This is a genomic window from Pedobacter cryoconitis, assembly GCF_014200595.1.
GTDB lineage: Bacteria > Bacteroidota > Bacteroidia > Sphingobacteriales > Sphingobacteriaceae > Pedobacter > Pedobacter cryoconitis_C.
The window spans coordinates 576,714-626,713 of sequence record NZ_JACHCG010000004.1 but is presented as its reverse complement, the minus strand read 5'-3'; the positions used below and the strand labels follow the sequence as shown (position 1 = coordinate 626,713).

The 50,000-nt window shown below is 40.1% G+C and carries 44 protein-coding genes and 1 pseudogene (1 of these 45 only partly in view); 30 read left to right on the top strand and 15 right to left on the bottom strand.

The genetic code is table 11. The features are described from left to right. The 5 genes and pseudogenes from HDE70_RS27170 to HDE70_RS22465 form a co-directional block, all read left to right on the top strand. A partial coding sequence (locus HDE70_RS27170) for a hypothetical protein (RefSeq protein ID WP_221302118.1) occupies window positions 1-402 on the top strand: 402 nt, incomplete at its 5' end. Window positions 403-1,321: 919 nt separating this feature from the next. Next, a pseudogene (locus HDE70_RS27355) lies at window positions 1,322-1,411 on the top strand (hypothetical protein); the annotation flags it as partial. A gap of 57 nt (window positions 1,412-1,468) precedes the next feature. Further along, on the top strand, window positions 1,469-2,155 hold the full coding sequence (locus HDE70_RS22475; RefSeq protein WP_260161876.1) for a hypothetical protein: 687 nt from the start codon (window positions 1,469-1,471) through the stop codon (window positions 2,153-2,155). After that, the gene (locus tag HDE70_RS22470; RefSeq protein WP_183891873.1) at window positions 2,142-2,768 is read left to right on the top strand and encodes a hypothetical protein; all 627 of its coding nucleotides are present in this window, start codon (window positions 2,142-2,144) and stop codon (window positions 2,766-2,768) included. The genes HDE70_RS22475 and HDE70_RS22470 overlap by 14 nt, the downstream gene beginning before the upstream one ends. Window positions 2,769-2,860: 92 nt before the next feature. Further along, window positions 2,861-3,283: a transposase gene (locus HDE70_RS22465; protein WP_260161873.1), complete on the top strand. Its 423-nt coding sequence runs from the start codon at window positions 2,861-2,863 to the stop codon at window positions 3,281-3,283. Between the two features lie 107 nt (window positions 3,284-3,390). Here HDE70_RS22465 and HDE70_RS22460 read toward each other — a convergent pair whose 3' ends face one another. The 3 genes from HDE70_RS22460 to purD all read right to left on the bottom strand — a co-directional run bounded on the left by HDE70_RS22460 (window position 3,391) and on the right by purD (window position 5,712). After that, window positions 3,391-4,152, bottom strand: a complete 762-nt coding sequence (locus HDE70_RS22460; protein ID WP_183891872.1) for a hypothetical protein — start codon at window positions 4,150-4,152, stop codon at window positions 3,391-3,393. Further along, complete coding sequence (locus HDE70_RS22455) at window positions 4,115-4,285, bottom strand: hypothetical protein (protein ID WP_183891871.1); 171 nt, start codon at window positions 4,283-4,285, stop codon at window positions 4,115-4,117. Before HDE70_RS22455 ends, HDE70_RS22460 begins: the two co-directional genes overlap by 38 nt. Before the next feature lie 152 nt (window positions 4,286-4,437). Then, complete coding sequence (gene purD / locus HDE70_RS22450) at window positions 4,438-5,712, bottom strand: phosphoribosylamine--glycine ligase (protein ID WP_183891870.1); 1,275 nt, start codon at window positions 5,710-5,712, stop codon at window positions 4,438-4,440. Between the two features lie 242 nt (window positions 5,713-5,954). Between purD and secA the strand changes: the two genes are divergently transcribed. From secA to HDE70_RS22405, 9 genes are all read left to right on the top strand, one after another. Beyond that, on the top strand, window positions 5,955-9,266 hold the full coding sequence (gene secA / locus HDE70_RS22445) for a preprotein translocase subunit SecA (RefSeq protein ID WP_183891869.1): 3,312 nt from the start codon (window positions 5,955-5,957) through the stop codon (window positions 9,264-9,266). 80 nt (window positions 9,267-9,346) lie between these two features. After that, entirely contained in the window at window positions 9,347-9,769 is a 423-nt protein-coding gene (locus HDE70_RS22440) for an SPOR domain-containing protein (RefSeq protein ID WP_183866141.1), read from the top strand. A gap of 8 nt (window positions 9,770-9,777) precedes the next feature. Further along, window positions 9,778-10,965, top strand: a complete 1,188-nt coding sequence (locus HDE70_RS22435) for a M20 family metallopeptidase (RefSeq protein ID WP_183866140.1) — start codon at window positions 9,778-9,780, stop codon at window positions 10,963-10,965. Beyond that, window positions 10,966-11,898 carry a hypothetical protein gene (locus HDE70_RS22430; protein WP_183891868.1) on the top strand — a complete coding sequence of 311 codons (933 nt, stop codon included), beginning with the start codon at window positions 10,966-10,968 and terminating at the stop codon, window positions 11,896-11,898. A gap of 11 nt (window positions 11,899-11,909) precedes the next feature. Further along, window positions 11,910-12,710: a hypothetical protein gene (locus tag HDE70_RS22425; protein WP_183891867.1), complete on the top strand. Its 801-nt coding sequence runs from the start codon at window positions 11,910-11,912 to the stop codon at window positions 12,708-12,710. A gap of 132 nt (window positions 12,711-12,842) precedes the next feature. Further along, entirely contained in the window at window positions 12,843-13,508 is a 666-nt protein-coding gene (locus HDE70_RS22420; protein WP_183891866.1) for an SGNH/GDSL hydrolase family protein, read from the top strand. A 9-nt stretch (window positions 13,509-13,517) separates the two neighbouring features. Further along, window positions 13,518-15,518 carry a DNA primase gene (gene dnaG, locus HDE70_RS22415; protein WP_183891865.1) on the top strand — a complete coding sequence of 667 codons (2,001 nt, stop codon included), beginning with the start codon at window positions 13,518-13,520 and terminating at the stop codon, window positions 15,516-15,518. Further along, window positions 15,518-15,880 carry a YraN family protein gene (locus HDE70_RS22410; RefSeq protein WP_068404004.1) on the top strand — a complete coding sequence of 121 codons (363 nt, stop codon included), beginning with the start codon at window positions 15,518-15,520 and terminating at the stop codon, window positions 15,878-15,880. Before dnaG ends, HDE70_RS22410 begins: the two co-directional genes overlap by 1 nt. Next, entirely contained in the window at window positions 15,861-16,958 is a 1,098-nt protein-coding gene (locus tag HDE70_RS22405; protein ID WP_183891864.1) for a glutaminyl-peptide cyclotransferase, read from the top strand. The genes HDE70_RS22410 and HDE70_RS22405 overlap by 20 nt, the downstream gene beginning before the upstream one ends. 31 nt (window positions 16,959-16,989) lie before the next feature. Here HDE70_RS22405 and HDE70_RS22400 read toward each other — a convergent pair whose 3' ends face one another. Then, the gene (locus tag HDE70_RS22400) at window positions 16,990-17,523 is read right to left on the bottom strand and encodes a DUF4251 domain-containing protein (protein ID WP_183866134.1); all 534 of its coding nucleotides are present in this window, start codon (window positions 17,521-17,523) and stop codon (window positions 16,990-16,992) included. A 146-nt stretch (window positions 17,524-17,669) separates the two neighbouring features. Then, window positions 17,670-19,316 (bottom strand): glucose-6-phosphate isomerase, encoded by a 1,647-nt coding sequence (pgi, locus tag HDE70_RS22395; protein ID WP_183866133.1) that lies wholly within the window; start codon window positions 19,314-19,316, stop codon window positions 17,670-17,672. A 183-nt stretch (window positions 19,317-19,499) separates the two neighbouring features. Between pgi and HDE70_RS22390 the strand changes: the two genes are divergently transcribed. The 3 genes from HDE70_RS22390 (at window position 19,500) to HDE70_RS22380 (ending at window position 22,081) form a co-directional block, all read left to right on the top strand. Continuing rightward, window positions 19,500-20,003: a hypothetical protein gene (locus HDE70_RS22390; RefSeq protein WP_183866132.1), complete on the top strand. Its 504-nt coding sequence runs from the start codon at window positions 19,500-19,502 to the stop codon at window positions 20,001-20,003. 71 nt (window positions 20,004-20,074) lie between these two features. Continuing rightward, window positions 20,075-21,152 (top strand): peptide chain release factor 2 gene (gene prfB / locus HDE70_RS22385; protein ID WP_183866131.1). Its coding sequence is split into 2 segments (ribosomal slippage): window positions 20,075-20,134 and window positions 20,136-21,152, totalling 1,077 coding nucleotides; the frame shifts between segments, so codons are not numbered across the junction. Continuing rightward, the gene (locus tag HDE70_RS22380; protein WP_183866130.1) at window positions 21,152-22,081 is read left to right on the top strand and encodes an alpha/beta hydrolase; all 930 of its coding nucleotides are present in this window, start codon (window positions 21,152-21,154) and stop codon (window positions 22,079-22,081) included. The genes prfB and HDE70_RS22380 overlap by 1 nt, the downstream gene beginning before the upstream one ends. Here the strand turns inward: HDE70_RS22380 and HDE70_RS22375 are convergent. Continuing rightward, window positions 22,078-22,947, bottom strand: a complete 870-nt coding sequence (locus HDE70_RS22375; protein WP_183866129.1) for a transglutaminase-like domain-containing protein — start codon at window positions 22,945-22,947, stop codon at window positions 22,078-22,080. The genes HDE70_RS22380 and HDE70_RS22375 overlap by 4 nt on opposite strands. 45 nt (window positions 22,948-22,992) lie before the next feature. Between HDE70_RS22375 and HDE70_RS22370 the strand changes: the two genes are divergently transcribed. Continuing rightward, window positions 22,993-23,775: an O-methyltransferase gene (locus HDE70_RS22370; RefSeq protein ID WP_183891863.1), complete on the top strand. Its 783-nt coding sequence runs from the start codon at window positions 22,993-22,995 to the stop codon at window positions 23,773-23,775. On the opposite strand, the gene HDE70_RS22365 is transcribed toward HDE70_RS22370, so the two are convergent. The 8 genes from HDE70_RS22365 to HDE70_RS22330 form a co-directional block, all read right to left on the bottom strand. Beyond that, window positions 23,772-24,902: a BamA/TamA family outer membrane protein gene (locus HDE70_RS22365; RefSeq protein ID WP_183866127.1), complete on the bottom strand. Its 1,131-nt coding sequence runs from the start codon at window positions 24,900-24,902 to the stop codon at window positions 23,772-23,774. The two genes, HDE70_RS22370 and HDE70_RS22365, sit on opposite strands and share 4 nt — an antisense overlap. Window positions 24,903-24,992: 90 nt before the next feature. Next, complete coding sequence (locus tag HDE70_RS22360; protein WP_260161865.1) at window positions 24,993-25,331, bottom strand: DUF6686 family protein; 339 nt, start codon at window positions 25,329-25,331, stop codon at window positions 24,993-24,995. A 211-nt stretch (window positions 25,332-25,542) separates the two neighbouring features. Next, window positions 25,543-26,505, bottom strand: a complete 963-nt coding sequence (locus HDE70_RS22355) for a hypothetical protein (RefSeq protein ID WP_183891862.1) — start codon at window positions 26,503-26,505, stop codon at window positions 25,543-25,545. A gap of 175 nt (window positions 26,506-26,680) precedes the next feature. Beyond that, window positions 26,681-27,316 carry a hypothetical protein gene (locus HDE70_RS22350; RefSeq protein ID WP_183891861.1) on the bottom strand — a complete coding sequence of 212 codons (636 nt, stop codon included), beginning with the start codon at window positions 27,314-27,316 and terminating at the stop codon, window positions 26,681-26,683. Window positions 27,317-27,400: 84 nt separating this feature from the next. Next, complete coding sequence (locus HDE70_RS22345; RefSeq protein ID WP_183891860.1) at window positions 27,401-28,351, bottom strand: hypothetical protein; 951 nt, start codon at window positions 28,349-28,351, stop codon at window positions 27,401-27,403. A gap of 13 nt (window positions 28,352-28,364) precedes the next feature. After that, complete coding sequence (locus HDE70_RS22340; RefSeq protein ID WP_183891859.1) at window positions 28,365-29,129, bottom strand: HmuY family protein; 765 nt, start codon at window positions 29,127-29,129, stop codon at window positions 28,365-28,367. A 3-nt stretch (window positions 29,130-29,132) separates the two neighbouring features. Further along, window positions 29,133-29,783 (bottom strand): HmuY family protein, encoded by a 651-nt coding sequence (locus tag HDE70_RS22335; RefSeq protein ID WP_183866122.1) that lies wholly within the window; start codon window positions 29,781-29,783, stop codon window positions 29,133-29,135. A gap of 12 nt (window positions 29,784-29,795) precedes the next feature. Next, window positions 29,796-32,168 carry a TonB-dependent receptor gene (locus HDE70_RS22330; protein ID WP_183891858.1) on the bottom strand — a complete coding sequence of 791 codons (2,373 nt, stop codon included), beginning with the start codon at window positions 32,166-32,168 and terminating at the stop codon, window positions 29,796-29,798. Between the two features lie 322 nt (window positions 32,169-32,490). Between HDE70_RS22330 and HDE70_RS22325 the strand changes: the two genes are divergently transcribed. The 3 genes from HDE70_RS22325 to HDE70_RS27350 are packed head-to-tail and all read left to right on the top strand — an operon-like array spanning window position 32,491 to window position 36,228. Continuing rightward, window positions 32,491-33,327, top strand: a complete 837-nt coding sequence (locus tag HDE70_RS22325; protein WP_183866120.1) for a hemin ABC transporter substrate-binding protein — start codon at window positions 32,491-32,493, stop codon at window positions 33,325-33,327. A 6-nt stretch (window positions 33,328-33,333) separates the two neighbouring features. Beyond that, window positions 33,334-34,374 (top strand): FecCD family ABC transporter permease, encoded by a 1,041-nt coding sequence (locus tag HDE70_RS22320; protein WP_183891857.1) that lies wholly within the window; start codon window positions 33,334-33,336, stop codon window positions 34,372-34,374. 9 nt (window positions 34,375-34,383) lie between these two features. After that, a complete protein-coding gene (locus HDE70_RS27350; RefSeq protein WP_260161861.1) occupies window positions 34,384-36,228 on the top strand; it encodes a heme ABC transporter ATP-binding protein in 1,845 nt (614 codons plus the stop codon). A 9-nt stretch (window positions 36,229-36,237) separates the two neighbouring features. Here HDE70_RS27350 and HDE70_RS22305 read toward each other — a convergent pair whose 3' ends face one another. After that, entirely contained in the window at window positions 36,238-37,218 is a 981-nt protein-coding gene (locus HDE70_RS22305; RefSeq protein ID WP_183866118.1) for a helix-turn-helix transcriptional regulator, read from the bottom strand. Between the two features lie 156 nt (window positions 37,219-37,374). On the opposite strand from HDE70_RS22305, the gene HDE70_RS22300 reads away from it, so the two are divergent. From HDE70_RS22300 to HDE70_RS22260, 9 genes are all read left to right on the top strand, one after another. Next, window positions 37,375-38,355 (top strand): deoxyhypusine synthase family protein, encoded by a 981-nt coding sequence (locus tag HDE70_RS22300; RefSeq protein ID WP_183866117.1) that lies wholly within the window; start codon window positions 37,375-37,377, stop codon window positions 38,353-38,355. Window positions 38,356-38,606: 251 nt separating this feature from the next. Then, window positions 38,607-39,902: a c-type cytochrome gene (locus HDE70_RS22295; RefSeq protein ID WP_183866116.1), complete on the top strand. Its 1,296-nt coding sequence runs from the start codon at window positions 38,607-38,609 to the stop codon at window positions 39,900-39,902. 46 nt (window positions 39,903-39,948) lie between these two features. Continuing rightward, a complete protein-coding gene (locus HDE70_RS22290) occupies window positions 39,949-42,981 on the top strand; it encodes a TAT-variant-translocated molybdopterin oxidoreductase (RefSeq protein WP_183866115.1) in 3,033 nt (1,010 codons plus the stop codon). Window positions 42,982-43,004: 23 nt separating this feature from the next. Then, the gene (gene nrfD, locus HDE70_RS22285; protein ID WP_183866114.1) at window positions 43,005-44,477 is read left to right on the top strand and encodes an NrfD/PsrC family molybdoenzyme membrane anchor subunit; all 1,473 of its coding nucleotides are present in this window, start codon (window positions 43,005-43,007) and stop codon (window positions 44,475-44,477) included. Between the two features lie 2 nt (window positions 44,478-44,479). Further along, window positions 44,480-45,016 carry a DUF3341 domain-containing protein gene (locus tag HDE70_RS22280; protein WP_068403973.1) on the top strand — a complete coding sequence of 179 codons (537 nt, stop codon included), beginning with the start codon at window positions 44,480-44,482 and terminating at the stop codon, window positions 45,014-45,016. Beyond that, window positions 44,988-45,596 carry a c-type cytochrome gene (locus HDE70_RS22275; protein ID WP_068403971.1) on the top strand — a complete coding sequence of 203 codons (609 nt, stop codon included), beginning with the start codon at window positions 44,988-44,990 and terminating at the stop codon, window positions 45,594-45,596. The genes HDE70_RS22280 and HDE70_RS22275 overlap by 29 nt, the downstream gene beginning before the upstream one ends. A gap of 14 nt (window positions 45,597-45,610) precedes the next feature. Beyond that, the gene (locus HDE70_RS22270) at window positions 45,611-46,825 is read left to right on the top strand and encodes a quinol:cytochrome C oxidoreductase (protein ID WP_183866113.1); all 1,215 of its coding nucleotides are present in this window, start codon (window positions 45,611-45,613) and stop codon (window positions 46,823-46,825) included. Window positions 46,826-46,888: 63 nt separating this feature from the next. After that, window positions 46,889-48,154, top strand: a complete 1,266-nt coding sequence (locus HDE70_RS22265; RefSeq protein WP_183866112.1) for a cytochrome c oxidase subunit II — start codon at window positions 46,889-46,891, stop codon at window positions 48,152-48,154. A 20-nt stretch (window positions 48,155-48,174) separates the two neighbouring features. After that, a protein-coding gene (locus tag HDE70_RS22260; RefSeq protein WP_183866111.1) for a cbb3-type cytochrome c oxidase subunit I crosses the window boundary here: on the top strand, window positions 48,175-50,000 show its 5' portion. Its footprint extends 67 nt past the window's final position; 1,826 of the gene's 1,893 nt are visible here — the first part of the coding sequence; the start codon lies at window positions 48,175-48,177; its stop codon lies beyond the right edge, outside the window.

Here is a 50,000-nt window from a genome sequence, read left to right as displayed (position 1 = left end):
ACGCTCAAACTGGAAGCCTTCCAGATCATGGAACTGTATGAATATATCCATGTGACCCGTTCTAAAATCTTTGCTAACAGAATAGCAGAACGATCAGGTAGAAAACCTAAAACAATGAAATCAGCTGAACAAACCAGTCAGTTGTTCATCAGTATGAATGGTTGTGAAAGCATCAAAAACAGCTTATACCACCTGAACCAGGCTTTACGTAAACTGAATTCTAAATATAAAAATGCGGTACAGCTTCGTCAAAGCGTGATTACCGAATGGTTGAAAGAAAAAGACTTACGGACAGTTCAATATATGGCAGGCCATAAATATGTCAGCAGTACAGAACGCTATCAAACCAGTAACCTGGAAGACCTGAAAGAGGCTTTAAACAAACACCATCCACTAAAATAAATCCCCGCACGGCCCCAGTCCCTCAAAATCCAGCCAGCTCGCAAGAGCTCACTTCTCTCTGTCTTTTGCTGTCCTTCCGCTCGCTCTGCTGCCGGAGAAGAACCGGCCCGAAGCTAAATAACATAATACACATTATAAACGCAGCAGAGTAATCCATGACTTTGGTTCAATCCCAGTGCTGGTATTATAATGGGTATTATATTAAATAGCCGCTCGTCCCCCCTCGGCCACCGCTCCCGTTCCAGCCCATAGCCAAAGTACTTTCATCAAAAAAAGGTGTATCCAGGCTATCGGCTTCCACTGCCAAACAGTGTAGGCAATCGTTGCAAAACGCAACCTTTGCCTTTGTTTATATATGCCGTCTCCTTCCAGTCGGTCAGCGGCAAAGCCTGCGGCAGCATGGTATTGTTCATTGATGGTGGCAGTGCAAGACTGGTCGGGAGAACAACCTGTACACCTTGAAACAGGGACAGTGCTCCCGCCCAACCTCTCAGGGATAAAAAGAGCCGCTCTTATCCTCCGCTCTGCCAAAGCTCTTTTTATCCCTGGAGGGAGCAAATTGCACCACTTTCATCAGAGGTTCAGGTAGTTCATTTGTTAAGCCACTTTGAGCCTAAGAAAGTGAAGCTGTCAAGGGATCGTAGAATAAATGGCCTGTGAGCGCAAAGGCTACGAGCGTTTATGCCGCGAAAGCCCTTTACTGCTTTACTTTCGGGGCTATCTTTGCTGTAACAGATGTACTAACGAATCAGCACTGCCTTTCATAGTTTCGCACCTTCAAAGTAGAATCTCCAACAAAAAAAGCCAAACAAGTCCAACCAGTAAACTCAAATAAAGCACTAACTTTACGGGAAAGGAAAGTTCTTTATAGCACTGAAAAAGTGCGGCCAGTAAATCCGGCAAACCTAAAAAAAGTTGCATAAGGGAGTATGATTATGGAGCGAGGTTTTATGACCCGGTTATTGGGAGATGGAATGTTGTAGATCCGCTTGCAGAGCAATATCGGAGATGGTCTCCTTACAATTATGCAGTCAATAATCCTGTTCGATTTATAGATCCTGATGGAATGGGTGTAAATGATTTTGTTAAAAGAGATGATGGGAGTATATATTGGGATAATAAAGCTAATAATAAAGCCACTACAAAGTCTGGAGAAACTTATTTAGGGAAAACATTAAAATTTGAGTTCAATAGTTACATTGATGGAGATCTTTGGGATGGTCCAACAATGGGTGGATTAATAGATCCCGCAGGAGATAAATTAACCAGTACAATAACACTAAAAGCAAGTGAGAATGAAAATGGAGAGCTCACAGGTTTATCAGCAACCAAATCTATAAAATTAGGAGATACGCCTTTTGGTGATGCAAGAGGGTTTTATCCAGGAGAAGGTGGAAGTAATAATCTTTTTACGAAATCGACAACAAAAACAGGGATAAGTGTGAAATTTGAGCAACATGCAAGTGTTTCTACGGCTGAAGAGGCTAATCTGAACATAATTAGGTATAATATTGTGGATGTCGCTCAACAGCTTAATATTAATTATAACTCTACTAATGGAAATTTGGGGGTTAGTTCTTTTACAAATATATTCCCTTCAGCTACATTAAAGGTAATGGATTTAAAATCATGCAATACAATCAGCCCTCTTTTGAAAAAACCCACGGAGTCTCTTTTTACAATTCGATTTTTAAAAGCTCTTATCCGAAATATGCTCCTTCCAAATTATATAGACGATAATGATGAAATTTAAAATACAACCATTAATTATATTTTTAGGAATAGTCTCATTGATTTTTAGTGGCAGGCAGATGTTGCAAACAAAAACGATGATACTTCCATCTTGGTTTTTAACCTTATTTTTTCTGCTGATTACGCTCTGTGTTAGTTTCGCACTAGGGGTTTTAGCAAAGAAGATGTTGAATTCAAAATGGCAAACTCGAACATTCGCATCTATATTCGCAATAGCAATAAGTTTGATATATTATGTAAGTCAATACAGGTCTGCTTATACTGTTTTTATTCCAAAAGATTATGTTGGAGAAGTTAGGTTGCTGGTTTCCAATGAAAAAGAAAATGATTTTTTCGTTAATAAATATGGTATTGGCTATATTAACAGGACAACATTTGACGAGGGCTTTTATCCAAAAATTATTAAGGGAGATAATGACATAACAAAACAGGTAAAGGAATATAGTAAGGGTGCTTTGGCAACGACGTCAGAGGATGTCTATTCTTATGAGTATTTGTCTTTTTCTGTTCCAGCTAAGACAGAAAATATAGAAGATAAGGATATTGAAGAACTAATAAAGATTAAAGCAATAGATACTACTCGTTTATATAAAAGGAAATTACTTAGCCAATGAAGGTGTAAAATAAACTGGGTCAGTTAGTTAATTGTTAACTTAGAGACACTGTTTATAATATGAAAAAAGATGAGCAGCTCGATTATGAGCAAATGAAGCAAAGAGCCCTAGAGCAATTGCGTTCGGGCAAATCACTGTACGGTAAAGATGGTGCTTTTGCTCCTTTACTCAAAAGCTTTCTGGATTCGGCTCTGGAGGCTGAATTAGATAGCCATCTGGATGCTGAAGAACGGCTGTCCGGCAATCGAAAGAACGGTAAAACCAACAAAGAAGTCAGAATATTTTCAGTGACTATTTCTATCAATACCCCAAGGGATCGCAGCGCTACTTTTGAGCCAAAGATCATCCGTAAGAGGGAAACTATCCTTGCTGAGAGCTTGGAATCGAAGATTATCGGTATATATGGTTTGGGCATGAGCCTAAGAGATATCTCCAAACATATTAAGGATATGTACGATACTGATATCAGTCACGCCACTTTACAGCCATTACAGACAAGATTATTCCTGAGTTGAAGGAATGGTAATCTACCCATAGTTGTAAAGCATTCCCCCAACGAGTAGATAAGATCTACTGCTCTTACTTAAGTCAATTTATTAAATAACTTAGAAGTCCTGCTAATTTATTGACTTTTTATTTGGGACATTTCCTTTCTAATAGTTTTATTCTCTTGCTTTACAGCTTCTAGTTGTTGTTTAATATCGATCATGTAAAGCATCAATTCTTCAATTTTTTGCAAGAGCTTAATATTCATCTGGCCCAGTTCCAGGCCATTCTTTTTCATCTCTTCAGCAGAAGCGATTTCAGGCAAATGATTGTTAGTTTTAATATATTCGCCTACCTCTTCAAGCGGTTTTAATTGATAATCTTTTAGGAATACAAAATCTGCACCGGCATCAATAGTGACTTTTACTTCTTGTGCATGAATATTACCTGCTACGGTTAATTTGGCATCTGGTTTTATAGTGCCAATACCTACATGGCCATTGTCAGAGTTGATGAATAAAGTCGCTCCCATCCAGTTGCTCGTTGTTTTACCCCATCCTCCGATTACAAAATCTCTTCCCTGATAAGTTAGTGCCAGTGCGTCGGATAACTGACCCCATGCGCCTGTGACAGTTGCACCACGGCCTAAATATCCGAGGCTGGTTGATCCTTCGGTAAAGCTAACAAGGTTTGTGGTAGTGGCGCCGTCTACATGAAGTTTTGATCCTGGAGTTGTTGTTCCTATACCCACATTACCGTTGTCAGAATTGATGAACAAAGAAGCCCCCATCCAATTGTTAGTGGATTTTGCCCAGCCCCCTATAGCAAAATCTTTACTCTGGTAGGTTAATGTAAGTAGATTAGGTAGTGGATTCCAGGCAGATGTAATTGTTTGCACGGCCAATATAACCATAGTTGGTAGGACCTTCTGCGAGCGTAACAAAAGAGGTTACAGTACCTGTATTTGTTTGGGAATAGGCAGAAACACTAATCATAGTTGCGAAAGCCATTGTGAGAGCTATTTTGATCATTCTGAATTTTATAATTAAATTAATTATTATGCTTGTTGGGTGTATAAAAGTAATTAAATATAAAATATATTTTACTTTTTGTTGTGTGGATTGTTAAAACAAGAAAGGCCCGGAATAACTATTCCGGGCCTTTCTTATACTGTGTTTTGATTTTACATCAAATCAAAACCTATATCTTCTCTGAAATATTTCCCGTCAAAGTATATCCTTGCTGCATCTGCCGTTGCTGATTGTAACGCCTCAAACATGTTATCCTGTAAACTTGTTACCGCTAAAACGCGTCCGCCGTTACTTTTAATCACACCACCCTCTGCAATTGTTCCTGCATGGAAAGCTAATGATTTGCGGATGTTATCAATTCCGGTTATCGCTTTACCTTTTTCATAGTCGCCAGGGTAACCACCTGCTACAATTACCACTGTAGCTGCACTTTTCGGGCTGATCTTCAATTGAACATCTTTTAACTGCTTTTTCGAAGCTGCAATGAAAAGTTCTACCAGGTCATTCTCGATTCTTGGTATAACGCTTTGAGTCTCTGGATCACCCATTCTACAGTTGTATTCAATGATCATTGGTTTATCACCAACTTTGAACAGTCCGAAGAAAATGAAACCTGTATAATCTATTTTATCTTTCTTTAATCCATTAATAGTAGGAATGATAATGCTGTTTTCAACTTCCTTTAAGAATTTTTCATCTGCAAAAGGAACCGGAGAAACAGAACCCATACCACCTGTATTTAACCCGGTATCACCCTGACCAATACGTTTGTAATCTTTCGCTTCTGGTAAAATCACATAATTATCACCGTCAGTCAATACAAATACTGATAATTCAATTCCTGTTAAGAACTCTTCGATCACTACGATTGCACCTGCATTTCCAAACTTGCCTTCACTTAACATCAAGGTCAGCTCAGCCTGCGCGTCTGCTACGGTTTCACAAATCAAAACCCCTTTTCCTGCTGCTAAACCATCTGCTTTTAAAACAACTGGTAAGCTGTGGGTTTCCAGGTAAGCTAATCCTGCTGCCAAAGTATCTTTGGTGAACGATTTAGAGCCCGGGTGAGGGATGTTATGGCGTGCCATAAATTCTTTGGAAAAATCCTTGCTGCCTTCCAGTATAGCACCTTCTTTTTTAGGGCCGATAACCGGGATGCCTGCAAGTTTATCATCCGCCAGGAAAAAATCATGAATACCATTTACCAGAGGTTCTTCAGGGCCTACAACAACAAGCTCAATCTTCTCTGTTAATACAAATGTTTTGATTGCTGCAAAATCATTCGGATTCAGATTTACATTTTTACCATATGCTGCTGTTCCACCATTACCTGGTGCGATAAATAGTTTGGAGCATTGCTCAGATTGGCTCATCTTCCAGGCGAAAGCGCTTTCTCTTCCACCAGAACCTAATAATAAGATATTCATATTCAGCAAAGATAAACGCTTTGCCTAAATTTTAGACAGACTCTTCTAAATTATATTCATTCAATCATTACCGCAAGATGACAAATTGTACTTATCTGCTTAAATAAAGCAGGTATAGCCATTACAATTACAAGATATTTTGTAGTTTTATCCCTCGATAACTGCCAAAGTGACCTGTAGACTGGTGTGGCTTGGTTGTTGTAAAATGATGATTTTAAAACAAATAAAACATAAATAAAACGATGCTGGGATTTTTAACCAAAGTTTTTGGAAGCAAATCAGAAAGAGATATTAAGGCAATCCAACCACTTGTCATTAAGATAAATGAAGAATACGCTAAGCTTTCGGCCTTAAGCAATGATGAATTGCGTAACAAAACTGTCTATTTCAAAGACATTATAGCCAAATCTTTAGCGGAGATTGATACTCAAATTAGTACCCTGAAAACTGATGCTGATGGTCAGGATTTATCATTACCTGAAAAAACTGCCATTTATGAGCGGATTGATGTATTGGTAAAAGACAGAGATAAAGAATTAGAAGTTGTATTGATGGAAATCCTTCCTGCTGCTTTCGCAGTGGTGAAAGAAACTTCAAGACGTTTTGCTGAGAATCCTACGCTTGAAGTTACGGCTTCTGCTTATGACAGAGAATATGCTGCACGCAGAGCTAACGTAAAAATTGAAGGTGATAAAGCTTACTGGGCTAATTCATGGGATGCTGCGGGAAGTACAGTGGTATGGAACATGGTTCACTATGATGTGCAGCTAATCGGTGGTATCGTATTACACAATGGTAAAATTGCTGAGATGGCAACGGGTGAGGGTAAAACGCTGGTAAGTACATTACCTGCTTACCTGAACGCTTTAGCTGGTCAGGGTGTACACATTGTAACAGTGAATGATTACCTGGCACGACGTGACTCGGAGTGGAATGGCCCTTTATTCGAATTCCATGGTATCAGAGTAGATTGTATCGATAAACATGAGCCTAACTCTCAGGAACGTAGAAATGCTTACCTGGCTGATATTACTTATGGTACGAACAATGAGTTTGGTTTTGATTATCTGCGTGACAATATGGCGCAGGAACCAGGTCAGTTGGTACAGCGCAAATTACACTTTGCAATGGTGGATGAGGTCGATTCAGTATTAATTGATGATGCGCGTACTCCATTGATTATCTCAGGTCCGGTTCCTTTTGGAGATCAGCATGAGTTTCATGAGCTGAAACCAAGAATCGAACGTCTGGTAAATGCACAAAGAGAATATGTGACTAAAGCTTTAAATGAAGCTAAAAAATTAATTGCAGATGGTAAAACCGGAACTGAAGAAGGCGAAGGTGGTTTAGCTTTATTAAGAGCGCACCGTGGTTTACCGAAAAATAAAGCACTGATCAAGTTTTTAAGTGAAGGAAATAACAAAAACATCCTGCTTAAAACTGAAAACAGCTACATGGCTGATCAGTCGAAAAATATGCCTAAAGTAGATTCACATTTATATTTCTATATCGATGAGAAAAACAACCAGGTAGAATTAACTGAAAAAGGGATTGAACTGATCACCAAATCTGGTGAAGATGAGCATTTCTTCGTGTTGCCTGATGTAGGTACTGAAATTGCTGAAATTGAGAAATCAACTTTAGAAAGCGAAGATAAAATTGCACAGAAAGATGCTTTGATGCGTGATTACTCTATCAAAGCTGAGCGTGTTCACTCTGTAAATCAATTGTTAAAAGCTTATACCTTATTCGAAATGGATGTTGAATACATCATCGATGAAGGTAAAATCAAAATTGTAGATGAGCAGACTGGCCGTATTATGGATGGCCGTCGTTATTCTGATGGTTTACACCAGGCGATTGAAGCTAAAGAAAATGTGAAAGTAGAAGATGCGTCACAAACTTATGCGACAGTTACTTTACAGAACTTCTTCAGAATGTACCATAAATTATGTGGTATGACTGGTACAGCAACAACTGAAGCTGGTGAGTTCTGGTCTATTTACAAACTGGATGTAGTAGAGATACCTACAAACAGAGTAATGCAGAGAATGGATGAGCAGGATTACGTTTACCGTACTGTTCGTGAAAAATATAATGCACTTGCAGAAGAAATTGTAAAATTAACAGAAGCAGGAAGACCGGTGTTGGTAGGTACTACCTCTGTAGAGATTTCTGAGCTGCTAAGCCGCATGCTGAAGTTACGTGGTATTAAACATAACGTACTGAATGCGAAAATGCACCAGAAAGAGGCTGATATTGTAGCTGAAGCTGGTCAGGCCGGAACAGTTACGATTGCAACGAACATGGCTGGTCGTGGTACGGATATTAAATTAGGTGCTGGTGTTAAAGAAGCAGGTGGTTTAGCTATCGTTGGTACAGAGCGTCATGAGTCGCGTCGTGTAGACAGACAGTTACGTGGTCGTGCAGGTCGTCAGGGAGATCCGGGTTCTTCTCAGTTCTTCGTGTCACTTGAAGATAACTTAATGCGTTTATTCGGTTCTGAGCGTATTTCTAATATCATGGTCAAAATGGGAATTGAAGATGGTGAAGTAATTCAGCATTCAATGATTACCAAATCTATTGAGCGTGCACAGAAAAAAGTAGAAGAGAATAATTTTGGTATCCGTAAGCGTTTGCTGGAATATGATGATGTGATGAACTCACAGCGTTCTGTAATCTATGCAAAGCGTAAAAATGCTTTGTTCGGTGAACGTCTTGACGTAGACATGAACAATATGGTGTTTGATGTAGCTGAAGATGTTGTTTCTGAATACAAAGAGGCTGGTAATTATGAAGGTTTCAAATTAGAGGTGATCAAAAACTTCTCTTTGGATACTGATATTACTGAAGCTGAATTCAGTTCAAGAAGTATACATATTTTAACAGATAAGTTGTTTGAAGAAGCAACTACGTTTTACGCTAGAAAATCTGAGAACATCATTCTTCAGGCGATGCCGGTATTAACACAGGTGTTTGAAGAACGTGGTGAGCATATTGAGCAAATTGTTGTTCCTTTCACTGACGGAATCAGAAGTATCCAGGTTCCTGTGGAATTGAGAAAAGCCATTGCGAATCATGGTAGAGAAGTAACGAAGTCGTTTGAGAAAACTATCGTTCTTGCTTTAATCGATGAGTCATGGAAAGAGCATTTGCGTGAAATGGACGAGTTAAAACAGTCTGTACAGAATGCAGTTTATGAGCAGAAAGATCCGTTAATCATTTACAAAATGGAAGCTTTCAATTTGTTTAAAAACATGTTGAACGCAGTTAATAAAGAAGTAGTAAGTTTCTTATATAAAGGTGGTATCCCGATGCAGCAGGAAGCTGATGACATCAGAGAGGTACAGGAGCCAAGACCAGCGCCAAGCAAATTGCAGCTGTCAAAACCTGAGTTTGCTTCTTCAACCAGTACAGGTGATGTACAGTTTGAGGATACACGTGAGGCGGTTCCGCAACAACCGATTCGTAAAGAAGTTACTATCGGAAGAAACGATCCTTGCCCTTGTGGAAGCGGCAAGAAATACAAAAACTGCCATGGTGCAGGATTGTAATTTGTAATACACATAAAGAATGCCGATTTTTGTAAAAAGAAATCGGCATTCTTTTTTTTAGCACAGTTGTAACCTTTCCTATGAAAACACTTTTTACATTTATTATTTGTTGCTTTTCTTTTGCTGGATTCGCCCAGAAAAGAGGAGAAGTGATCATTGTGAAAGATCCGCTGGTAGACAGTCTGATCGAGAAGAGGATCGCTTTAAGTAAGAAAGCAGCACCGGCAACAGGACACAGAAACGGAGCAATTGTTTCACAGATGGGTTTCCGCGTACAGGTGTTTTATGGTTCGGACCGGAGAAAGACTTTTAATGAACAGGCACGTTTTAAATCGGCTTATCCGAAGCTGAACACTTATATTACTTATAAAGAACCAAATTATTATCTCCGTGTGGGCGATTTCAGAACACGTCTGGAGGCTCAGAGACTGATGAATGAACTCAGGTCAACGTTTCCGACTTTGTTCATCTTCAGAGAAAAAATCAATGCACCCCGTTTATAGCCAATCAAATGATCAACAAAGAACAGATTCAAAATTTAGCAAATACTATATTTCAGGATGTGGTAGGTTATCGTCAGCATCTTCACATGAATCCGGAACTTTCTTTTCAGGAGTTCCAGACCTCATCATTTATTCAGGATAAACTAACTTCGTGGGGGATTCCTTTTACAATTATGGCCAATACTGGTGTAGTAGGCCTGATTAAGGGAGATCTGCCGTCTGAGGAGGTTATTGCACTTCGTGGTGATATTGATGCTTTGCCAATTGTTGAAGCGAATGATAAGCCTTATGTGTCGAAAAACCCGGGGGTAATGCATGCCTGCGGACATGATGTACATACTTCTTCTTTGTTGGGTGCCGCGTATATTCTGAATGAGATGAAGGCGGAATTTGGCGGAACAATTAAATTGATTTTTCAGCCGGGTGAGGAAATTCTTCCGGGCGGGGCAAGTTTGATGATTGCTGAAGGGGTATTGGAGAATCCAAGACCAGCAAGTATTATCGGACAGCATGTAATGCCTTGGATAGATGCGGGTAAAGTGGGCTTCCGTTCTGGAATTTATATGGCATCTGCGGATGAATTATATGTAACAGTTAAAGGAAAAGGTGGTCATGGGGCACAGCCTCAGCAGAACATCGATCCTGTACTGATTACTTCTCATATTATTGTGGCTTTACAACAGATTGTAAGCCGTAATGCAGATCCAAGATTACCGTCTGTACTTTCTTTTGGAAAGGTGATTGCAAATGGTGCGACTAACATTATCCCGAATGAAGTGAAGCTTGAAGGAACTTTCAGAACACTGAATGAGGAATGGCGTGCAGAAGCAAAACGTTTGATGAAGAAAATGGCTGAAGGAATTGCGGAAAGCATGGGTGGCAGTTGTGAGTTTAATATCATGCATGGTTATCCTTTTTTAGTGAATGAGGAAAAATTAACGGCTAGTGCACGTGGTTATGCAGAAGATTATTTAGGAAAAGAAAATGTGGTTGATCTGGATATCTGGATGGCTGCGGAAGATTTCGCTTATTATTCTCAGGTTACTGATGCTTGTTTCTATCGTTTAGGTACGGGAAATGAAGCTAAAGGGACTAAATATTCTGTACATCATCCGAATTTTGATGTGGATGAAGATGCGTTGAAAATCTCTACTGGCCTGATGGCTTATATCGCTTTAAAGCAGTTGGGGAACTAAATGAAAGGTTTTCTTATTGCTGCTTTAGTGGTTTGCTGGTTTGAAGGTTTTGCGCAGGAGATCCCCCGTTTTAATCCGGATACGCTTAAGACAATCCAGCTGGATTCGAATGTAAATATTGTTGCTCAGAAATTGAGTGTAGAGACTTTTATCAGGGCGATTACGACTGATACGAGTTTTTATGCGGCATTCAGAAAGATGAAGAAGTATAGTTTCATCGCTGAAAACAGGATTTATACTTATGATAAAAAGAATAAGGTGAATGGAAAGATTTACCGCAAAATAAAGCATTCCAATTCCGGGCCGGTAAGAATGGAGTATCTGGTTAAACAGGATACGGGCAAGGTTTTTAAAAAGAATGGAAAGTATCAGTTATATACGATAGAAATGTTTGATTACATTTTTATGAATGCTTATAAGTCTGATCTGGTTTCCAATACGGCCACTTCTTCTCCCGGAGGCAAGGGTGATAGCAATTCAAGTTATAAGGATAAGTTAAAAACACTGATTTTTAATCCTGGGAAACCGGTAAAGGGGATTCCTTTTATTGGCAGCAAAACGGAAATTTTTACGCCAAATATGCGCCAGTATTATGATTATAATTTCCAGAGCGGAACTTACCTGGATTCAATCCCGGTGTACCGTTTCAGGGTAAGTGTGAAGAATGATCTGAGTTCATGGACTAAGGATGGTTTAATGATCAAGGAATTGGTTACGATTTTTGATAAGCGTGATTTTGCAATTCTTGGCCGTTATGTGGATATGAAATACAGCAATATGCTGTTTGATTTTAATGTACAGATGAATATTGAAATGGGCTATTTTGGAGAGGATAAATTACCGACCAAGATTACGTACCAGGGAAATTGGAATGTGCCTTTTAAGAAAGAAGAAAGAGCAAGCTTTTTGATATTACATAAGGATTATCACTAGAATTTTAGGGAATGACGCATCAGCAGATATTAGATAAACTAGCAGCGGGAAACGTAGTCTCCTGTATTGATGATGAACTGGCCAGATTGGTAGGCTGGTCAATGAATGGGGAACTTGAAACTGCGGAACAGCAGCTGGCTGATTTTCTTCCCAAATTATTGTCCCGGTGGAATTGTGTACTGAAGGCTGGAAAAGAAGAGGTTGGTGCTTATTATAAAGAAAAAGTAATTCTTGTATTGGCTGTATTACTGCATAAGTATGGTTTTAAGGATAAAACAATTACTGAGCAGGCATTAAAGGCAATCGATAAATTAAATAAAGGTGTAGTACTGAGTGATCATTTTTTCAGAAAAACGGAAGAGATTAAGGCTGTTTTAAATTCTGATCCGGTACCACTTAAAAAAAGACCAGGACATCGCGAGAGTATCACTTTCTACAGATCAAAAGATGTAATTTCATTCCAATTGGATGGTCAGTTTTATGCGGCTTATATCCATGGTCTGGTTGGGCAGAATAATTATCCTATTATAGAATTTTATGATCAGGTTTTTACGCGGGTCCCGGAATTAAAGGACTTAAAGAATGTAAAAGCCAGAGGAGCCGTCTATAATGATGGTGTGGCAAGGATTTCTCTTGATGCTATTTATCTCATGAAATATTTGCCAGACCTCGCGAATCAAGTCCACCTGATTGCTGCTGGCGTAGAAGAAAAACCTTCAAATGACCATCTGGATGAGTCAGTTGGGCTATATGGAATGAGTGATATATTCCGGATACAAGATTCGATCAGGGGTATGTTTAGGCCACGTTAAAAATCAGGCGTTACGGAATAGGCATTAAAGCTTTACCTAAAAAAGTTCTAAATTGGTTACCTTTGATTCCCTGGGAATTTTAACCGGATTTCCGGCGATACCAAACCTATTCTAACCACAAAACGCATGTTCATGAAAAGACTGATCCAAACTATGGCATTTCTGGCTACAGGATGCTTGTTACTTACTTTTATGGCTATGAAAGCCAAATCTAAAAAGATTATTTTCTTTGGTGATTCTATTACCCAGCAAGGTGCCCAGCCGGGTGGTTATGTTGACCTGATCAGCAAAAAACTGAGTTCCCCGGCTTATGAAGTTATTGGAGCTGGAATTGGCGGGAATAAGGTATATGATCTTTACCTGCGTTTAGAGGATGATGTTTTGAATAAAAAACCAGACCTGGTTGTTATTTATATCGGTGTAAATGACGTTTGGCACAAACAGAGTTCTCATACGGGAACGGACCTGGATAAATTTGTGAAATTTTACCAGGCGTTAATTAATAAAATTCAGACTAATGGTGCGAAGGTTGTCGTTTGTACACCAGCAGTTATTGGAGAGAAAAAGAGTGGTACCAATGAACTGGATGCTGAGCTGGATACCTATTCGGCAGCGATCAGGGAACTGGCCACTAAAAATAAATTGGTGTTATGTGATTTGAGGAAGTTGTTTACGGAATATGATTTGCAGAATAATCCGCAGGATCTCCCAAAAGGAATCTTAACAACTGATGGCGTACATCTTAATGAAAAAGGTAATCAAACGTTAGCTGCAACGTTGATACCACTAGTCAAGTAATTTGTTTGAATGATATATCAGGATACTATTAACAAAATCATGGACACTTCCCGTATTGAGGAGGTTGTCGGTGATTTTGTGTCTTTAAAGAAGCGTGGGACAAGCTTAATCGGTAATTGCCCTTTTCATAATGAGAAAACACCATCTTTTCACGTATCGGTAACCAAAGGTATTTATAAGTGCTTTGGTTGTGGTAAGGGAGGGGATTCTGTGCGTTTTATTATGGACCACGAGAAGTATTCTTATCCTGAGGCTTTAAAATACCTGGCGCAGAAATATAATATTGAAGTTGAGGAGAAGGAAGAGAGCCCGGAAGTTCAGGAGGCTAACAATGCAAGGGAAAGTTTATATGTAGTCTCTTTGTATGCGGCAAATTATTTTGCCAGTGAATTATGGACTGGTGAACAGGGACGGGCAATCGGTTTAAGCTATTTTAAAGAACGCGGTTTCCGGGAAGATATCATTAAGAAATTCGAGTTGGGCTATTCTCCCGATCAGTGGGATGCGTTAATCTTAAGTGCGGCTTCGGCAGGGCACAAAGAAGAGTATCTGGAAAAGACTGGTCTGGCGATCCGTAATGAGAAGGGTAAGGTTTACGACCGCTTCCGGGGCAGGGTCATGTTCCCAATCCATAATTTTACCGGAAGGGTAATTGGTTTTGGTGGCCGGACACTGAAAACAGATAAGAATGTTCCAAAATATGTCAACTCTCCGGAGAGTGATATTTACCATAAATCGAATGTACTTTACGGGTTGTATCAAGCCAAGAAGGCGATTCGTGATTTAGACAATTGTTACCTGGTAGAGGGTTATGCGGATGTGCTTTCTGTACATCAGGCAAATATTGAAAATGTAGTGGCCTCTTCGGGTACTTCATTAACGATTGAACAGATCAGGCTGATCGGACGTTTTACGCAGAATGTAACCATTTTATATGATGGGGATGCTGCGGGGATTAAAGCTTCGCTGCGTGGACTGGATATGATCCTGGAAGAAGGGCTGAATGTGAAAGTTGTTAACTTTCCTGATGGTCATGATCCGGATTCTTATATGCACAAGGTTGGCGCCGGTGCTTTTAAGATTTATATAGAAAATAACCGTAAGGATTTTATTCTTTACAAGGCAGATACGCTGTTAAAGGAAGCGGGTACAGATCCGATTAAACGTGCGGGCATTATCAGGGATATTGTAGAAAGTATCGCCAAGATACCGGATGATATTAAAGCTTCTGTATTTATCAGGGAATGCAGTCATTTGCTCCAGGTAGAGGAACGGATGTTAATGACCGAGCTGAACAAAATCCGTTCGGCGAAGTTTAAAAAAGGTGGACAAGGTCAGGGACAGCAGCAGGGATATCAACAAGGTTATCAACAGAAGTCTTCCAATACGAACCAGCATTCTCCTTATCCGGATGGCCCTCCTGATAACCTGTTTGATGACAATGCACCTATGGATCTTCCGGAAATGGAAACCAGGGCGGATGATGATCTATTACAGGAACATGAGATTGTAAGGCTTTTACTGGCCTTTGGGCACGAACTAGTAAGCTGGGATAATATTGATAACATGTACATCGGTTCATTTATCATGCAAAATCTTTCTGATGTTACTTTTGAAGATGAAACGTGTAAGCTGATTATTCAGAATTACAAAGAAGAAATTGAGAATGGACATTTGCCGGTGGCAAACCAGTTTATTAAAAATAGTGACCGTAATGTTGCCGATCTGGCGATTACGTTATCGAGTTCACCTTACTCGCTGAGTGAAAACTGGTATAACAAGCACAAGATTTATGTGCGGGATGAAACGGTTAATTTAAAAGCGACTATTCTGGGTGGGCTTTTCCATCTGAAAAAGAGAAAGGTTGACCGTATTCTGCTTGGTTTACTACAGGAAATAAAAGTGGAAACGGACGCTGTGAACCAGGAAATCCTGATGCAGCGATATGCACACATTAAAAATGTGGAACGGGAAATTTCCAGGTTCTTAGGCTCCGTTGTCATCAAGTAATGGCAGCGCATAACGAACTGGGAAGAAGGGGAGAGCAATTGGCTTCATCTTATTTAGAACAGCTTGGTTATCGCATTCTGGAAAAAAACTGGGTGTTTAAGAGAGCAGAAATAGACCTGATCGCTTTTTATGACAGTAAGCTTATTTTCGTGGAGGTAAAAACCCGTAGCTCTGTCGGGCACGGTGAACCGGAAGATTTTGTGGACTGGAAAAAGGAAAAGCAAATGGAATTCGCCTCCGCTATTTATATTGACCGAAAGAACCACCAGGGGGAAATTCGGTATGATATTGTTGCAATTGTTTTTGAAAATGAACAACTTTATAAAATTAATCATATTGAAGATGCATTTTGGCCAAACTAATACGCTCGTTAAATTACCTAAATTAATACTCCTGATTGGTGCGCTTACTGGTATTACTTTCGTGATCTCTTGTAAAAGCGGCGCTGGAACCAGTGATGCACTGAGCTTCAAACTTCCTGAACAAGGTCAAAGTTATGGACTGGGTGAGGACGTGAAAGTACAACTGGATGTTCCTGCTGAGGGCAAGGTAAACACTGTAAATTATCTGCTGGATGGTAAATCAGTAGGATCAAAAAATAATGGTGAGGCATTGACGATCAAAACTGATGGTTTATCGCTGGGTTATAAATTGATTACTGCGGTAGTGGATAATGGCTCTAAAAAAGATACATTAACGATTAATATTGTCTTGAAATCTGCGGTGAAGCCAACTGAATTCACTTATAAAGTGATCAATACATTTCCGCATGATACAAGTTCTTATACACAAGGTTTAGAATATCACAATGGCCGTTTGCTGGAAAGCAGCGGAGAGTATGGTTTTTCTACTTTAAAATGGGTAGATCTTCATACAGGTAAAGCATCTCCAAAGATTGATCTGGAAAAGAAGTTCTTTGGGGAAGGTTCTACGCTGATTGGTGATAAAATCATATTGCTGACCTGGAAAGAAGATGTTGGTTTTATTTATGATGCCAAATCTTTAAAACAGTTAGGTACTTTTCCTTACCAGAATAGCAGAGAGGGCTGGGGTCTAACCTTTGACGGACAGCGGATCATCAAATCTGACGGGACTAACCGCATCTGGTTTTTAAACAAAGACAATTACAAGGAAGAAAATTATATAGATGTTTATGATAATAACGGAGAGGTCGCTCAGCTGAACGAACTCGAGTTTGTAGATGGTAAAATCTATGCTAACATCTATCAGACAGATAAAATTGCTATTATAGACCCTAAAAGCGGCTCTGTATTGAGTTATATTGATCTGACTGGGATATTGCCTGCTAAAGATAGATATCCCAATACAGACGTATTAAACGGTATTGCATGGGATGCTGCTGGTAAACGCCTTTTTGTGACAGGAAAGAAATTTAGCAAGTTATTCCAGATACAGCTTGTTCCGGTTAGCCCTAAATAACTAATTGCTCCCGGCACAGTTTGTTTCGTGGTTATTTCTTTTTTAGCTCCGGCTCTGTAATGTTTCCTTCATAGCTGATGGGTTGCTGGCTATTGCTTGTTACAGAAAGTGTAGCACGGCCTGTTTTTGTAATCGAAAGCGTCAGGTTATAATTGTCTTTCACATCTTTTGGATTGATCAGGATCAACCATCCGCCTTTTTTGTTTTGAGTGTTTTTATACGTAAAATCTTTAGACTTGAATTTGATCCCGCTATCATTGGGATCTCCGATTTTGGGCGTGTAAGATCTGCCGTAATAAGGCAGGTAAGCAACCACGCTGTCTGGTGTTACAGTAAAGGTGTAATTTGATCCGGTAAGATTGATATTTCCTCCGCCGGTATAACCTGGCATTCTGCTCATCACTTTGTTAATATCAGCGACGTTCAGCGGACTTGCGCTGTTCGCTGCAAATACATAGTTCTTTGCTTCTACAATTTTTGTGGCAGTTTCCTGCGTAGTCTGAGCTTTTGATGGTAAGCCGGAAAATAGCAGAACAATGATCAAAAGATTTTTAAACGTTTCCATTTGTGTTTATTTTATATAATTTATATCGCCTGATATAACGAATTAAAGCCTTTGATGGTTTTTCCTTCTAAAGGTTTAATATACAAAATATACGAATGGAAACGTTTAGCTAATATTCCTGCTTAATGCTAAGCAGGAATTTAAGTTTATCTCCAGCTTTTGTACTGGTTAATTAATCCGTTGGTAGAAACATCATGTGAGGAAACGGCATCATCATTCTTCAATTCAGGAAGGATACTTTTTGCCAGTTGTTTTCCTAATTCTACACCCCATTGGTCAAAACTGAAGATATTCCATACAATTCCCTGAACAAATATTTTGTGTTCGTAAATTGCAATCAGCGTACCCAGGCTACGTGGTGTTACTTTTTTCAGTAAGATTGAATTCGTTGGTCTGTTGCCTTCAAAAACTTTGAATGGTGCAAGCTTCTTGATCTCTTCTGCTGTTTTACCTTCTTTTTCCAGCTCAGCAGTTACCTGTTCTTCGGTTTTACCGTTCATCAGGGCTTCTGTTTGTGCGAAAAAGTTAGATAGTAAAATTGGGTGGTGTTCTCCGATTGGGTTCAGACTTTGCGCAGGTGCGATAAAGTCACAAGGAATAATACGTGTTCCCTGGTGGATCAGCTGATAAAATGCATGCTGACCATTTGTCCCTGGCTCACCCCAGATAATCGGGCCTGTCTCATAAGTAACATCATTGCCGTTACGGTCTACATGTTTACCGTTACTTTCCATATCTCCTTGTTGGAAATAAGCTGCAAAACGGTGCAGGTATTGATCGTATGGAAGGATTGCTTCTGTTTCTGCATCAAAGAAATTGATGTACCAGATCCCTATTAAGGCAAGGATTACGGGTACATTGTTTTCAAACGGTGTATGCTCAAAATGCTCATCTGCTGCATGCGCACCAGCAAGTAATTCTTTGAAATTAGCAAAACCTACGCTTAGTGCGATAGGCATACCAATAGCACTCCATAAAGAATATCTTCCACCTACCCAGTCCCAGAAACCAAACATGTTTGCGGTATCAATCCCAAACGCAGCTACATCTTTAGCATTGGTAGAAAGTGCGGCGAAGTGTTTAGCAACATCTTCTTGTTTTGCACCTTTATTCAGGAACCATTCTCTTGCTGTATTGGCATTAGTCATGGTTTCTTGTGTAGTGAATGTTTTTGAAGCCACCAGGAAAAGGGTAGTTTCAGGGTCTACAGTTTTAAGGGTTTCCACGATATGTGTGCCATCTATGTTAGACACAAAATGCATGTTTAAATGATTTTTATAGGCTTTTAAGGCCTCAGTAACCATTACAGGTCCTAAATCTGACCCGCCAATACCGATATTTACAACATCTGTAATTGCTTTACCTGTATAACCTTTCCATGATCCGGAAATAATCGCCTCACTGAATTTCTCCATTTTAGCCAGTACTTCGTTGACATCGTCCATGACGTTGATCCCATCTGCATAAACTGGTTTATTGCTTTGGTTACGCAGGGCAGTATGTAAAACGGCCCTGTCTTCTGTCTGGTTAATCTTTTCTCCGCTAAACATTGCTTTGATGGCTTCATCCAGTTTACATTCTCTGGCAAGCTGCATCAGCAGGGCAAGGGTTGTATCATTGATCCTGTTTTTTGAATAATCCAGCAGGATATCTTCGAAAACCAGTGAAAACTTCTCAAAACGCTTTTCATCTTCTGCAAACAGTTGTTTTAAGTTTTTTTCATTGATGTCAATGAAGTGATCAGCCAGGTATTTATAGGCCGCTGTCTCTGTAAAGTTTATGGTTGGTAACATAAATAAATGGTGTTTCTGTAAATGTATAGTTTAAATGTCGGCAGATTGGATTGTATTTAATAGTAAAACGGGCTTTAAAATGAAATATTTTACTTTTAACAGTCAAATGAGTGGTTGCCGCTGGTTTTTATTTGTATTATATTTAATAAAAAAATATCAGTTCACCTGTAAAAACTACCCATTATGTTAGAAAATCTGAATCAACTGGTTAAAGATAGCACTCAGGATGCTATTGTCAACAATAGTCAAATTCCTGATGAACACAATGAAGCTGCGATTTCTGCGGCTTCGGGATCTATCATTGATGCTTTAAAACAACAATTATCTTCTGGTAATATCGGTGGTCTTGTAGACGCGTTTAAAGGTGGCAATATTGAAGGCAGTGCTGTTGCACAGGATGCTTCGGCCGGCTTTATTGATAAATTAGCAGGAATGGGAATCAACCTGGATACAGCGAAAGGAATTGCTGCTTCTGTTATTCCGGGTATTATTGGTAAATTCATTAATAAAACAAATGATCCTGATGACAGCTCGTTTGATATTAAAGATGTATTGAGCAAAATATCAGGGCCGGATGGAAAGTTTGAGTTATCAGATCTGACCAACTTATTTACCAGTGGTAAACCAGGTGAACCGGGGGCTGAAGGCGGCGGTATTGTAGATAAGCTTAAAGGGCTTTTTAGCTAAACATATATACTTATTTCGTAAAAGGCTGCCCGAACATTGTTCAGGTAGCCTTTTGTGTTATATTTGTGCTTATGACAAAAGAACAAATACAGGATTTAAGGGACAGAGTAGCGTCGCTGAGGAGGCATCTTTGACGTCGAAACCCGACTCGAAGCTATTTATATAGAACAGGAGCTTACCTTACAAACAGATTTTTGGGATGATCCCAAAAAGGCTGAAAAGCATTTGGCAGAAATGAATTCAAAAAAAGTGTGGACTGATGCCTGGCAGAAAGTTAACGCGGAGTTTGAGGATACACAGGTCTTATTTGATTTCCTGCAATCCGGGGATGCCACCAAGGAGGAGATGGAGGAGCAGTATGAAAAGTGTCTGCGCCTGATCGAGGATCTGGAATTAAAAAACATGTTGAGCAGTAAGGAAGATCAGCTGAATGCAGTGATGCAAATTACTGCGGGAGCTGGTGGAACTGAAAGTTGTGACTGGGCAGCCATGCTGATGCGGATGTATATTATGTGGGGCGAGAAGAACGGCTACAAGGTAACTGAGCAGGATTTTCAGCCTGGGGAGGTTACGGGTGTAAAAACAGTTACTTTACAGTTTGCGGGAGATTTTTCCTATGGCTATCTGAAGGGCGAAAACGGAGTGCACCGTCTGGTACGTATTTCACCTTTTGATTCCAATGCGCGCCGGCACACTTCATTCGCTTCGGTATATGTTTATCCATTAGTGGATGATACAATTGAGATTGAAATCAAGGATGCGGATATTGAATTTGAGACTTTCCGTTCGGGTGGAGCGGGTGGACAAAATGTAAATAAAGTGGAAACTGCGGTACGTTTATATCATAAACCTTCTGGAATTGTAATTAAAAACCAGGAATCGCGTTCTCAATTACAGAACAAGGAGAATGCATTAAGACTCCTGAAGTCACAGTTGTATGAAGCTGTCATGCGTGAAAGGATGATTGCATCTGCCGCTATTGAAGGTTCAAAAATGAAGATTGAGTGGGGTTCACAAATCAGGAACTATGTTTTACATCCGTATAAACTGGTGAAAGATCTGAGAACCAACTATGAAACTTCTAATGCACAGGCTGTCCTTGACGGGGAGCTGAATGATTTTCTGAAAGCATATTTAATGGAATTCTAATGAATAAAAAATGGTTGTTACTTTTAGTTATGGGAATATTAGCAGGGAGTGGGGTACAGGCTCAGGAAGTGATGAAGCTGTACCCGGGGAAAATACCGGGGGCAAGAACCGTTCCTGCTACTTATAAGCAAAAAGAAACAATCATTAATGGTAAAGTTTTTGGACTGAGCAAGGTGAGTGATCCTTCGCTCAGTCTTTATACTGCTGATCCGCAGAAAGCAAATGGAACAGCTGTGATTATTTGTCCGGGTGGCGGATATGCTTTTCTGGCTACTGATCATGAAGGAGAGGAAGTGGCGCGCCGTTTTGCTGCACAGGGGGTAACAGCGTTTGTATTGAAATATCGCCTGCCGAGTGATACAATTATGGTCGATCAGTCTTCGGGCCCTTTGCAGGATGCCCAGCAGGCAATTTACCTGGTTCGTAAAAATGCAGTGGCATGGCATATTAATCCTTCGAAAATCGGGATTATGGGCTTTTCTGCTGGTGGACATCTTGCGGCCTCGCTTGCAGTTCATTATGAGGATCTTAAAATTAAAAACCCTGAAGGGTTGAGCCTGCGGCCAGATTTCGCAATACTGATTTATCCGGTAATCAGTTTTACAGCTTCAGCACATACGGGCTCTGTTAAAAACCTGATCGGCCCGAATGCGACGCAGACACAAAAGGAATACTTTTCTAATGAGCTGCATGTAAATGCGCAGACGCCAATAAGTTTCCTGGTTCATGCGAATGACGATGATACTGTTCCGGTGGAGAATACTATTTTGTTTAACCAGGCTATGGTGAAGAATAAAGTTCCTGTGGAAACGCATCTTTACCAGGCGGGAGGGCATGGTTATGGTATGCACAATAAGAAGACTTCTGATGACTGGTTTCTTCGTTTACAGGAATGGATGCTGGCTAATCAGCTGTTAACAGCAAACTAAAGGTCGCTTTTAAGCAGAATATCCTGTAATTCTTTCAATTCTTCTACTTTGTCCGGATTACCGAGGTTTTCATAAGCTGAGATCAGGTTACGGATAATCCTGCGGATAATTTCCACGTTACTGCATGGGGCATAAAAGCCGGGTAGCTGTTGCAGGTTCAGCTGACGTAAAAACTGGTCTACATCGTGCTTGCCGAAGATAGCTCCTTTGTTAAATGCATTGATATAAAATAGTACGCCAAATTCGTTTTCTTCTCTTTTGCTTTCATCAATATAACCGAGTATAAAGTGCTGCGGCAGATTGACGCCATAAACCGGGATATCCAGTTTTTGTGCGATAGTGGCATAGATAATAGCGAGCGAAATCTGGTTTCCTTTTTTTGTTTCCAGTACCTGGTTGATGTAGGAATTCTGCGGGTCGTGATGGTTTTTAGTATTTCCTTTGAAGCCGTGAATGTTATAAAAGATGTGGTTAATGAGCTTGATTTTCTCTACAGAGCTCATTTCGTATTGCAGGTTAGTCCAGATTTCTCTTTTAAGCTCTTCAATCTGGTTGATTACTTTTTGTTCATCAAGGTCGGGATATTGATAACGGTTGATGACTAAGGCGCCTTGTAAAAGATCGAACGCACCACTCTGATACCAAAGATTAAGATCTTCTTTGACGGTGTTAAACTGAATCTGATGGACTATGTTTTCTATTCTTTCCTGTAATAGCGTATCCAGGGATTTCTCCCATTCTGTTTCCAGAAAATGAATGACTGAAGTTCCGTGTTCAAGGAGGCGTTTTGCTACTTGTTCGAAAACTTCCTGATCTGTATCATCCAGTAATTTAACCAGCGCTTTTATTTCTGTACTATTTTCCATTAAAAAATACCAATTAGAATGCTTCGTTTACCTATTTTTGCAGTTATGGCATTACAATTCATCAGCGATTATCTGAAGCATCGTTTAACCTCTAAGAGCAGGCATGGCACCCATTCACCTTTTGTTTATCATTTGGTGGATGAGGTAATTTACGATTTTAACTCCAAAACTGAATACAAAGGTATTGAGGAACAAAGAAAAAAACTTTTAAATGACGATGCTTTAATCACGGTTACTGATCTTGGTGCTGGTTCTCATCTGAACAAAAACCGCACAAAGAAGGTAAAAGAAATTGCTAAGAATGCTTTGAAATCACCAAGGTTAGCGCAGCTGATTTATCGCCTGGCAAAAAATAGTAAGCCTGCTAATTTGATTGAGCTGGGTACCTGCCTTGGAATTACAACTGCTTATTTATCGAAAGCTTGTCCTGATTCAGATATCATTACGATTGAGGGATGCCCGGAAACTGCCAAAAAAGCTTATGAGAATTTTCAGGATCTTGAACTGGATAATATAGAGTTACAAGTGGGGAATTTTGATGTATTGTTGCCGGTTGTAATTGAGCAGGCCCCAAAGCTGGATTTTGTTTATATCGACGGTAACCACCGTAAAGATGCCACAATAAATTACTTTAAATGGTGTTTGCCAAAGGTGCATGAAGATTCATTGCTGATCTTCGATGACATTTACTGGAGCAAAGGAATGAAAGAAGCATGGGAAGAAATCAAGAACCACCCGGATGTAACGGTAACGGTAGATTTGTTCTGGATCGGACTGGTTTACTTCAAAAAAGGCCAGAAAAAAGAACATTTCAAGATTAAGTTTTAAAATGCTTCTGCCAGGCTCAGGTAAAATCCTGATTGTCTGGCTTCGTTCGGTCTTTTCTCTCCAACTGCATAATCTGCTCTTACGCTCAGGCCTTTGGCCGGGTCGTAGAAGTATCTTACGCCTGCTCCGTAAGAGGGTTTAAATTGTTTGAAGGAGAAGTCTCCGTTCGCAAAAACACGCCCGCCACCACCAAATGCAACTAAACCAAAACGGTTATTGTAGCGGTAGCGTAATTCTGTTTGTGCAGCGAGTAAGTTTTCATCTCTGTAACGGCCTGAATAATAGCCACGCATGATCTCGTCATTACCGAGTTGTGGTAAGAGATAGAATGGGGTACTTTTGCTTTGTATAGTATAATAAATCCCGTTTACGCCCAATACGAACTTTTTAGCTAACGGCCAGAAGTTACGTACAACTACTTTGATCTGACTGCCTGTAAAATCATTTCCGCCGAAGACATTCGGGGCATATTGATAGGATACTCTTCCAAAAAAACCTTTGGTAGGGTAATTGTTTGAATTCCTGGTATCATAGGTTTGAGATACACCAAGAAAAAGTACTGATCCTCCATTCTGGCCCAGAACTGCCGGGTCTGTGTCGTAAATTCCACCTGGCACTTTGTCTTTGAAATTATAGTTTTCAAAGCCTAAGGATACGCCTGTATAAAAGAAGGGAAGAATGTTTTTTTCTACGTCGAAAAATGCCCTGATCTGGCGTTGTACCAGCCTGTCTTTATTTGCTTCCAGTGTTTGGTTGCCGATGCCGAAAAAGTCAAAAGGCATACTTCTGAACCTAAGCTCACTAATCAGATGATAAGCATTGTGTTTTGTCCATACGTCGCCTTTCAGACTTACATTATAAGTGCTTTTTGTAGAGAGTGAGAGTACTGTTGAAAAATTAGAACTACGGTTCAAAGTGTCTTTTTTATCAAGATAGGTAGAGTAAAGACCGCCGATACCAAATTCCAAACCTATCTCCTGAGAGTATCTTAGCAGAGGAAGTGGCATAAAACTCGCTTTGCGGGTTGTATCTACATCTTCTGATAACATACGTTTGATCAGTTTCATTTGTCCAAATCCATGAAGCGTTGAGAGCAATAGGGTGGTGGAAAGCAAAATTTTTCTCATTAGAGGGGGCTGCGCGTAGTTATATTACGTAAAATAAAGGCGCTAAAGTAAGCAATTTATGAGTAAAATCAGGTGCAGCTTTATTTATCGCTAATGATTTGTTCCGGGCTCTGTTCCCATCAGGGTATAAACTTCTTTCATAAACATGGCTTCGTTGAGCATAGACCGGAAGGAATCCAGTTCATCGTGTGTAAAGGCAAAGCTGATGTCTTCATTAGGGGTACGCAATAATATTCTCTCTTTTTTATCTGGAAAGGGCAGACTGGTTTCTGAGAAAGAGAAGTTTTGAATGATGTCTTTAAAGTTTAAAAAATCATTGTGGGTGAAGTTTAACAATAGATTGTTGTGCCAGATGTAAAATACATTGCAGCATGGGCAATGTGATATTGCAGTGTCTTTTCCTGAACTTAAAACTATTGTTTTGCACATAGGATCGCATTTTTTGAGTTTAACAATTAAGCATATTAGAAGAGCAGCTTTGTTGGAATAGTTCAAACATAATACATTATTTATAATTATTCTAAATAAAAAAGAATATTTGTCTGTTTACGTTGTTTTAAAGGTTTTTAGCGTAAAAAAAAACCTAAACCATCAGGCAAACAACTGATGATTCAGGGGAGAGGTTATTTGGAAATATTAATTATTTAACGATCAGCCTGGTGTAAAGGGTATTTGTTTTAGTGGGATGATACATATCTGCTGCATAAGTATAATTCAGAACACTATAGGTTCCTGCTGGCATATTATCAGGGATTTTAAGCGTTACTTCTCCTGCTGTTTTACTTTGAACAACCAGGGTTTGTGGAGCTGCTGTCAGGTTAGCAGCAACGGTTACGGCAGAGATTGTATTGATATTGATACCGGCAAGGGTAAATGTATCGCCTGCTTTAAAAGTTTTTGTATATAGTATATCTGCTTCTGGAATCAGCGGTAAAGCTTCTCCCATTAAACAGCGCCCTGAATAAATAGTGCGGGAGCCTGAGACGATTTTAACTTTGAAATAAGTTCCTTTTTTTAGCTTTTCAGAAAGTACTTCTGAGATGATCCGTGTTTTGGCAAGCGTGGTGATGATCATCGGGATTTCCTGACCGCCTTCTACTTCAAGATAGAGTTTGGTTGCCAGGCTGTCGGCCAGAAAATAATCTCCCTGAAGGTCAAGTTCTGTATCCGGGTAAAAGACCCTCACTCCATTGTTATCATGGGAATAAGCAGGGGAGAATCCGGAAATATATGGAATTGGCTGATTGATGACCGGTTTAAGTGTATAAACTGTCTGGGTACCGTCTTGCGCGGTAACTGTAAATTTGGTTGTTTCCTTAAAAGCGACCTTTTTGCCGGATGCGGGAGAGATACTAGCCCGTTCTGCGATTGTAATCTGTGGAATGATGCTGTCCGGAACCTTGGTGAAAGGCGGCCAGTAAACAGTAATATCCTGTGCGGTAATTGCACCTTTTAAGATTTCTCCATCATTTCCTTTCAGGCTAAAGCTAACCAGGTTACTGTAAGAATAATCGGTATATTGTTTTTTACAGCTGGTGAAAAGAACGATAACCGGCAAAATCAGTAAACTGGAAAATATTTTAGTAGTGGATTGTAGTTTCATTTTTTGGCTGGGTTTGCAAATTTATTTACTTTCGCAAATTATATTAATAATCATCCGGGTTAATTGCTTCATCTAAAGGGGAATTATCTTTGTTTTAGAAGGGAGCTGTAATTTTCGAGAAGAGCAGCTCCTTTTTGATTTCCTTCAGTCTTAAGCAAAGCTGACAGGCACCCTGTTAAACTAATTTTTTGTAGTTAAATGAGATCTGACCGAAATAGTTACCTGGTGTTGCTGAATCAGCTGAGTAACCTACAGTGATGATCTGTAAAACATAAAGTTCTGTCGCTGCTGCTACTGAAGTACCTTTGTATAACAATACATAACGATCTGCTACAGGGCCTGAAATATGCGTTGTTACATTGTAAGCATACCATCCTGGTGCTGATGTATTTGATCCTAAAGTTGTTGCTGCATTCACGTTTGAAGTTGTAAAAGCAGTTTTTGCAATTGCAGCTAAAGTAGTTGATGGTACATCAGCATAAGCTAATTTATAAGCTCCTGTTGTATTCGCATTGATGTTTCCATCAAATGAACCATTGAAAGATGCTTGATAAGCTGATGTTGAAGTTGTAGTCGCATTATTAGCCAGGCTAAAGTAAACAGTTCCCCAGTTACCTGCTGAACCTCCCGGAGAAGATAATGGTGTGGTAAATGAACCAGTAACCACCGAGTTTACAGGAATTGCATTAACTACTGCATTCTGGTTTTTTTCTGGTGAATTTGAAACTTCATTGTTGTCTTTTTTACAAGAAGTAGCTAATACTGCTAATATGGCGAACATCCCGGTTATTTTTAGAAAGTTTGTTTTCATGATTTTAGATTTTTAAGAGAATTTAATTTTTAATTTGGCATTGTTGGTTCGGATGGGATTGCCAGCCCGGATGATTAATGTCTTTTATTTAGGGGTAATAGTTAAGTTTATGGTGTCATTGAAGTCGCTGAAACCGGTGAACTTCGCGGCATAACGGACGAGTCCGTAATTTCCGGGTTGCAGTGTTTCAGGGATCTTGATCACAGCTTCTGTACGGGAATAGGAGACAACAGGGAAATTTACCGGCTGACCTTTAATGGTTACTGTGAAGCCGGTGAGATTAACAAATACGGAGTTTGCTGCTTTAATGGTAAAGGTGTCTCCTTGTTTAAAAGTGCTGGCAGTGATCACAACGATAAAAGGTTTAACGAAGCTTAGTCTGATGAGATATTTCGATTGCGTGGAAATACCTGATTTCTTTACTTTTATATAGTAGAGGCCAGTATCTATGCCGGCGGGAATGATTAAACCTGACAAATTGTAATCTTCTTCAATTGGGCTTATCGTATAATCACCGCCTTTGTCCATATCAGTTTCTTTACTGGTAGCCTTGTTAACCAGTGATACTTTAAGTTTATTGGGATCAGTGGTATAGAAATTTCCAACCAGATTGATACCTGTATTCACACCATATTGAGCGATTTCAGCAGCCGTAGATTTTTCGTCCAGACGCAGCGGATTAACTTGTTGTATTTTAATAACCAGCTTATAAGTAGTGACTGTTTTGTCTGCTCCGGTCACGGTATATACAGTTTTGTCACTCAGTACATCAACTGGTTCTATTGTCTCTTTTATAGTGGCGCCGGCTGCCAGTTTAATTTTTGGATCGATGACATTCAGTTCGTAATAAAATGGAATATATACGGTGATCGTCTGATCTGTTTCATCAATAACGCCAGCAATATTACCATCAGAAACGGGTACATTATATTCCAGTATTTTACTGTTGAAAAGGGCAGGTGGCGCTATTGTTTTTTTACAGGCGGTAAATCCGGTAAGCAGCAGCAATAGATATAAAAATTGAATGCGTTTCATTATATAGTGTTCTTTATTTAATTTCAAATTTTGTGCTTCCTTTAGGTACCAGCACATATTCAAAGGTGAAGAACATATGTGGAGTGCTTCTTAGCCATTTATCAACGGTAAAGGCGTCTTTATAGCAGGAGATCATTTTGATTTTTGCATAATTTCCGTTTCCTGTGCGTACAACGAGCGTCCGTTTTTCTGGCAGGGCATAGGCTACGTGTTGTTTTTCATAGCTGCCGTCGCCTCTTTTTGTTCCGGCAAAATCATATTGGTACCAGCCCATACCTTCTCCGAAATCGCCGGAATCATCTGTTCCGATCAAACTTTTTCCTGTTCTGAACTGTGCATCAGCGGGTATTTCTGTGACCTGGTCAAATGGTTTGTCCAGAATAAGGATACCACCTGCTCCTGCACCACCATTACCAAAGTTGTTGGCATCTTTACCGTTGTTGCCACTCATAAAACTGTTATATAATCCACTGAAGGCAACGTCCCAGCGCGTAGTTTGTGCAAGGTTAGCGGCGGTAGCTTGTTTGTTTTCCAAACTAAAATAGATAGTAGGCTGTGGAGCTGTAGGGTTTGCGTCATCTGTTGGTGCTGCAAAATTTTCTACCCGTTGTAATTTGTAAAAGGGTACGGACCCGCTTACTGGCGGGTCAACTGGTTTTCCCGGATCGACCGGGTTGGGATCGCTGCTTTTAGCGCAGGAAGTAATCAGAAAGAGTGCGAGGACAGGCAAAATAAGCAGTGGCCTGATTGTGTGCTTCATATCTTGAAGAGTTTTCATGTCTTAATCTTTAGTGGATAAGTTTCTGCTGCCGTCTTGTTGTACGAAATAACGGAAGGTGAAGTAAGGAGCTGGCCAGTTCAGATCACTCACTGTAGCAGGGGCACCTTTATACATACTGATCATTTGTAGTTTTGCATACTTGCCTTCTGCGGTGCGTAAAATATAAGTTCTGTTTTTAACCGGAACTGCAATATGAGTTTTAAGCTCGTAGAAGTACCAGCCATTACCAGCTCCTGAATCCCAGCCGGCAGAAGCAATTGCATTGTTGGTAAACTCAGTATCAGAAGGTGCTTCTTTAACCTGATCGTAGGCTTGATTGACTACAAGCATTGCTCCTTTTCCAGTACTGCCGGGGTTACTGACTGCGTTATTCGGAGTCACATAAGAGTTGTATTCTTTAGTAAAGGAGATATCCCATTCTGTAGTTGACTTTTTACTGAGCTCTGCTTTTGCCCCGGTTTTAAAGCTAAAATAGAAGGGGGCAAATTCTTTTCCACTGCCCACGGTATTGCCAACATCTCCCGGCAAGTCATTGATTACCGTGCTTTTGCCGTCTTCCAGTTGTGGCTTAATCTCGTCTTTGGTGCAGGCTGTGAACAGGATCAGCATTGCGGGTAAGAACAGAAGTTGTTTAAGTAATTTTATGTTCATTTTATGATTTTTTTAAGGTTGGTCTTTAAAGAATTTCCAGGTAATCCCGCCTACAATAGTGCGGCCTTGTTGTGCTGGCATAAGCTGATCTCGGTAATCGAACAGGTTATCGGCTGTGAGCTGAACAGAAAGGTGTTTATTGTAAAAAGTCTTTTGTACGGAGGCATTGAAAAGGAAAAAGCTGCGGACAAATGTGTCATATTTATCAATAAAGTTATTGGCACGGTTGGCTTCCATAAAGCCATATTTGCTGCGGTAGTTTACTCTGAAGGAACCTGTTAATCCGGATTTTTCGTGTTCATAGGTGAACTTGATATTAGCCATGTGGCGGGAGCGGTTTGCCATACCGAAGTAATCCGGCCTGACAGATCTCCGCATCACATTTTTATCGGTATCATAAATTTGCCCGTAAAGGCCTTGCCCGGTTTTAATGGAGTCTACGACACCACGGTCTATGGCATAAAGTAACTGGTAACCGGCATTAATGTTCAGGGAGCGTGTTGCATTCCAGTTCAAGCTTATTTCAGTTCCTGTCAGGTAAGCTCTGGCAATATTTACGTAAGAAAATATCTGCTGTCCGCTGGTTTTTGTAGCGACTTGTTCGGAGTTGATGAAGTTTTTAATGTCGTTATAAAATACATTGACATCCAGCTTAAGAGATTTGATGGCGGTAAGTGTAAAGCCTGTGCTGTAAGAAACAGAACGTTCTGGTTTCAACTGACCTACACGACTGGCAATGGGCCAGACACTGCTGATCTGGCCTGCATCTTTCAGGATTTGTATTTCCCTGGAAAATTCTTCCGCTCCTAATACAGTATATCCGGTTTGAAGATTGGTAAAGACCAGGTAGAGTTGCTGGAAGTTCGGTGTTTTAAATCCGGTACCGATAGCCGCTTTAAAAGTTAAATCTTTGATCGGCGTATAACGGAATCCAATACTTGGATTGACTTTGCTGCCATATTTGTCATGATAGTCGTAACGTGCACCACCAGTAATTCCGATTTTAGCAGTTGGTTTCCAATCTGCCTGAAAGTAAGCAAAGTAATTGCTCATGTCTTTTGATCCGCGGTAGGAGACATCATTTAAATGTTCGTATGCACCACCAATTCCACCTGTGAGATTCAGGTTTCTGGCTAATTCCTGCGTTGCCTGAACTTCTGCCCTGTGCAGGTATTGGGTAAACCTGTTTCCCGGAATCAATGCCCCGCTATTGAGATCGGTAATGTCCTGTTCTGTTTGATAACGGGTCAGGTAGTATTGTGTCTTTAGTCTTAAACCGTTTCTGAAATTGTTGTTTAAGGAGAGCGATCCGTTAAGGTCACGTTCATCCAGGACGTCAGTACTTGGTCTTACGCCATAATTTAGTTCATTAACGGAATGACGGGTCGTATAACGGCCGTTAAAGTTCAGTGTAGAAATTTCATTGAGCATATATCTGCCTCTTCCTTGCAGGGAGTAACTGTCAAATGGCGGAGCAGTTTTTCCTTCTTTCAGGTAGGGGTTTGCATTGAAACCATCGGTGCGGTAATAGTTTGCAGACAGATAGGCTGATCCTTTTTTGCCGGCAAAGGGTGTTTCACCTTCCAGAGTCGCATCCACAAGATTATAACTTCCATAACGTAAGGCGGCAAGTCCTTGTGGCTGGGTAATGTTTTTACGGGTCACAATATTCACAACGCCTGCGAGCGCTTCACTTCCGTATAAGCAGGAGGATGCACCCTTAATGATTTCAATACGTTCAATATTGGATACTGTAATGCGGGAAAGGTCGAAGTTTCCTGAATTACGGCCTACCATGGGCTGGCCGTCAATCATAATCATAGTATAACCGCTGTCAAATCCCTGCATCTGCAAGCCAACTGCTCTGTTGCCTGAGCCTATGTCACTGACAATGGCAAGCCCGGTTTGTTCTTTCAATACTTCATCCAGTCTGCGGCTGCCCATTTGTTCAATGGTTTTGCGGGTAATAATGGTGCTGGGCATGATAGAGTTTACCATGTCAATCAGGTTATCCGGATTATGATGACCGGTGCTGATATTGACTTCGTCCAGCCCGTTTTCTGCGGTATGAAGTTTAATGCTGATAGGTTTGTTCGTTGAATTGATCTCGGTTTCTATGGTATAAGAACTAAATCCTACGGCGGTTACTTTGAGGGTGTAGGTTCCCGTATAAAGATGGTTAAGCTCGAAACTTCCGTTTTTATCACTGATTGCAACGCTATGGTCTGGTTCGAGTATAACAGACGCACCGGCAAGTACATTATTCTTCTCGTCTGTTATTTTTCCTTTCAGCGTACCTTTGGTTTGGGCATTTGCTGTAAGTGCATACAGAGTTAAGATAAATATAGTGCTGTAGAATTTTTTGATTTCAGTGCTGTAATACATTATTATTTTTAATCGATCTAAATAAGACGATGAGGCAAAACTGGCTAATTAATTCCATATATGGTTTGTTCGATGCGTATTAAGATTTATTCAAAACGTATTATCTTTTATTCAATCCGTATTATTCTTTTCGTTGTTTGATGATTTTTGAACTTATTTTTATACTTATAGTTGCATTAAAGTGGTCATAAACAACATGTTTTTAATTTTAATGTGAATCAGAGCTGCTTATTACAGCAAAATACGGATTGAATAAATGAAAACAGACTGCTTGTATTTAGATTGATTAAACGCGTTGTTTGCAGAACGAATTTAAATCAATATGAAGAAAATAAGCTGTTTGTTTTTAATGATTACCTGGTGTTTAGGAGTGTATGCTGTTGTTCCAAAGCGGATTATAACTTTAGGTGCAGCATTGTCCGAAACTACTGATGCCTTAGGTCTTGGGAAAAATATTGTTGCGGTAGATGTGACTACTACTTATCCTGTTTTCCTGAATAAGTTACCTAAAGTGAGTAACAACAGGTCTGTTTCGGCAGAAGCATTGATTGCTTTTGCTCCTGATCTGGTGCTTGCACCGGAAGGAACGGTATCTAAAGAAATTCAATATCAGCTAAAGTCTGCTGGTATCCGCTTTGTCAGCATTAAACAGGAATATTCTGTAAATGGTGCTTTAAAATTTATCCGTGAGGTGGCAGCAGCATTAGAGGTTACTGCTAAAGGAGAAGCATTGGCGAAACAAACGGAATTGAAAGTTAAGCAGTCTTTAGCCCGGATAAAGACAACTGGTAAACCTGCCAAAGTTCTTTTCATCTATGCGAGGGGTACCGGAGTGATGATGGTGGCTGGTAAGAAGTCAAGTTTGGATGCTCTGATTAACTTGTCGGGCGGTAAAAATGCAATTCAGGAATTCGAAGATTTTAAGCCTTACACTACAGAAGCTCTGGTCAAAGCGAATCCGGATGTGATTTTAATGTTTGATTTTGGATTGACAAGTCTTGGCGGTCTCAATGGAATTTTAAAGCTGCCGGGGGTAGGGCAAACTACAGCGGGTAAAAATAAAAGGATTGTACAGATGGATCCGGCATTGTTAAGCAATTTTAGTGTTCGCCTGGATCAGGCTATCACAGCATTAAATGAAAAACTGACTGGATTGTAAATCGATATGAAGCCTGTTTTTTTTTATTTCTTATTAACTGCGGCCTTGCTGGTCGCTTTATCTTTTTCTCTGGGCTTAGGGGCAATGGATATTCCGGTTAAAGATGTGCTGGTTATTTTATTGCGGAAGGTTGGTCTTTTTCAAGCGCATCCGGTTGCAGAGCAGTATGAAACTGTGATCCGGATTGTACGTTTACCAAGGGTTATCCTGGGGGTGCTGGTGGGTGCAGGCTTAGGTATATCAGGAGCTGCGGTTCAGGGTATTTTCAGAAACCCGCTTGCTGAGCCAGGATTGATTGGTATTTCGGCAGGGGCTTCTTTAATTGCTGTAGCGATTATTGCATTGGAGGTTGGTGTACTTGCCGGTCTTGGTAATTTATTAGGTTATTATCTGCTGGCATTCGGGGCTTTTGCGGGCGCGGGTATAGCAGCAATGCTGGTTTATCAGATTTCCCGCTCAGACGGGAAGCCAAATGTGGCAACGATGTTGTTGGCAGGAATTGCAATTAATGCGTTGGCTGGTGCTTTAACTGGATTAATTACTTACCTGGCTAATGAACAGCAGCTGCGCAATATTACGTTTTGGATGCTGGGCAGTCTGGCGGGGGCAACCTGGGAAACGGTACTGGCTTTATTGCCTTTCGTTTTGATCCCGGTGGTATTGCTTCCTTTTATGGGCAAGGCTTTAAATGCTTTTGCTTTGGGAGAAGCGCAGGCAGATCATCTGGGGCTGAAAGTAAATCAGGTGAAACGCCGTGTGGTCATCCTGGCCACTATGGCAGTTGGTGCTGCGGTTGCAGTCTCCGGGGTTATTGGTTTCGTCGGCTTGTTAGTACCGCATACGATCCGCTTATTTATAGGAGTGGACAATAAATATGTATTGCCTGCATCGGCTTTACTGGGTGCGTTAATCCTGACTTTGGCAGATATGATTGCAAGAACTATAGTTTCGCCGGTAGAATTACCTATTGGAGTGATCACTGCACTTTTGGGAACACCATTGTTCCTGTATATTTTAATTAAAGACAAGAAGAAATTGCTTCAATAAAATCAGCTGATGTTAACAGTAGAAAATATTACGTACGAAATCAATAACAGGACGCTGGTTAAGAATCTTTCTTTTAGTATGCGTTGTGGAGAAGTGGTCGCTATTCTGGGTGCTAATGGTGCCGGAAAGTCTACTTTACTCAAAATGCTGAGTGGAGAGAAGAAAAATGCGGAAGGAAATATTTTATTGAATGGCAAGGCTATCCATGGTTATGCTTCTGGTGAACTGGCAAAAAAACGCGCAGTGCTCAGTCAGCATAATGTGGTTAATGTAGATTTTCTGGTGAAGGATATTGTGATGATGGGCAGGTATCCGCATTATAAAAGCAGTCCTGGTAAAAATGACCGGAATGTAGTGCGGCAGACTATGGACGTGTGCGGGGTGACTGAACTGGAAGAGCGTTCGATCTTAACTTTATCTGGCGGGGAGCAGCAGCGTGTACAACTAGCAAGGGTACTGGCTCAGATCTGGGATTGTCCGGGTGCGTTACTGTTAATGGATGAACCTGTTTCGGGTATGGATTTACAGTATCAGCAGCAAACACTGGCGATCGTAACCGCATTGGCGAGAAAAGATTTTATGGTGATTACGGTATTACATGATATCAATCTTGCGGCGCAATATGCGGATCGGATATTAATGCTGAAAAATGGGCGCAAGTGGAACGATGGCAGCCCGGCCGAAGTGCTGAATACGAGAAATGTTTATAATATATTTTCAATTGAGGCGGATGTCAATATCAATCGTCATACTTTAAAACCTTTTGTACTTCCAAAGGAGGTACTGATAGATTCAAATAAATTTCATTCTAATTCACATCATATGAGTACTGATAATCTGAATACTTTAAAAGAGACTTATCTGTCTTACAAAAATGCTAATCCCGGAAAAAGAATCCGCGATGTAGCGGCTGCGCTTAACGTAAGTGAGGCTGAACTGCTAATGACTGGCCTTGGTGAAACAGTCACCCGTTTAAATCCTGATTTTGAATCTGTTTTAAAAGCGGTACCTACTCTGGGACATGTGATGGCATTGACACGTAATGAGTACTGTGTGAATGAGCGCAAGGGTGCTTATGAGAAGATTTCATTTACACCGCATGCTGGCCTGGTGTTAGGAGATGATATTGACCTGCGTTTATTCTTAGGTAGCTGGAAACATGGTTTTGCTGTAGTAGAGGAACGCACTACGAGTTTGCAGTTTTTTGATGGAATGGGCGTAGCTGTTCATAAAATCTATCTGACTGAAAAAAGTAATCCGGATGCTTTCAAGAGTTTGGTGGAGAGTTTTACTGCAGATGATCAGCAGGCAGCGGTAATTAGTAGGGATCAGCAAAAAAGGCCTGCTGCCGGCAAACCGGATAGTGAGATTGACCTGGCTGGTTTTCAGGAAGGCTGGAATAATATGCAGGATACGCATGAATTCTTTATGCTGATGCGCAAGTTTTGGGTCAGCAGGATTCAGGCGATGCATCTTGCGCCAGCGGGCAGAACAAAAGAAATTGCAGTAGATACTTTTAAAGGGTTTATTACTGAATGTGCGGAACGTCAGGTTCCCGTTATGGTATTTACTGGTAATCCGGGTTGTATCCAGATCCACTCAGGACTGGTTACTAATTTGCTGGAAAAAGGGGAGTGGTTTAATGTGCTTGATCCTGAGTTTAACCTGCACCTGAGATTAGATGGTATTGCGAGTGTGTGGCATGTGGTGAAACCTTCTGTTGATGGTGACATTAATTCGCTGGAGATCTATGATAAGGATGGAGAGATGATCGTTCAGTTTTTTGGGAAACGCAAGCCTGGTATTCCTGAACTGGAGCAGTGGCGCGAAGTGCTGAAACTGGAGTTCGCATAATGCCAGGCATTATGCTCTGACTCCACTTGGCAGGATGCCAAAATACTTTTTAAATGCTTTGCTGAAATTAGCCTGATGTTTGAAACCGGTAAGACCTGAGACTTCATATACACTCATTTCTTCTTCGAGTAATAAACGCCGGGCTTTTTCCATACGCAGCCTGGTAATATAGTCGTACATGGTTACGCCATAGTATTCTTTAAACCCTGTACGGAGTTTAAATTCATTGAGCAAAATTTCTTTGGCCAGTTCTTTATGGGTAGGAGGGGTCACGTATCTTTCGTTTAAGATTGTACGGGCTTGTTCCAGCCGGTCAAAATCCCCGGTTTTAAAGAGATCTTGTTTGACAGAACCGCCACCATCGTTTCTCAACTGCTCGAGCTGATACATTAGTAGTTCAAGTATTTTGGATTCGGTATGAAGCCTTTTTAATTCTCCCATCTGCCGGCAATCCCGGATTTCGTTGATCACTCTTCTCATCTCGGGCGTAACAGCCATATCTTCGTTAGAGAAAGAGGTAAATTGTCCTTTTTCTATATCCCTGACAAATCGTTCGTGTAAAATGGAGTGACGATCTATTAAAGAGAAATAGTAATCCTTCGAAAGGACAATCATAAAATAGGTATATTCTACTTTGGCAATTAATTCATGACTGGCCTGGGTAGAGGGAATGTAACGAATGTTATGCCGGCTGTTACCATGTGATGCAGTTGACATCTTTTTTCCCGATGCATTTTTATAGAAGATAAATTGACTGGTAATGGTTTCTCCGTTAATATCGGTATGGATATTGGTGGATTCGTCAAACAGCATAGTGGAGTGCATCAGAAACATACCTCCGGTTGTTAGCTGATAATTGACCATTTGTACTGGCGGGCGCTGGATCATCACCTGTTTTTCTGCCAGTGTATTGTTAGGAGAGTAAATGTCAGGGACGTCTTCAATGAATAACCATTCGTCAAGATCTGAAATTTTAGCTTTGACTATCATCTGATTTATTTTTCCAAATATACTTGTTTTATTTATAAAGATTCTAAATAAAAGCATTGATTCCTTAATAATATGCTATTGAACCGGGAGTCGTTTTTAACGAATATTTCCTTATTTTTGCGGCAGTTTATACAAAACAGAATAATCTTAATTAAAATGAGCGTAACAAGAGGACCAATATCAAAATTCATGGAAGGGCATTACCTCCATTTCAATGCAGCAGCAATGATGGATGCGGCTAAAGGCTATGAAACGCATTTAGATGAAGGTGGTAAAATGATGATTACCCTTGCTGGTGCAATGAGTACTGCTGAACTGGGAATTTCATTAGCAGAGATGATCCGTCAGGATAAAGTTTCTATAATTTCATGTACAGGTGCAAATCTGGAAGAGGATATTATGAACCTTGTTGCCCATTCACATTATAAACGTGTACCTAACTACCGTGATTTAACTCCTCAGGACGAGTGGGATTTATTGGAAAACCACTACAACCGTGTAACTGATACTTGTATCCCTGAAGAAGAAGCTTTCAGACGTTTACAGAAACATATTCAGGAGATCTGGACAAATGCTGAAAAAGCAGGTGAGCGTTATTTCCCGCATGAGTATATGTACAAAATGTTATTGAGCGGTGTGCTTGAGCAATATTATGAAATCGACCCTAAAAATTCATGGATGCTTGCAGCTGCGGAAAAAAATCTGCCGATTGTAGTTCCGGGATGGGAAGATTCAACGATGGGAAATATCTTCGCTTCGTATGTAATGAAAAATGAATTACAGGCTTCTACAGTAAAAAGTGGAATCGAGTACATGGGTTACCTTGCGGACTGGTATATTAAGAACAGCGGTGGAAAAGGAATTGGGTTCTTCCAGATTGGTGGTGGTATTGCAGGAGATTTCCCAATTTGTGTAGTACCTATGTTATATCAGGATATGGAAATGGAAAATATCCCTTTCTGGACTTATTTCTGTCAGATCTCTGATTCTACTACTTCTTATGGGTCGTATTCTGGTGCTGTACCAAACGAAAAGATTACGTGGGGCAAGCTGGACATTCATACACCTAAGTTCATTGTAGAGTCTGATGCAACTATTGTAGCACCATTGATTTTTGCCTGGATATTAAAAATGTAAATTATAATTCCAAATCCTTATCTGGATTTTTGTCGTATAGAAAATCAGCAAATAGAAAAATTTGCTGATTTTCTTCGTTTAAAGCCACTAAAACGAAAAGTTTAGAATGATTATAAATTGTATTTACTGTCATTTCTTTGTCATTGGTAACTTAATAAATTTTACTTTTGTGGACGTTTTGGTGAAGAACAAGAGTTTAAACATCAATACGGTCATTACAGTTTTTTAAAATAAAGCATAAAATACTCATTATGAGGAATATCTCATTGATCATTAGAAGAGTTTGGAAGTCGGCATTTATGTTTACGGCTCTATCTGTTTTAATCGTTTCTGGTACGCAAGCACAAGACGCAGTAGAAGGTAGAAAAATCTTCAAGGAAAAATGTACTTCATGTCATGCACTGGACCGCGATCTGATCGGCCCGGCATTACAAACGATTGTACCTACAAAGAGCGAAGCGTTTTTGTTAAAATGGATCAACAATGCTCCGGCATTTATCGCGTCGGGAGACAAAGAGGCTGTAGAGGCTTCGAAGTTCAATCCGAATGCCGACATGACAGCGTTTCCATCATTAACGCCTGAGCAGATTAAAAGCATCCTTGCTTACGTAAAAGTAGGTGAGCCTAAGAAAGCAGAAGTTGCTGGTGCGGCTACTGGTTCTGATGAAGTTTCAAACTTCTCTATCGTAGGAGTAATTGCAGTAATCCTGATCTCTATCATTGTATTAGTGATCCTGGCAAGAGCAATCAAAATGCTTGAGCGCCTGATCCTGAAAAAACAAGGTGTAGAAATCGAAGAAGACGAAGAGAAAACGTCGATGTTAGCTGGCATTGGTCAGTTATTCAAAAACAAGAAGTTTGTTTTCTTCGTGATCCTGTGCTTAGTGATAAGCTTAGGTTCATTTGGATGGATGGGCATGTGGAACACTGGTGTTTCTACAGGTTACCAGCCAACACAGCCAATTAAATTCTCTCACGAGTTACACGCTGGTGTAAACCAGATTGATTGTCAGTACTGTCACGCTGGTGCATTCGAATCTAAAAACGCAACCATACCTTCGCTTAACGTTTGTATGAACTGTCACAAACAGGTACAGGCCAGAGACAGCCATGATGGAAACATCTCTCCTGAGATCCAGAAAATCTACAATGCATTAGGTTACGATGCAGATAAAATGACTTATGACAAGTCTAAAGAAAAACCAATTGAGTGGGTACGTGTTCACAACCTTCCTGATTTTGCTTACTTCAATCACTCACAACACGTTGTTGTAGCTGAAGAAGCTATCCGTAAAGAAAAAGGGTTGAAACCAAACGAACCAGTTTGTTTTGCTTGTCACGGACCAGTTAATACAATGGAAGAGATCTATCAGTATTCTCCTCTAACCATGAAATGGTGTATCAACTGTCATAAAGACACCAAGTTAGAAGTTAAAGACAACGCATTCTACACCAAAATTATTGAGGCTCATGAGAAAATCAAAAAAGGTGAGAAAATTACACCAGCAGCACTAGGTGGAATTGAGTGTGGTAAATGTCACTATTAATAGAGTTTAGTAAAAAGAACGTTCGATAAACAGTAATATAGCTTAAATGGAAAGCAATAAAAAATACTGGAAAGGCTTAGAGGAATTTAACAAGACCTCCGATTTTGTTGAAAACAACAGAAACGAATTTGCGGAGCCGCTTCCAATAGAAGATGTTTTAAATGAAGCAGGATTAAGTACAGTAACTCCTCGCCGTGACTTTTTAAAAGCCTTAGGCTTTGGTCTTGGTGCGGTAACACTTGCCGCTTGTCAGCCTGCTCCGATTCACAAATCAATACCTTACCTGATTAAACCTGAAGAAGTAATCCCGGGTATCCCGAATTACTATGTGTCAAGTTATAATGGTCAGAGCATCCTGGTGAAAACCAGAGAGGGCAGGCCGATCAAGATTGAGCCAAACCCAAATGCGGGTGAGTTCAATTGCGGTACTGATGCGCAGGCTCAGGCTTCTGTATTAGATTTGTACGATGTTTCGAAACTTAAAGCACCTGTATTAAAGAATGATGAGACTACCTGGGCGAAGGTTGATGCATTTGTAGCTTCAGAGCTGGCAAAAGCAAAAGCTTCGGGCAAGAAAATCCGCATCGTTTCTTCATCTGTAAACAGTCCTTCTACTAAAGCAGTAGTTGCAGACTTTATAGCTGCTTATCCTGCAACTAAACATGTACAGTACGATGCCGTATCTTATACTGGTATCATCAAAGCAAATGAGAATAGCTTTGGTAAAGCTGTAATTCCTAAATATAACTTCGACAAAGCTGACTTAATCGTGAGTTTTGCTGCTGACTTTTTAGGAACATGGATTAGCGGAGAAGAATTTACTTCTCAGTATGTGGCTAACAGAAACCACAAATCATTGGCAAAAGGTAAAATGTCACGTCACTTCCAGTTCGAAGCTGGTATGAGTTTGACAGGTACCAATGCTGATACACGTATCCCGGTTAAATTATCAGAGCAGGGTCCTGCACTGATAACCTTATATAATGCAATCACTAACGGCAATTTAGCTGGTGGTTCTTTACCTAAGAACGGTACTGCTGAAAAAGCGCTTAAACTTGTTGCTAAAGAACTAGTTCAGCAAAAAGGAAAAGCTTTAGTAGTATGTGGTTCTAACGATGTTTCTACTCAAATCCTGGTTAATGCGATCAACTCTGCTATCGGCAGTTATGGTACGACTATAGATTTGGATAATCCAAACAAACGTTATGCTGGTAATGACGCTGAATTTGCAGAATTCTTAAATGAGATGAACAGAGGCGAAGTTGCTGCTGTATTCTTCCTGGATAACAATCCTGCTTACGATGTGGTTAATACTAAATCATTTACTGATGGATTAAGTAAAGTTCCATTGAAAGTTTCTTTCTCAGACCGTAAGGATGAGACTTCAACTTTATGTGATGTGATTGCAACTAATCAGAATTACTTAGAGGCATGGGGTGATGCAAATAGCTACGAAGGATATTATTCTATCGTTCAGCCAACAATCAACCCAGTGTTCAATTCACGTCAGGCTGAAGAAAGTTTACTGATCTGGTCTAACGCACCTGTTAAAGAATACTACCAGTATGTGCGTAACAACTGGGAGAAAAATATACTTCCGGCTTTCGGTAAATCATGGAATGATGTATTAGAGACTGGCGTTTTTGCTTCGGCACCTAAAACAGCAGGTTCTTATACTTTCAACCTTTCATTAGCGGCTGTTGCTCCTTCAGTAGTGAAAAGCAGTGCTGCTTTAGCTAAGGACATTGAGCTTCAGGTTTATGAAAGTGTAGCAATGCGCGATGGTAAACATGCCAACAATGCATTTTTACAGGAATTACCTGATCCGGTTTCTAAAGTAACCTGGGATAACTACATTGCTCTTGCGCCTAAGTTCGCTGAGTCATTGGGAATCAAAGAATTCGACGTTGTTGACGTTAAAGGAAGCAACGGATATAAAATCACTTTACCAGTTCTGGTTCAGCCAGGACAAGCACAGGGTACTGCTTCTATAGCTTTAGGTTATGGACGTACTAAAGTGGGTAAAGCTGGTGATAACGTAGGTCAGAATGCTTATCCATTCGTAACTTTCAGCAATGGAACGTTACAGTATGCAAATACGATCACGATCACTAAAACCGGTGCTACCAACGAGCTTGCGCAAACGCAGACTCACCACTCTTTTGAAGGAAGAAACATTATCCGCGAAGCAACTTTCAAGGAATATGTGAAAAATCCTTCTGCGGGTACTGGTAAACACGACAGTGAACATAAAACTTACGATTTATGGGATAAATACGAAAAACCAGGTAACAACTGGGTAATGGCAATCGACCTGAATGCTTGTACTGGTTGTGGTTCTTGTATTGTTGCCTGTAACGTAGAAAATAACATCCCTGTTGTTGGACGCGATGAGGTTCGCAGACGCAGAGAGATGCACTGGATCCGTATTGACCGTTACTATAGCTTTGAAGAAGGCGATAAGAGCGTATCTGAGGAGAAAGAAATTGCACACATGGAAAATCTTGACCGTGTGTCAGTTGTTCATCAGCCGATGTTATGTCAGCACTGTGATCACGCTCCTTGTGAAACTGTTTGTCCTGTATTGGCAACGACCCACTCTTCGGATGGTCTGAACCATATGGCTTATAACCGTTGTGTAGGTACACGTTACTGTGCAAATAACTGCCCGTACAAAGTACGTCGTTTCAACTGGTTTAACTACTGGAATGATTCACGTTTCGATAACTACCTGAACAATGAATTTACTCAGCTGGTTCTTAACCCTGATGTAACTACACGTTCAAGAGGGGTTATGGAGAAATGCTCAATGTGTATCCAACGTATCCAGGCTGGTAAATTGTCAGCTAAGATTGCGAAACGTCCATTGAAAGATGGAGATATCAAAATGGCATGTCAGGAAGCTTGTTCAGCCAATGCAATTATATTTGGTGATGGCAATGATCCGGAATCGGAAGTATCGAAAGCATTACGTAGTGAGCGTATTTACTATGTATTGGAAGAGATCAATACACAACCGGGAGTAGGTTACATGACAAAAATTAGAAACACAGATTCATTACCAACAGTACAAGCGTAAGCTGATATTAAAGAAAACACATTATGTCAGGACATAACGAATCAATATTAAGAGAACCACTAATCACCGGCAATGATATCACGTATGCAAAAATTACGGATGATATCTTAATGCCAGTTGAGAATAAGCCCAACAGGGCCTGGTGGATAGGTTTTATAGTTTCCCTTATGGGAGCAACCTTATGGTTAGTTGCAGTAAGTTATACTTTCTGGAACGGTATCGGATCATGGGGTCTGAACAAAACTGTAGGATGGGCATGGGATATCACCGGTTTCGTATGGTGGGTAGGTATTGGTCACGCAGGAACACTGATTTCGGCGGTATTATTACTCTTCCGTCAAAACTGGCGTAACTCAATTAACAGGTCGGCAGAAGCGATGACAATTTTCGCCGTTATCTGTGCCGCAACGTATGTTGTATCCCACATGGGAAGACCATGGTTAGCTTACTGGGTATTACCTTTACCAAATCAGTTCGGTTCACTTTGGGTAAACTTTAACTCACCGCTGGTGTGGGATATGTTTGCGATCTCTACTTACTTCTCTGTATCCTTATTATTCTGGTATACGGGTTTATTACCAGATATCGCTACTATCCGTGACCGTGCAACAGGTGTACGCCGCAGAATTTACTCTATCTTCTCTTTCGGATGGAGTGGTAACGTTAAAACATGGCAGCGTTTTGAGACAGTGTCTCTGATCCTTGCCGGTATCTCTACTCCACTGGTACTTTCGGTACACACGATTGTATCGATGGACTTTGCAACCTCGGTTATTCCGGGATGGCACACTACGATTTTCCCTCCATACTTTGTGGCTGGTGCGATCTTCTCTGGTTTCGCCATGGTGTTAACCTTATTACTGGTTGCCCGTAAAGTATTGGGTCTTGAAAACTACATCACCATGTTCCACATTGAATCGATGAACAAGATCATCATTCTTACAGGATCGATCGTGGGTGTGGCTTACATCACTGAGTTTTTTATTGCCTGGTATTCAGGTTCAGAATATGAAGCATATGCATTCATCAACCGTTCAACTGGTCCATACTGGTGGGCATACTGGATGATGATGACTTGTAACGTAATTTCTCCGCAGTTACTGTGGTTTAAGAAAATCCGTTTGAGCATCCCTGCAACATGGATCTTATCTATCGTGGTAAACATCGGTATGTGGTTTGAGCGTTTCGTAATTATCGTTACTTCATTACACCGTGATTACCTTCCATCAAGTTGGGCGATGTTCTATCCTACATGGGTAGATGTGAGTGTCTTTGTAGGTTCAATCGGGGTATTCTTTACTTTATTCCTGTTGTTCTTAAGAGTTCTGCCTTCAATTGCAATTGCTGAGGTGAAACTATTACTTAAAACATCAAGTGAGCAAGCTAAACTTGCACAGATTAAAGAAGGTCATTTGGACAAAACTCACGTTAAAGAATACGTTGAGTCTTTAGAGAAATTTGATAGTGTTAAACAAGAAGAATACGCAAAAATATAACAATGAGTAATATCAAATATATTTTAGGCAGTTTTGGCGATCCTGACGAAATGATGCATGGCATCGAAAAGTTACAGGAGAACAACATTAAGATCCATGATGTTTATACGCCTATGCCTATCCACGGCATCGAAGCCAAACTAGGAATTAAAAGATCAAGATTGGATATCCTTGCATTTTTCTGCGGGATAACAGGAACAGTATCAGCATTTGCACTGATCTATCTTACCTCGGTAGTAGACTGGAGACATAATATTGGTGGTAAACCAGCATTCGCATTACCGGATTTTATTCCGATTATGTTTGAGGTAACTATTTTATTCTGTGCATTTGGATTAGTAGGATCTTATTATGCATCTACTCACCTTTTCCCGGGAAGAGCGCCAAGAGTAATGGACTTAAGAGCCACAGATGATAGATTTATTATAGCTGTTGATGCTCAGGAAAATGGAGATCACAGTAAAATTGACGGACTATTAAAAGAAGCTGGTGCTATAGAAGTTAAGCACAATGAAAGGAAGTATATTAGCTATGAATAAGAATAAAATAGTTGCAGCCTCATTTGTTGTTCTTGCCCTGGCTGTTACAACACTTTCGTCTTGCAGGAATAAGAATAATCCAGGTTTGGAATATGCGAGGAATATGTATGATCATATTGCTTATGATCCTGACCAGCCGAATAAGAATTTTGCAAACGGACAAACTGCACAAACACCTCCTGCGAATACAAGCCCGGTAGGATTTGTAAAGTATGAGTATGCAAATACTAAAGAAGGTTATGAAGCCGCAGGTTTAAATCTGCACAACCCTCTAGCTAAGACACCACAGAACTTATTGTCAGGTAAACATTACTTTACTGTATTCTGCGGACCTTGTCACGGTGAAAAAGGAGATGGTAAAGGACACCTTGTTCAAATTGAGAAATTTACAGGTGTACCAGCTTATCATGGTGATGCAGCGTCATCACGTGGTGGCTTGATGAAAGATTTATCGGAAGGTAAAATCTATCACACTATCATGTACGGATTAAATAACATGGGGTCACATGCCTCTCAGCTTACTCCAGATCAAAGATGGAAAGTTGTGATGTATGTTCAACAATTACAAAAAATACAATAGAAAAGCAGATATAAATGGGAACTCACAATTATAATTTCAATGAGCAGTTTGAGTTTACAGGAAAAGCTAAAACTTTAAGCATAGCGGCGATCGTTATTGGTATCGCAAGTATAGCTTATGGTTTTTCTGATCATGGACTTCATGAGCGGACTTTTGCCAACCTGTTACTTATGGCCTATTACTTCGCCTGTGTATGTATGTCGGGTGCATTCTTTTTAGCTGTTCAGTTTGTAGCGCAGGCAGGATGGTCTGCATCAATCTTACGTGTGCCTCAGGCTATGGCAAGAACATTGCCTGTCGCAGTAGTAATCCTGATCGTGGTTATCAGTCTGGGACTATACACACACAATCTTTATCACCACTGGAATGCACCGGGCTTAACTGATCCGTCTTCCACTAACTATGATAAATTAATCGATGGAAAGTCTGCTTTCTTAAATGTACCTTTCTTTTTAGGACGTCAGGTTGTATTTTTAAGTATCTATTCTTTCTTCGCTATCTTACTTTCTAAATTATCAACTAACGAAGATTTAGAAGGCGGATTAAATTCATACACGAAAAGTTTTAAATACTCTTGTATATTTTTAGTTATCTACGGCTTTACTACGCCAATCTTTGCATTTGATACGGTGATGTCATTAGAAGCACACTGGTTCTCAACAATGTTTGGATGGTACAATTTCGCAGCAATGTGGGTGAGCAGTTTAGCTACTATAGCTGTAATTATCATCCTGTTGAGAAAAGCAGGTTATATGCAATGGGTTAACAATAGTCACCTTCATAACTTAGGTCAATTCATCTTCGGGTTCTCAATTTTCTGGACTTATGTATGGTTTGCACAATTTATGTTGATCTATTATGCCAACATGCCGGAAGAAACTGTGTATTTTTACAAACGATTTGAGTTTTACAAGTTCTGGTTCTTTTTGAATTTAGTGATGAACTTCCTTGCTCCGGTTCTGTTGTTGATGGACCGTGACAATAAAAGACAGGAAAATATCATGCTTGGTGTTTGTATAATTGTATTATGCGGTCACTGGGTAGATTATTACCAAATGATTATGCCTGGAACTGTAGAATCACATAATGGTTTTGGTATTATTGAAATAGGTACAGCAATCGGTTTTGTAGGCTTGTTTACCTTTACAGTATTATCTTCATTAAGTAAGAAACCTTTAATTGCAAAGAATCACCCTTTCTTACAGGAAAGTCTGAATCACCATTTGTAGTAACTGGTTAGAGAGTATATACATTAATTTATAGTAGAAGTACATCGTACTACTTTTAAGAAAATGAGTTTAAGAAAATATATAAGCAATAAGACAATAGCGGCCCTGGCAGTAATTCTTACTGTGTTTGCAAATACGAGCGCATTTGCACAAGAAGCTGCCGCCGGTGCTGCCGCTACGGCTGCGAAAAAACCTATTGATATGTTCCCGATCTATAAGTCGGCAGCATTTTATACCCTGTTATTTTTACTGCTTTGCTTATTTATAGCAATAGTTGGTAAAGCAATGCGGGTATATGAATTGACACGTGAAGCTCAGGATAAACCTGCCGGCATCAACTGGAATACAGTAAATGGTGTTCTTTTTGTGATTTTCTTAATCGTCGGATTATACGGTGTTTACTTTGAATATACAGTTCATGGAAAGATGATCCTTCCGGATGCTGCTTCAGAGCACGGTGCAAAGATTGACCAGATGTTTAACATCACGTTGATCCTGACTACTATCGTATTCATCGGAACACACCTTGTATTATTCCTGTTCTCGTACTTCTACAAGAATACTGGTAAGAGAAAAGCTTATTACTACCCACATAATAATGCATTAGAGCGTATCTGGACAATTGTTCCGGCGTTAGTGCTTACGGTATTGGTATTAATGGGATTCCTTACCTGGAGATCAATTTTCTACAAAATCGAAGATCCTAATAATAAGCCATTGAGCATCGAGATTACTTCTCAGCAGTTCGCATGGACTATCCGTTATCCGGGAGCTGATAAAATTGTAGGTAAGAAAAACTATAAACTGATTACCGGAACGAACAGTTTGGGTATGGACTTTAATGATAAGGACAATCTTGATGATCAGATGGCAGAGGAAATGGTTATTCCTGTCAACAAACCAGTAAGATTGATTCTGACCAGTAAAGATGTATTACACAGTTTTTACATGCCGCATTTCAGGATTCAGTTAAACACTGTTCCGGGTATGACTTCTTATTTCGAATTCACACCAACAATTACTACTGCTGATATGCAGACTAAAGTAAATGATCCAGCATTTAAATTCTTGTTTTATTGCTCGAAAATCTGCGGATCTGGTCACTATAACATGCAAAAGGTTGTTAGAGTTGTTTCTCAGGCTGAATATGATGCCTGGATAGTTAAACAACCTAAGTTTATCAATAACGATTTGAGAAAGCAATTTAACTTGCCAATCGTACCAGAACCAGCAGCTGCACCAGCGGCGGCAGCACCAGCTGATAGTACAGCTAAAGCTGCGACCAGTGCTCCTGCTGTAGCAATGAATAAACCGGCTTTAAAAAAATAATTATACTGGAATAGCGCATTATGTCAACTATAACATTACACGATACACATAACAACGATCACCATGACGGTCACGATCATGGGCATCACGAACAATCTTTCATAACGAAATACATCTTTAGCCAGGATCACAAGATGATCGCTAAACAGTTTTTAATAACTGGTATTATTATGGCTGTTATTGCAATGGGATTGTCTATCTTATTTCGTCTGCAACTGGCATGGCCAGATAAAAGTTTTCCTATTCTTGAAACATTTTTAGGAAGATGGGCAGAAGGAGGAAGGATCAAACCTGATTTTTACCTTGCTCTGGTAACCATACACGGTACCATCATGGTATTCTTTGTACTTACCGCAGGATTGAGCGGTACGTTTAGTAATTTACTGATTCCGCTTCAGCTCGGGGTACGGGATATGGCATCACCATTTATGAACATGCTTTCATACTGGTTGTTCTTTATCGCTTGTATCGTGATGATGAGTTCATTCTTTATTGAAACAGGACCGGCAAGTGCGGGCTGGACAGTATATCCTCCATTATCAGCTATTCCAAAAGCTATTTCTGGTTCTGGTTTAGGGATGACATTATGGTTAATCAGTATGGTTCTTTTTGTAGCTTCTCAGTTAATGGGTGGTATCAACTATGTAAGTACTGTATTAAACATGCGTACTAAAGGTATGGACCTATGGAAAATGCCTTTAACTATCTGGGCTTTCTTATTAACAGCTATCTTAGGTATCTTATCATTCCCTGTTTTAGTAGCGGGTGTTGTATTATTGATCTTTGACCGTAGTTTTGGTACAAGTTTCTATTTATCTGATATCGTTATGGGTACGCAGGTATTACCTAACGAAGGTGGTTCTCCAATCTTATGGCAGCATTTATTCTGGTTCCTTGGTCACCCTGAGGTATATATTGTAATTATGCCGGCTTTAGGTATCTCTTCAGAGGTTATCTCGGTAAATTCAAGAAAACCAATTTTTGGTTACCATGCGATGGTTTATTCATTAATCGGTATTACTATCCTTTCCTTCATCGTATGGGGTCACCATATGTTTGTAACGGGGATGAATCCATTACTGGGTGGTGTGTTTATGATCACGACCCTGATTATCGCTGTTCCTTCAGCAGTAAAAACTTTCAACTATCTGGCTACATTATGGCGCGGTAATATCAGGTTCACACCTGCAATGTTATGTGCTATTGGTATGGTTTCATTCTTTATCTCAGGTGGTTTAACTGGTATCTTCTTAGGTAATGCCTCTCTGGATATCAACCTTCACGATACTTACTTCGTAGTTGCTCACTTTCACTTAGTAATGGGTTCTGCTGCGATCTTTGGTATGCTTGCCGGTGTTTATCACTGGTATCCAAAAATGTTCGGAAGAATGTTAAACGAGAAATTAGGATACCTTCACTTCTGGGTTACGTTTATCTGTGCTTACTTAGTATTCTTCCCATTACACTTTTTAGGTTTAGATGGTGTACCACGTCGTTACTATGCTTTCACTGAATTTGAATTCATGCAGAAATGGGTTACTGTAAACATCTTTGTTACATGGGCAGCTATCGTTGCAGCATTGGCACAGGTTGCTTTCCTTTTCAACTTCTTCTACTCAATTTTCAAAGGTAAAAAAGCAACACAGAATCCTTGGGAATCTAATACTTTAGAATGGACTACGCCGGTTGAGCATATCCATGGTAACTGGCCGGGAGAAATCCCTACAGTATACCGTTGGCCATATGATTACAGTAAGCCAGGTTCTGAAGCAGATTTTATTCCTCAAACTGTTCCTTATTCTCAGACAATGAGCTCTAACATGCCGCATGACTTCGAAGGAAATGC

Coding starts and splice junctions, on each gene's coding strand:
- HDE70_RS22475 (WP_260161876.1), top strand. CDS start 1,469: ATGGGTGTAAATGATTTTGTTAAAAGAGATGATGGGAGTATATATTGG.
- HDE70_RS22470 (WP_183891873.1), top strand. CDS start 2,142: ATGATGAAATTTAAAATACAACCATTAATTATATTTTTAGGAATAGTC.
- HDE70_RS22465 (WP_260161873.1), top strand. CDS start 2,861: ATGAAGCAAAGAGCCCTAGAGCAATTGCGTTCGGGCAAATCACTGTAC.
- HDE70_RS22455 (WP_183891871.1), bottom strand. CDS start 4,285: ATGATCAAAATAGCTCTCACAATGGCTTTCGCAACTATGATTAGTGTT.
- purD (WP_183891870.1), bottom strand. CDS start 5,712: ATGAATATCTTATTATTAGGTTCTGGTGGAAGAGAAAGCGCTTTCGCC.
- secA (WP_183891869.1), top strand. CDS start 5,955: ATGCTGGGATTTTTAACCAAAGTTTTTGGAAGCAAATCAGAAAGAGAT.
- HDE70_RS22440 (WP_183866141.1), top strand. CDS start 9,347: ATGAAAACACTTTTTACATTTATTATTTGTTGCTTTTCTTTTGCTGGA.
- HDE70_RS22435 (WP_183866140.1), top strand. CDS start 9,778: ATGATCAACAAAGAACAGATTCAAAATTTAGCAAATACTATATTTCAG.
- HDE70_RS22430 (WP_183891868.1), top strand. CDS start 10,966: ATGAAAGGTTTTCTTATTGCTGCTTTAGTGGTTTGCTGGTTTGAAGGT.
- HDE70_RS22425 (WP_183891867.1), top strand. CDS start 11,910: ATGACGCATCAGCAGATATTAGATAAACTAGCAGCGGGAAACGTAGTC.
- HDE70_RS22420 (WP_183891866.1), top strand. CDS start 12,843: ATGAAAAGACTGATCCAAACTATGGCATTTCTGGCTACAGGATGCTTG.
- dnaG (WP_183891865.1), top strand. CDS start 13,518: ATGATATATCAGGATACTATTAACAAAATCATGGACACTTCCCGTATT.
- HDE70_RS22410 (WP_068404004.1), top strand. CDS start 15,518: ATGGCAGCGCATAACGAACTGGGAAGAAGGGGAGAGCAATTGGCTTCA.
- HDE70_RS22405 (WP_183891864.1), top strand. CDS start 15,861: ATGCATTTTGGCCAAACTAATACGCTCGTTAAATTACCTAAATTAATA.
- HDE70_RS22400 (WP_183866134.1), bottom strand. CDS start 17,523: ATGGAAACGTTTAAAAATCTTTTGATCATTGTTCTGCTATTTTCCGGC.
- pgi (WP_183866133.1), bottom strand. CDS start 19,316: ATGTTACCAACCATAAACTTTACAGAGACAGCGGCCTATAAATACCTG.
- HDE70_RS22390 (WP_183866132.1), top strand. CDS start 19,500: ATGTTAGAAAATCTGAATCAACTGGTTAAAGATAGCACTCAGGATGCT.
- HDE70_RS22380 (WP_183866130.1), top strand. CDS start 21,152: ATGAATAAAAAATGGTTGTTACTTTTAGTTATGGGAATATTAGCAGGG.
- HDE70_RS22375 (WP_183866129.1), bottom strand. CDS start 22,947: ATGGAAAATAGTACAGAAATAAAAGCGCTGGTTAAATTACTGGATGAT.
- HDE70_RS22370 (WP_183891863.1), top strand. CDS start 22,993: ATGGCATTACAATTCATCAGCGATTATCTGAAGCATCGTTTAACCTCT.
- HDE70_RS22365 (WP_183866127.1), bottom strand. CDS start 24,902: ATGAGAAAAATTTTGCTTTCCACCACCCTATTGCTCTCAACGCTTCAT.
- HDE70_RS22360 (WP_260161865.1), bottom strand. CDS start 25,331: ATGTGCAAAACAATAGTTTTAAGTTCAGGAAAAGACACTGCAATATCA.
- HDE70_RS22355 (WP_183891862.1), bottom strand. CDS start 26,505: ATGAAACTACAATCCACTACTAAAATATTTTCCAGTTTACTGATTTTG.
- HDE70_RS22350 (WP_183891861.1), bottom strand. CDS start 27,316: ATGAAAACAAACTTTCTAAAAATAACCGGGATGTTCGCCATATTAGCA.
- HDE70_RS22345 (WP_183891860.1), bottom strand. CDS start 28,351: ATGAAACGCATTCAATTTTTATATCTATTGCTGCTGCTTACCGGATTT.
- HDE70_RS22340 (WP_183891859.1), bottom strand. CDS start 29,129: ATGAAAACTCTTCAAGATATGAAGCACACAATCAGGCCACTGCTTATT.
- HDE70_RS22335 (WP_183866122.1), bottom strand. CDS start 29,783: ATGAACATAAAATTACTTAAACAACTTCTGTTCTTACCCGCAATGCTG.
- HDE70_RS22330 (WP_183891858.1), bottom strand. CDS start 32,168: ATGTATTACAGCACTGAAATCAAAAAATTCTACAGCACTATATTTATC.
- HDE70_RS22325 (WP_183866120.1), top strand. CDS start 32,491: ATGAAGAAAATAAGCTGTTTGTTTTTAATGATTACCTGGTGTTTAGGA.
- HDE70_RS22320 (WP_183891857.1), top strand. CDS start 33,334: ATGAAGCCTGTTTTTTTTTATTTCTTATTAACTGCGGCCTTGCTGGTC.
- HDE70_RS27350 (WP_260161861.1), top strand. CDS start 34,384: ATGTTAACAGTAGAAAATATTACGTACGAAATCAATAACAGGACGCTG.
- HDE70_RS22305 (WP_183866118.1), bottom strand. CDS start 37,218: ATGATAGTCAAAGCTAAAATTTCAGATCTTGACGAATGGTTATTCATT.
- HDE70_RS22300 (WP_183866117.1), top strand. CDS start 37,375: ATGAGCGTAACAAGAGGACCAATATCAAAATTCATGGAAGGGCATTAC.
- HDE70_RS22295 (WP_183866116.1), top strand. CDS start 38,607: ATGAGGAATATCTCATTGATCATTAGAAGAGTTTGGAAGTCGGCATTT.
- HDE70_RS22290 (WP_183866115.1), top strand. CDS start 39,949: ATGGAAAGCAATAAAAAATACTGGAAAGGCTTAGAGGAATTTAACAAG.
- nrfD (WP_183866114.1), top strand. CDS start 43,005: ATGTCAGGACATAACGAATCAATATTAAGAGAACCACTAATCACCGGC.
- HDE70_RS22280 (WP_068403973.1), top strand. CDS start 44,480: ATGAGTAATATCAAATATATTTTAGGCAGTTTTGGCGATCCTGACGAA.
- HDE70_RS22275 (WP_068403971.1), top strand. CDS start 44,988: ATGAAAGGAAGTATATTAGCTATGAATAAGAATAAAATAGTTGCAGCC.
- HDE70_RS22270 (WP_183866113.1), top strand. CDS start 45,611: ATGGGAACTCACAATTATAATTTCAATGAGCAGTTTGAGTTTACAGGA.
- HDE70_RS22265 (WP_183866112.1), top strand. CDS start 46,889: ATGAGTTTAAGAAAATATATAAGCAATAAGACAATAGCGGCCCTGGCA.